Consider the following 55,178-nt stretch of genomic DNA (forward strand, 5'->3'; position numbering starts at 1 on the left):
GCCGGCCGCGGGGGCGGGCGCGGCCGCACCCGCGCGCTCAGGCGCGTGGCTCAGGCGCGTGGCTCAGGCGGAGCCCGCGCCGGCCCGCCGCCGCAGCAGCCAGAAGCCGCCGACGCCGCCCGCGACCAGCAGCGCGCCGCCCGCCAGCTCCGCCGGGTCGGCCGCGATCGAGCCGCCCAGGCCCGTGTTCGCCGCGCCGTGCGGGCCGACCTGCTGGCTGCCGGCTCCGGACTGCCCGAGCGAGCCCGCCCACTCGCCGGCCGCCTCGCTCCACCCGCCGATGCCGGAGGGCGCGGACCCGCCCGAGGTACCGCTGTGGGCGCCGCCGACGGCACCGCCGGAGGAGCCCCCGGAGGTGGAGACCGACACCGTGGTCACCGTGACGCTGGTGGCGAAGGCGGCGCCGTTCGGGCACGTCCCGTCGACCTTGTTGTCACCGCCGTACTTGTCGGCGAGCCGGGCGGAGCCGGTGTGCTTGCCGTCCGAGCCGAGCGTGAGGGTGGCCGGGCCGCCCTCGAAGGCGGGCGAGTTGGCGGTGATCGTCTTGGCCTCGGGCTTCTCGGACTTCTCACAGGCGACCGTGACCGTCACGGTCTGGCCCGGTGCGGCCTGGGACGGGCTGACCGAGGCCGCGCCGTCCTTGGCCGACGCGAGCGGGGCCGTCAGGCCGGTCAGCAGCGTCGCGCCGATCAGGGCGGTGGCGGCCGTACGCGTGGGGCGCATACCGGAACCTCCGGGATTCTCTCGGGCGCGGCCGGGGACTCCGACGTCCACGTGCTCGAACAACCGCACCCGGTCACTCACCGACGGTAGGCACCCGTTCCACGCCCGGCCACCGCTCTCGCCCGTTCGGGCGAGAGCCGGCCACCGCGGGTGACGGGAGGGACGCCCGTCAGAGGTCCAGGTCCACGACGACGGGCGCGTGGTCCGAGGTGCCCTTGCCCTTGCGCGCCTCACGGTCGACGTAACTGTCCGTAACGGCGTCCACGAAGGGCTTGTTGGCGTAGGTGAGGTCGATCCGCATGCCGCGGTTCTTCGGGAAGGCCAGCTGGCGGTAGTCCCAGTAGGTGTAGGGGCGGTCGTACTTCAGCGGGCGCGGCATGACGTCGTGCAGCCCGGAGGCCTCCAGGGCGGCGAGGGCGGCCCGCTCGGCGGGGGTGACGTGGGTGAGGCCCTCGAAGGCGGCCACGTCGAAGACGTCCTCGTCGGTCGGGGCGATGTTGAAGTCGCCGAGGACGGCGAACGGGCGCTCGCCGGCCGCGTCCGCCACCGAGGCGCGGCGCAGCGCCTCCAGCCACTCCAGCTTGTAGCGGTAGTGGGCGTGGTCGACCTCGCGGCCGTTGGGCACGTAGACCGACCAGACCCGGACCGGGCCGCAGGTGGCGGCGACGGCGCGCGGCTCGACGTCGGGCAGCAGGGCGTCGTCGGCGAGGTAGCCGGGCTGCTCGGGCAGGTCGCGGACGACGTCGTCGAGGCCGATCCGGGAGACGATCGCCACGCCGTTCCAGCGGCCGGTGCCGTGCGCGGCGGTCTCGTAGCCGAGCTCGCGCACCGGCTCGTAGGGGAAGGCGTCGGCGGCGCACTTGAGCTCCTGGAGGCAGAGCACGTCGGGCTTGGCGCTCTCCAGCCATTCGAGGAGCTTGGGCAGCCGCGCGGTGACGGAGTTGATGTTCCAGGTGGCGATGCGGACGGTCACGGCGGGCGGCCTTCCCGGTGGCGGTTCGGTACGGACGGTCGGTACGGACGGTAAGGGGTGGGCGCCACGTGGACGCCCACCCCGAATCTACCGAACGGCACCGACAGCGCCGCCCGCCCGCACGCTCACGGCGCGGGCCGCACCACCGCCGCCGAGCCGCCGCCGCGGCGCACCGGTTCGGCGGCGGCGACCCAGCGGCCGTCCGGCAGCCGCTCGACGCCGGTCGCCGCGCCGATCTCCGGCGTGGCGGTGAACACGTGGCCGAGCGCCTCCAGCCGGGCCCGTTCGGGCAGCGACAGGAAGGCCGGCTCGGCCTGGGTGGCGGCGGTGTTGCGCTGGCTGGCGCGCGGCGCGGCGATCGCCTGCTCCAGGCTCAGCCCCCGGTCGAGGCGGCCGAGCAGCACCTGGAGGGTGGTGGTGATGATGGTGGCGCCGCCGGGCGAGCCGGCCGCCAGCAGGGGCTCGCCGTCGCGCAGCACGATGGTCGGCGAGAGCGAGGAGCGCGGCCGCTTGCCGGGGCCGGGCAGGTTGGGGTCGGGCACCCCGGGGAAGAGCGGGGTGAAGTTGAAGTCGGTCAGCTCGTTGTTGAGCAGGAAGCCGCGGCCGGGGACGGTGATGCCGCTGCCGCCGGTCTGCTCCAGGGTCAGGGTGTAGGAGACGACGTTGCCCCAGCGGTCGGCCACGGTGAGGTGGCTGGTGCTCAGGCCCTCGTAGGGCTCGGCGGCGGGCGCCGGGGCGGCGTCCGGGCAGCCGGCCGGGTGGCGCGGGTCACCGGGGGCGACCGGGCTGGTGAGTGCGCGGTCCGGGCTGATCAGGCAGGCGCGGGAGGCCGCGTAGCGCGCGGACAGCAGTTCCTTGACCGGGACGTCGTTGAACGCCGGGTCGCCGACCCAGCGGTTGCGGTCGGCGAAGGAGAGCCGCGAGGCCTCCAGGAAGTGGTGGTAGTACTGCGTGGCGTCGTAGTCGGCGACCTCGCCGTCCTCCAGGATGCCGAACGCCTCGCCGACGGTGGTGCCGCCGGAGCTGGAGGGGGCGATCGAGTAGACGTCGTAGTCCCGGTAGGCGACGTGGGTGGGCTGCTGGCGGCGGACCCGGTAGCCGGCCAGGTCGGCGGCGTCCACCTGGCCGGGGCGGGCGATCCGGCCGGAGGCGGGGTCGACCGGCGGGTGCTGGATGGTGCGCACGACGTCCTCGCCGATCGCGCCCCGGTACAGCGCCGCGGTGCCCTCCTTGCCGAGCTGGCGGTAGGTGGCGGCCAGGTCGGGGTTGCGGAAGGTGGAGCCGACGACCGGGAGCGCGCCGCCGGGCAGGAAGAGCTCGGCGGTGTCGGGGAAGTCCTTGAACCGGGCCTGGTTGAGCGCGGTCTGGTCCTGGAAGGTCTGGTCGACGGTGAAGCCCTGCTCGGCGATCCGCTGGGCGGGCTTCAGCACCTCGGCGAAGTCGCGCCGGCCCCAGAGCCCGACCGCGGTCTCCCAGGTGGCCGGTGAGCCCGGGACGCCGACCGACAGGCCGCTGGTGACGGCGTCGGCGAACGGCAGCGGCTTGCCGTCCTCCAGGAAGAGCGAGGTGTCGGCCTTGCGGGAGGCGGTCTCCCGGCCGTCGATGGTGTGCACCCGGCCGGTGGCGTGGTCGTAGTAGACGAAGTACCCGCCGCCGCCGATCCCGGCCGAGTAGGGCTCGGTGACACCGAGCGCCGCCGCGACCGCGACCGCCGCGTCCACGGCGTTGCCGCCCTTGCGCAGGACCTCGATGCCGGCCGCCGTGGCGTCGGCGTCCACGCTGGCCACCGCCCCGCCCCAGCCGACCGCCTCGGGCACCTTGGCCGGCGGCGGCGCCGCCCCGGCGGGTCCGGCGGTGGACCACACCAGGGCGGTGGCGAGCAGGAGCGGCGGGGCGATCCGGGCCAGTGCTCTCATCCGATACTCCTCTGAGTCGACGTCAACTCCGTTGTTTCACAGGAGCCATGACCCCGACAACAGTGCCGCGTCGCTACCAACGGGTAGTTGACGGCGGGCAACCGTTCGGCCGACGGCCGCACCGTCACGGCACGGCGCGCTCCACGCGGCGTCGCTTGATGGTGCGGAAGCGGCGGGCGACCTGGCGGGCGAGGTCGGCGGCGCCGACCAGGCCGGCCTCGTTGCCGAGGGCGGCGTGCACGATGCTCGCCTCCGGGCGGAAGCCGCGGCCGGTGAGGGTGCGGCGGAAGGTGTCGCGGGCCGGGACGAGCAGCAGGTCGCCGGCCTCGGAGACGCCGCCGCCGATGACGAAGCGGCCCGGGTCCAGGGCGGCGGCCAGGTTGGCGATGCCGACGCCGAGCCAGGTGCCGACCTCGTAGAGCAGCTCGGTGGCGGTCGGGTCACCGGCCCGGGCGGCCTCGGTGACCAGCGGGCCGGTGATGCCCTCGACGCTGCCGCCGGCCCGGGCCAGCAGCGGCTGGACCACCGGGGACTCCTCGGCGACCAGCTCGCGGGCGTCGCGCACCAGCGCGTTGCCGGAGGAGTACTGCTCCCAGCAGCCGCGGTTGCCGCACGGGCAGCGGTGGCCGCCGGGCACCACCTGCATGTGCCCGAACTCGCCGGCCAGCCCGTACTTGCCCCGGTCCACGAAGCCGTCGCGCACCACGGCGCCGCCGATGCCGGTGCCGAGGGTGAGCATCACCATGTGCTCCTCGCCCCGGCCGGCGCCGAAGCGCCACTCGGCCCAGGCGGCGGCGTTGGCGTCGTTCTCGACGATCACCGGGAACCGCAGCCGGGCGCTGAGCGCCTCCCGCAGCGGTTCGCCGCGCCAGTTGAGGTGCGGGGCGAAGAGCACGGTGGAGCGCTCGGCGTCGACCCAGCCGGCCGCGCCGATGCCGACCGCGTGCACGTCGTGCCGGTCGGCGAGCTCCAGCACCAGCTCGACGATGACGTCCTCGACCACCTTGGGGCTCTTGGACTTGTGGGGCGTGTCGGTGCGCAGCTTCTCCAGCACCTTGCCCTCGCCGTCGACCACGCCGGCGACGACCTTGGTGCCGCCGATGTCGACGCCGATGGTCGGCAGCCGCAGCAGGCCGGCGGGCAGCGCCCGGCGGCGGCGCTCGGCCCGCGGCCCGAGGCCGAGCAGGGTGGGCAGGACGGGCGGACGGGTGCCGCCGTGGGGGCTGGTCACGGCTGCGGACGCTCCTTGCCTGGGTCGAGGGGTTCGGGGGCGGAGGGACCGGCGTCGGGGCCGGGTCCGGAGCCGGGGGCCTGCGGCCGGGCCAGCTCGTGCGAGAGCTCGGCGAGGTCGGAGCCGCCCGCCATCTCGGTGGTGAGCTCCTCCAGGCCGATCTCCGAGCGGGCGTGACTGCCGGCCATCCGGCCCCGCTTGAGCAGGGTGAAGTGGTCCCCGACCAGGTACGCGTGGTGCGGGTTGTGGGTGATCAGCACCACGCCGAGTCCGGCGTCCCGGGCGGCGGTGACGTACTTGAGCACCACCCCGGACTGCTTGACGCCGAGCGCGGCGGTCGGCTCGTCCAGGATGAGCACCCTGGCGCCGAAGTGCACGGCGCGGGCGATCGCCACGCACTGGCGCTGGCCGCCGGACAGGGTGCCGATCGGGCGGTCGACGTCGGGCAGGTCGATGCCCATGTCGGCGAGCGCCCGGCGGGTGGTGGCGCGCATGCCGTCGGCGTCGATCCGCAGCCCGCCCCAGCGCTTGTACCCCTGCTCGGAGCCGAGGAAGAAGTTGCGCCAGACGGGCATCAGCGGCACCACGGCGAGGTCCTGGTAGACGGTGGCGATGCCGCGGTCCAGGGCCTGGCGCGGGGAGTCGAAGCGGACCTCCTCGCCGCCCACCGTGAAGGTGCCCTCGTCGTGCCGGTGCAGCCCGGCGATGATCTTGATCAGGGTGGACTTGCCGGCGCCGTTGTCGCCGAGCACGCAGCTGATCTCGCCGGCCCGCAGGGTCAGCGAGACGTCCTCCAGGGCGCGCACGGTGCCGTAGGTCTTGCCGACACCCCGCAGGGAGAGGAGCTCGGTCATCGGGGCCCCCGTTCGGCGCGGCGCTTGACCAGGGAGTTCAGCAGGGCGGCGAGCAGCAGCATCGCACCCAGGAAGAACTTGAACCAGTCGGGGTTCCACTGGGCGTAGATGATGCCCTTGCTGACCATGCCGAAGATCAGCGCGCCGAGCGCGGAGCCGACCACCGAGCCGTAGCCGCCGGTGATCAGGCAGCCGCCGATGACGGCCGCGACGATGTAGATCAGCTCGTTGCCGACGCCCTCGCCGGACTGCACCGTGTCGAAGGAGAACAGCAGGTGCTGGCCGAGCACCCAGGCGCCGAAGCCGACGAACAGGTAGAGCACGGTCTTCGTCCGGGCGACCGGCACCCCGACCGCGCGGGCCGCGGCCGCGTCCCCGCCGACCGCGAAGATCCAGTTGCCGAACCGGGTGCGCAGCAGCACCCAGCTGCCCACCAGCAGCAGGCCCAGCCACCACCAGACGGTGGCCTTGATCGTCAGCCCGCCGACGGTGACCTCGGAGGCGAACAGCCAGCGGCAGGAGGCGAAGCCCTCCATGTCGGAGATCGGCTTGGTGGAGACGGTGCCGGAGACCAGCTTGGTGACGCCGAGGTTGGCACCGGTCAGCATCAGGAAGGTGCCGAGGGTGACGATGAAGCTCGGCAGCTTGGTGCGCGAGAGCATCCAGCCGTTGAACAGGCCGACCGCCAGCGTGACGGCCAGCGAGACCAGCACGCCCACCCAGGTCACCGCGGTGAGCTGGTAGGAGACCATCGACGAGGTCAGCGCGGCGGTGGTGACCAGGACGCCGGCCGAGAGGTCGAACTCGCCGCCGATCATCAGCAGCGCGACCGGGACGGCCATGATCCCGATGGTGGAGGCCGCGTACAGCACGGTGCCCAGCGAGGAGACCCGCAGGAAGGGCTCGGCGACGGCGGCGAAGACCAGGAAGACCGCGGCGGCGGCGATCAGCGCGCCCAGCTCGGGCCGGGCGGCCAGCCGGCGCAGCGCGGCCGGGCGCTCCCCGCGATCGGCCGCCAGGACGTCGGAGGTGCTCACCTGGTCCCCCTCGCGACGTACTCGGCGAGGGCGTCCGCGTTGTCCTTGGTGAGGATCTGCGGGCCGGTGGCCACCGGCTTGCCGCCGCCGAGCATGTTGAGGTTGTACCGGTAGAGCCAGATCAGGTCGACGCCCTGGTAGCCCTGGAGGTAGGGCTGCTGGTCGACGGCGAAGCCGACGGTGCCCGCCTTGAGGCCGGACACCACCTGGGTGCCCAGGTCGAAGGTGTCGAGCTCGACCGGGCGGCGGGCGTCCTGGATCGCCTGCAGGCCGGTGGCCGCCATCGGGCCGGAGAGGGTGAGCACGGTGTCGATCGCCGGGTCGGCCTGCAGCTTGGCGGAGAGGGCCGCGCGGGCGTCGGGCATGTTGACGCCGTCGACGTACAGCACCTGGAAGGCGCCGCCGGCGGTGCTCCGGGCGCCGGAGCAGCGCTGCTCCTGGCCGACGTTGCCCTGCTCGTGGATCACGCACAGGACGTTCTTGCGGCCGCGGTGGGCCAGCTCGGTGCCGGCGGCCTGGCCGGCGGTGGCCTCGTCCTGGCCGATGTGGGTGAGGGCGCCGAACCTGGCGGAGTACTCCTGGCCGGAGTTGATGGTGATCACGGGGATGCCGGCGGCCTTGGCCTTGCCGAGCACGTCGGCCATCGCGTCGCCCTTGGCGAGGGTGACCAGCAGGCCGTCGACCTTCTGGTCGATGGCGGCCTGGACGAGCTGGACCTGGTTCTGGGTCTGCGCGTCGTTGGAGTACAGGAAGGTGATGTTGTCCTTCGCGGCGGCCTGCTCGGCGCCCTTGCGCACGGTGTCCCAGAAGGCGTCGCCGGCGCCCGCGTGGGTCACCATGGCGACCTTCCAGCGCGGGGTGGTGACGGCGCCGCCGGCGGCGGCCGCGGCCTTGGCGCGGGCCTCCTCGGCGCGTCTTCCTCCGGTGCTGCTGCAGCCGGCGACGGCGACCGTGAGGGCCAGGACGGCCAGCGCGGCGGCGGCGGGCCTCAGCCGGCGGACGGGACTCATGCGGGTTGTGCTCATCCCCATAGTCTCGCTTCCCCGCGGACGCGCCTTCGCACCGCCTCGCCCGGAGGGGCGATCCGTCCGGACGGTATCGTGCCCGGTGGGGCGATTCCTGGGAGTCCGCTGGGTGCGACGTCCGGAGGGGGTCCGCCGGGGTGGCAGACTAGGGCGGACCCGAAAAGGGGGAACCTCGCGCGAGCGTGATGTTCCTCTCAGGTTCCGCACAGATTCCGACGGCAACCGATCCCCGTTCCTGGCCGTCTGATGCCATTGAGGTGGCGGTCCGGGCGAGTGGGGCCCGGGCGGCTTCGAACCCGGATACGAGAACTTCATGCAACTGACAGGTACGCCATTCTTCATCTGCACGGTCGTTCTCGTGCCGATCTCCATCGCGGTGGCGATGTGGTTCTGGGGCCGGGTCAAGGGCCCCAAGCCGGTGCGCGTCCTGTCCAGGCTCGCCATGATCGTGTTCTGCCAGGTCACCGCGGTGGTCATGGTCTTCGTCATGGTCAACAACGCCAACCTGATCTACGGCAGCTGGGACGACCTGCTCGGCACCGGCAACCACGTGCGGGCGGTGCCGCCCGTCCCGCCGCAGGAGGCGGCCGCGGGCGGCGGCCAGGGCGCGGCCCCGGCGGGCGGCGGGGGCGGCGCGCCGGCGAGCGACGCGGCGCACACCCCGGCCAACCCGCCGGCCAACAAGGTGCAGCAGTCCTTCCGCGGCGTGGACGACCCGAAGGTGCCGGGCGACGTCCAGAAGACCGACCTCAAGGGCCAGCTGTCCGGCGTCGACGGCGAGGTGCTGGTCTGGCTGCCGCCGCAGTACCACGACCCGGCGTTCAAGGACAGGAAGTTCCCGGTGGTCGAGCTGATCCCCGGCTACCCGGGCTCCTCCTCCACCTGGTACGGCACGCTCAAGGTCTCCGAGCAGCTCAAGCCGCTGATGCAGCAGGGCAAGGTGGCGCCGTTCATCCTGGTCTCGCCGCGCACCCTGCTGCTGGGCAACCGCACCGACGCCGGCTGCACCGACGTGCCGGGCAAGGTCAACGCCGACACCTGGCTGACCCGGGACGTGCCGCAGATGATCCTGGACAACTTCCGGGCCGACCCCTCCGCCGACCGCTGGGCGATCGCCGGCTACTCGGCGGGCGCGCACTGCGCCGCCAAGCTCTCGCTGGCCCACCCGAACCGCTACCGGGCGGGCGTCAGCCTCTCGGGCTACAACGACCCGGCGACCGAGAAGGACTCGCTGGTCGGCAAGGACCCCGCGCTGCGCGAGGCCAACAACCCGGTCACCATCGTGAAGGGCGCCGCCCAGCCGCCGAAGGTCGCGCTGTACGTCTCGGGCAACAAGGGCGACGGCTACGAGGACGGCCAGGCGATCGCCGCCGCCGCCAAGGCGCCCACCACCGTGCAGGTGGTGGAGACCACCGGTCCGCACTCCAGCGACGTGTGGAAGGACATGGTGCCGGGCGTCTTCGAGTGGCTGACCGGCATCATCCCGGCCCAGTAGCCCGTTCGTGCGCAGCGGCCCCCGGGAGCGTGCTCCCGGGGGCCGCTCTCCGTCACGCGGCTCAGGCCAGTTCGAGGGCCAGGTAGAAGTCCACCCGGTCCTCCAGGCGGGACAGGTCGCGGCCGGTCAGCTCCTCGACGCGGCCGATCCGGTAGCGCAGGGTGTTGACGTGGACGTGCAGCTGGGCGGCGCACCTGGTCCAGGAGCCGTCCGAGCGCAGGAACGCCTCCAGGGTGCGCACCAGGTCCGCCTGGTGTTCGAGGTCGTAGGCGATCACGGTGTCCAGCAGCCGGCTGCGGAAGGCCCGGCGGACCTCGTCCGGGACGGCGGCCAGCAGCAGCACGTGCGAGGCCAGCTCCTCCGGCCCGGCCACGCGGACCCCGCCGGCCCGGGAGGCGGCGATCCGGCGGGCGTGCCGGGCCTCCTCCAGCGCCCCGCGCAGGCCGACGGCCTCCCGGGCGGGCGCCGAGACGCCGAGGGTGATCCGGCCCTCCGGGCCGAGCCCGGCCTCCAGTGGGGCCAGCAGCCCGCGCAGTTCCTCGGCGGGCAGCGGGCCCTCGGCCGCGGGCATCACCACCACCGCGCCGGTGCCGTCCCCGGCGACCAGCGCGCGGTCGCCGGCGCCGCCCAGCGCCTCCTCCAGGACGGCCCGCACCACGCCCTCGGGCAGTGCGGTGCCCTCGGCGCTGAGCACCAGCCAGGCGTCGTCCTCCTCGCGCGGCCCGGGGCCCTCGTCGCGGGCGGCCATCGCCGCGGAGGCGTAGAGGGTGCGGCTGATCTCGGCCGGGTCGGCGTCGCGCCGCAGCAGGGCGAGCACCTCGTCGGCGAGGCGGCGGCGCAGCCGGCGGCCCTCGTCGCGGCGGTGGCGCTCGGCGGCGACCAGCCGGGCGAGGTTCTCGGCGAGCTGCTGGCGCTTGCCGGTCCACTCGGTGACGTCACCGGCCACCACGAGCACCCAGTCGGCCAGCGGGGACGGCGCCTGCGGGTCGACGGGCGCGGGCAGCAGCGAGTAGGCGCCGGCCGCCAGGCGGGCCCGGTGCGGGGGGCGGCGGCGCTGGCGCTGGGCGGCCAGGTGGGCGCGGACCAGCTGGTCGCGGTCCTCGGCGGGCAGCCGGTCGGCGGGGCCGGCGATCACCGCGGCGGTCGGGGTGAGCACCCAGCAGTCGAGGTCGAGGTCGCCGCCGAGCAGGTCGAGGACGGCGTCCAGTCCGCCGCCGCCGGCCGCCGAGACCAGCAGCCGGTGCCGGTCGACGAGGGCGGCGAGGTCGGCGGCCCGGTCGGCGGAGACCTGGCGGCCGACGAACTCGGTGACGGTGCCGAAGGCGATGTCGTCGGGCACCGCGAGCAGCGGCATCCGGTGCCGGCGGCAGGCCTCGACGAGGTCCTCGGGCACCGGGCCGACCTCGGCCTCCCCGGCCGCCAGGGCGACCGCCCCGCCCGCCGCGAGGGTGCGCACGAACCGCTCGGAGTCGGCCGGGGAGCTGCGCCAGAGCATGCCGGTGAGGACCAGCTCGCCGCCGTGCAGGTACCGGCCGGGGTCGTGCAGGTCGGTCGTCATCACCCCGCTGACCTGCCGGTCCAGCTCCTCCTCGGCCGCGAGCAGACGCAGGCGCGGGGCGCCGGGGGCGAGCAGGTCACGGACACGCATCCGCGGGCTCCTTCGGGGGCTGGTGGCTGGGGTCGGGGGGCGGGGCGGCAGGAGGGGTGGGGCGGGGCGGGGATCGCGGGGCCGTGACTCGGGGACGACGGCCGGACTACGGTCGTAGGTGGGACCGCGCGGCCGGCCCGCGGCGTCGTCCCCGGTGCCGTCCCCGGCGCGGGCCCCTTGGAGGAACGTACAGGATGCCGGGCGACCGCGCGGCCGGGGCTTCATGCCATCGGTGACTGCCCGCGGCCCGGTCGCGGCGGTTCACTGTCCACACGCCCCCGACCCGCCCCGTGACCGGGACGGCGACGACGTGAGGAGGCCCGCATGGAGTTCCTTCGCCCCGCCACCTGGGACGAGGCGCTCGCGGCGAAGGCCGAACGCCCGGCCGCGCTGCCCATCGCCGGCGGCACGGACGTCATGGTCGAGCTGAACTTCGACGTGCGCCGCCCGCCCGCGGTCCTCGACCTGAACCGCGTCACCGAGCTCACCGAGTGGTCGGACGACGGCGCGGTGGTCCGGCTCGGCGCCGCCGTCCCCTACAGCCGGATCATCGCCGAGCTGTCCGGTCCGCTGCCCGGCCTGGCGCTGGCCGCCCGCACCGTCGGCTCCCCGCAGATCCGCAACCGCGGCAGCGTCGGCGGCAACCTGGGCGCGGCCTCCCCCGCCGGCGACGCGCACCCGCCGCTGCTGGCGGCCGGCCGCGACGTGTTCGTCGAGGCGGCCTCGGTGCGCGGCACCCGGCTGATCCCCATCGACGACTTCTACACCGGGGTGAAGCGCAACAGCCTGGCGGCCGACGAGCTGATCCGCGCCGTGCGGATCCCGGTCGCCGACGGCCCGCAGCAGTTCTCCAAGATCGGCACCCGCAACGCCATGGTGATCGCGGTCTGCGCGTTCGGCCTCGCGCTGCACCCGCGCACCGGCACCGTCGGCACCGGCATCGGCTCGGCCGCCCCCACCCCGCGCCGCGCCGCCGAGGCCGAGGAGTACCTGCGCGAGACGCTCGCCGGGCGCGGCCTGTGGCGAAGCGGCGAACCGCTCGGCACCGAGGTGGTCCGGCGGTTCGGCGAGCTGGTCACGGCCGCCGCCGCCCCGATCGACGACGTCCGGGGCACCGCCGACTACCGGCGGCACGCGCTCGCCGTGATGGCCCGGCGCACGCTCACCTGGGCCTGGAACGACTACCGCGAGCAGATCAGGAGCGCGGCATGAGGGTCACCTTCACCGCCAACGGCAGGCCGGTCGAGGCCGACGACGTGTGGGAGGGCGAGAGCCTGCTGCACGTGCTGCGCGAGCGCGTCGGCCTGCCCGGCTCGAAGAACGCCTGCGAACAGGGCGAATGCGGATCCTGCACGGTCTACCTGGACGGCGTGCCGGTCTGCGCCTGCCTGGTCGCGGCCGGCCAGGTGCAGGACCGCGAAGTGCGCACCGTCGAGGGCCTGGGCACCGAGGACGGCGGGCTCGGCCCGGTCCAGCAGGCCTTCCTGGACGCCGGCGCCGTCCAGTGCGGCTTCTGCACGCCCGGCCTTCTGGTGCAGACCGACGCGCTGCTGGCCCGCGACCCGCAGCCCTCCGACGCGGACATCCGCGAGGCGCTCTCGGGCAACCTGTGCCGGTGCACCGGCTACGAGAAGATCATGGACGCGGTGCGGCTGGCGTCCGCCCGGGCGTGTGCCGGCAGGGCGGTGACCGAATGAACGCGCGGGCCCCCCGGGAGCGGCGGACCCCCCGGGCGCAGCGGGCCGTCCAGGGGCAGAAGAACCTCCAGGCGATCCGGCAGAGCAGCCGGCACGGCGTCGGCGGCTCGCCGCTGCGCCCGGACGGCGTCCTCAAGGTGCGCGGCGAGTTCGCCTACTCCTCCGACCTGTGGCACGAGGACATGCTGTGGGGCACGGCGCTGCGCTCGCCGCACCCCCGGGCGAACATCCTGTCCGTCGACGTCTCCGGCGCGCTCGCCGTGCCCGGGGTCTTCGCTGTGCTCACCCACGAGGACATCCCCGGCAGCAAGTACTACGGACTGGACGTCCCCGACCAGCCGGCCCTGGCGATCGACAAGGTCCGCTACCAGGGCGAGCCGGTCGCGCTGGTCGCCGCCGACCACCCGGAGACCGCCCGGCGCGCGGCGCGGCGGATCGAGGTCGAGTACGAGGTGCTGACCCCGATCGTCACCGAGGAGCAGTGCCTCGACCCGCGGACGTACGGGTACGTGCACGAGCCTCACGAGTACCGGTCGCACGCGCACGGCAACATCTGCCACGAGCAGCGGGTGGTCTGCGGCCTCGGCGTCACCGACGAGGTGCGGGCGCGGGCGGACGTGGTGGTCCGCGGCACCTACGAGGTGGGCATGCAGGACCAGGCCTTCCTCGGCCCGGAGTCCGGGCTGGCGGTGCCGGCCGAGGACGGCGGCGTCGACCTCTACATCGCCACCCAGTGGCTGCACGCGGACCGCCGGCAGATGGCGCCGGTGCTCGGGCTGCCGGAGGAGAAGGTCCGGCTCACCCTGGCCGGGGTCGGCGGCGCGTTCGGCGGCCGCGAGGACCTCTCGATGCAGATCCACGCCTGCCTGCTGGCGCTGCGCACCGGCCGGCCGGTCAAGATCGTCTACTCCCGGGACGAGTCCTTCTTCGGCCACGTCCACCGCCACCCGGCGCGGATGACCTACGAGCACGGCGCCACCCGGGACGGCAGGCTGGTCTACGCCGACGCCCGGATCGTGCTGGACGGCGGCGCGTACGCCTCCACCTCGCCCGCCGTGGTCGGCAACGCGGCCTCGCTCGGCCACGGCCCGTACGCGATCCCGAACGTGCGGATGCACGCCCTCGCGCTGTACAGCAACAACCCGTCCTGCGGGGCGATGCGCGGCTTCGGCGCGGTGCAGGCGGCGTTCGGCTACGAGAGCCAGATGGACCGGCTGGCCGCCGAACTGGGCATGGACCCGGTCGAGTTCCGCCGGATCAACGCGGTGCGGCAGGGCGACCGGATGCCCACCGGCCAGGAGATCGACGCGCCCGCACCGGTCGCCGAACTGCTGCGGCGGGTCAAGGACATGCCGCTGCCGCCGCCGCTGGACCCCGATGACCCCGACTTGCGGCGGCTGCCCGGCGCGCTGTCCAACACCTCGCACGGCGAGGGCATCGTGCGCGGCGTCGGCTACTCGGTCGGCATCAAGAACGTCGGCTTCTCCGAGGGCTTCGACGACTACTCCACCGCGCGGGTGCGGCTGGAGGTGATCGGCGGCGAGCCGGTCGCCCTGGTGCACACCGCGATGGCCGAGGTCGGCCAGGGCGGCGTCACCGTGCATGCCCAGATCGCCCGCACCGAGCTGGGCGTCGAGCAGGTGACCATCCAGCCCGCCGACACCGGGATCGGCTCGGCCGGTTCGACCTCCGCCTCCCGGCAGACCTACATGACGGGCGGCGCGGTCAAGCTGGCCGCCGAGGCGGTCCGGCGGGCGCTGATCGAACGGGGCCGGCGCCGCTACGGCTGGACCGGGCAGGACCTCACGCTGGCCGGCGGCAAGGTCGTCTCCGCCGCGGCCGGCCCGCTGGTCGCCGTCGCCGACCTGCTCGGCGACGACGCCATCGAGGTGACCCGCGAGTTCCGCCACCGCCCCACCACCCCCTTCGACCGGGAGACCGGGCAGGGCGTCGGCCACGTCCAGTACAGCTTCTGCGCCAACCGCGCGGTGGTCGACGTGGACGTCGAACTCGGCCTGGTCAAGGTGGTCGAGCTAAGCGCCGTCCAGGACGTCGGCAAGGCGCTCAACCCGCTCGCGGTGGTCGGCCAGATCCAGGGCGGCTGCACCCAGGCGCTGGGGCTCGCGGTGATGGAGGAGATCGTCCTGCGGGACGGGAAGGTGCGCAACGCCTCCTTCACCGACTACCTCATCCCGACCATCCTGGACACCCCGCCGATCCCGGTCGAGCTGCTCGAACTGCCGGACCCGCACGCCCCGTACGGGCTGCGCGGGGTGGGCGAGGCGCCGACCGTCTCGGCCACGCCGTCCATCGTGGCGGCCATCCGTGCCGCCACCGGCCTGGCGCTGAACCGCATCCCGGTGCGGCCCGAGCACCTGACCACCGAGCGGCCCGGGGGCCGGTAGGGGTCCGGCCGTCCTCCCGGGAGTCCGTTCCCCTTCCCGCGCCCCCTCGTTGACCGGCTGTCAGGTGCCGGCCGGGCGCGTACCGGACGCGTGCGGGCGCATACCGGGCGCATACCGGGCGCATACCGGGCGCGTGCCGGGCCCGCCGCCGCGGGGACCGCCGCCGTGCGGGATCGTTCTCCCGTACGGCGGCGGATCACGGGCGCCACGGATCACGGGCAGCGCGGATCACGGGCAGTGCCCCGGCCCGCCCGGTTCGCCTACCCTCGAAGGCACGAAGGAGCTCCCGTCATGCAGGACATCGCCCAGCAGCTGCTGGCCTGGCACGCGTCCGGCCGCTCCTTCGCCGTGGCCACCGTGGTCGGCGTCACCGGCAGCGCCCCGCGCGACCCGGGCGCCGCGCTCGCCGTCGACGCGGACGGCGAGGCCGTCGGCAGCGTCTCCGGCGGCTGCGTCGAGGGGGCCGTCTACGAGCTGTGCCGGGCCGCCATCGCCTCCGGCGAGCCGGTGCTGGAACGGTTCGGTTACAGCGACGAGGACGCCTTCGCCGTCGGCCTGACCTGCGGCGGCGCCCTGGACGTCTTCGTCCAGCCGGTCGTCCCCGGCGCCGATCCCGCGCTCGACGCCGGCATCGCGCTGGTCGCCGCCGGCACCCCCGTGGCACTCGCCCGCGTCGTCGCCGGCCCCTCCGGGCTGCTCGGCGCCACCCTCGCCGTCACCGCCGGGACCCACCACGGCGCCCTCTCCCCCGCCCCCACGGTGTCGGCCGCGCTGGAGCGGGCCGCCGTCACCGAGGCGCGCGCCCTGCTCGACGCCGGCCGCACCGGCCGGCTCGTCCTCGGCCTCGACGGACGCCCCTGCGACGAGCACGGGCGCGGCACCGTCACCCTGTTCGTCGAGTCGTACGTGCCCGCGCCCCGGATGCTGGTGTTCGGCGCGATCGACTTCGCCGCGGCCGTCGTGCGGATCGGCAAGTTCCTCGGCTACGACGTCACCGTCTGCGACGCCCGGCCCGTCTTCGCCACCGAACGGCGCTTCCCCGACGCGGACCGGGTGGTCGTCGACTGGCCGCACCGCTACCTGGACTCCCAGCTGGACCGGCTGGACGGCCGCACGGTGCTCTGCGTGCTCACCCACGACGCCAAGTTCGACCTGCCGCTGCTGGAACGCGCGCTGCGGCTGCCGCTCGGCTACGTCGGCGCGATGGGCTCGCGCCGCACCCACCGCGAACGGGTGGCCGGGCTGCGCGAGGCCGGGCTGACCGATGCCGAACTCGCCCGGCTGCGCTCCCCGATCGGCCTGGACCTCGGCGCCCGCACGCCCGAGGAGACCGCCGTCTCGGTCGCCGCCGAGATCGTCGCCCACCGGCGGGGCGGCGGCTGCCTGCCGCTCAGCGCCGGGGACGGGCCGATCCACCACGCCCTCACGGCCGGGGGTGCGGAGGAGCGGGCGACCGGCGGGGCGGCGGGCGAGCCGCACGCGGCCTGAGCGGGGCCCGGCCGGTGCGGGACCTCAGCGCACCACGTTGTAGGCCTCGCAGACCAGCGGCGGGGCGGTCGCCATCCCCACCTCGCGCAGGATCGGCAGCAGCACCGCCGCGAAGTGGTCGAAGGCCTCCCGGGACTCCCAGACGTCCGTGACGTGCCAGCCCGCGCCGTCCGGCAGCGGACCGGCCGCGTGCGTCAGCAGCCCGCGCACCGGCCAGTCCTCGGGCCGGTTCAGCCCGGTGCCGCCGGTGAGCCGGTCCACCGACTCCTCGTACTGCTCCCGGGTCACCCCGGGAAGGTCGAACACCACGATGATCGCCATGGGACGGGCTCCTGTTCCGCCGGCCGTCGTCCGGTCGTCGTCCGGACGCCTCCCAGTGCAGCCCGCGGGACGGCGCAGCGGCCAATCCGGTACCGCCGACCGGGTGAATTGCGGGCCCCGCGCGGCGGCGGGAGGCTGGAACGGAGGACTCGCCCGAGCCCGGAAAAGGGGCACCGCCATGCGCGCGCTGCTGGAGATCGAACTCGACACCCAGACGACCAACCGGGCCATCACGGACGGCGCCCTCGCGGCGAAGTTCAACCAGATCATGGCCGGCCTCAAGCCCGAGGCCGCCTACGCCTTCCCCCGGCACGGCCGGCGCTGCCAGATCGTCGTGGTCGACGTGCCCGACGAGGCGTCCATCGTCAGGATCTGCGAGCCGTTCTGGTTGGAGTTCAACGCCCACATCGACATGCACATCTGCATGGACCCGGACGATCTCCGCGAGGGCCTGAGCCGCCTGGGCCGCTGATCCCCCGGGCTCCGGTCAGTCGGAGACCGCCAGCTTCACGCCGAAGCCGACCACCACCACACCCGTCACCCGGTCCATCGCCCGGCGCGCCACCGGGCGGCGCAGCCAGCCGCGCAGCGCCCGGGCGAAGGCCACCAGCACCAGCGACCAGAGCAGGCCCTCCAGCACGTGGACGCCGGTCAGGGCCACCCCGGCGGCGAAGTGCGGGGCACTCGCCGGGATGAACTGCGGCAGCATCGCGACGTAGAAGACGCCCACCTTCGGGTTGAGCAGGTTGGTCAGCAGGCCGCGCCGCCAGCCGGACGCCAGACCGCCCACCGGGGCCTTCTCCTCGTCCGGCCCTGACTCCTGCTCCCGCCCGTCCCCGGCTGCCGTTCCGTCCCCGCCCGCCGCGCCGGCCCGGGCGCGGAGCATCCCGATCCCCATCCACACCAGGTAGGCGGCGCCCGCCCAGCGCAACACCTCGTAGCCGACCTTCGAGGCGGTGAGCAGCGCCGTCACGCCGGCCGAGGTGAGCGTCCCCCAGAGCAGCGTGCCGGTCTGGATCCCGAGCACCACGCCCCACGCCTGCCGCCGATGGCCCAGCGCCGAGGTGCGCAGGATGAGGGCGGTGTCCAGCCCCGGGGTGAGCGTGAGCAGGCCCACGACGAGGGCGAAGGACCAGAGGGCGGTCGTCATCTCCATGGCCCTGATCGTACGGGGGCGCGGACCGCCCGCCGGACGGGTTCTCCACCTGCGGTTCTGCGCCCGCGGCCGAGGGCCTCAGGCCGCGCGCCGCACCCGCTCGGCGACCGGGCGGCCCTCCTGCTCGGTCGGGTCGTACTCGACCCGCTCGCCCTCGGCCAGCCTCCGGTCACCGCCGGCGGACGTCAGGATCGAGTCGTAGTACACGTACAGCGGCGGGCCGTCGTCGTCGGGGGTGATCAGGCCGTACCCGTGGTCGGCGTGGTAGGACTGCACGGTGCCGGTGGCCATCGGGGACTCCTCGGGTCCGTGGGGCGTGCGGGTGCGGGAACGTGCGGGGCACGGGGGCGCGAGGCCGAAACCTCCCCCGGCCACCCATGATCGGTGCTGGACCGGCCGGGCGCGCCCCGGCCCCGAGAGGGAGGACGGTCGGCGGATGCGCACGGCCCGGGCGATCTCGCTGCTCCTGCTGCTCCAGGCGCGCCGCGCCATGACCGGCGCCGAACTGGCCGCCGAGCTGGAGGTCTCCGAGCGCACGGTGCAGCGCGACGTGCTGGCACTGGCCGAGGCCGGCGTCCCCGTGTACGCCGACCGGGGGCGGGCCGGCGGCTACCGGCTGCTCGACGGCTACCGCACCCGGCTGACCGGTCTCGACCGGGCCGAGGCGGAGGTGCTGCTGCTGGCCGGCCTGCCCGGGCCGCTCGGGGCGATGGGCCTCGCCGATCCGGCCCTGGCCGCCCGGCTCAAGGTGGCCGGCGAACTCGGCGAGGCCCCCGCCGCCGGGGCCCGGCGGTTCCACCTGGACGCGCCCGGGTGGTTCCGCGACGCGCCCGTGCCGCCGCTGCTGGCCGAGGTCGCGCGGGCGGTGTGGGGCGGGTGGCTGCTGCGGGTGCGCTACCGGCGGCGCCCCGGCGCGGAGCAGGGCGGCGTCGAGCGGCTGCTGCGGCCGTACGGGCTGGTGCTGAAGGCGGGCGCCTGGTACCTGGTCGCCCGGCCGGACGGCGACGCCCGGCCGGACGGCGGTGATGGTGACGGTGGCGGCGGCGGTGACGGCGGCGGTGACGGTGACGGCAGCGGTGACGGCGGCCACCGGGTGTACCGGGTCGACCGGCTGGCCGTCGCCGAACCGCTCGCCGACCGGCCGTTCGAACGCGACGAGGCCTTCGACCTCGCCGCGTTCTGGGACGCCAAGGCCGCCGGGTTCGCCCGCTCGCTGCTGCGCGAGCGCGTCACCGTCCGGATCAGCCCGCACGGCCTCGACCGGCTGCCGCACCTGCTCGAACCGGTCGCCGTCCAGGAGGCGCTCGCCACCGCCGGGGAGCCGGACGGACACGGGTGGGTGACCGTCCGGCTGCCGGTGGAGTCCCTGGACGTCGGCTACGAGGAACTGCTGCGGCTCGGACCGGAGGCCGAGGTGCTCGAACCGCCGGCCCTGCGCCGACGGCTGGCCGAGGCGGCGGCCCGCGCCGCCGCGCTCTACGGCCCGCCGCAGCGGTAGCCGGCCCCAGCGCTGGCCCGGCGGTGCTCAGCGGTGCTCAGCGGTAGCCGGCCGGGTCCAGCGGGCCGTCCGCCGCCTCCACGTCGACCAGGTAGCGGAAGGCGTCCGGGCGGCTGCCGTCCAGGTCGGTGAAGCCGTACTCGCCAGCCAGGGCGCCGCTGGAGAACGAACCGCCGTTGAACCGCGCCACCCGCGGATCCGCGGCCAGCGCCACCACCGCCCGGCCCACGTACGCCGGCGACTCCGAGATGCCGAACTGCGGCTCGGCCGCCGTCGCCTCGCGCCAGGTCTCCTCGGTGACGCCGAAGTGCTCCAGCATCATCTCCGAACGCATCCACCCCGGCGTCAGCGCCACCGCCGTCGCCCCGCGCGGGGCCAGCTCGTGCCCCAGCGCGAAGGCCATCCGCAGCACGGCGGCCTTCGCGACGTCGTAGAAGAAGGAGTTCCGGTACCGGGTGGCGTTGTACTCGGCCGTGCCGTCGGTCATCTCCACCACCAGCCCGCCGGGGCGGCGCAGCAGCAGGGGCAGCAGGTGGTGGCTGGTGATCGCGTGCGTCTCGACGGCCAGCCGCAACAGCCGCAGACCCTTGTCCAGGTCGTGCTCCCAGACCGGGCTGTCCCAGGCGAACAGCTGCTCACCGCCCCAGATGTCGTTCACCAGGATGTCCAGCCCACCCTGCTCGGCCTCGATCCGCGCGGCCACCGCCGCCACCTCGGCGGGCACCAGGTGGTCGGCGCGCACCGCGATGCCGCGCCCGCCGGCCGCCGTCACCAGCTCCGCCGTCTCCTCCAGCGTCTCCGCGCGCCCGTACTCGCCCCGGTGGCCCTCGGCGCTGCGCCCCGTCCCGTACACCGTCGCCCCCGCGGCCCCCAACTGCACCGCGATCCCCCTCCCGGCCCCCCGGGTGGCCCCCGCCACCAGTGCGACCTTGCCCTTCAGCGGCTGCTCCGTCATTCCCTCGCCCTTCCTCGGTGCCCATGGTGTCTCCACCCGTCACCACCGATGCTCCCCCGGAATCCCGACACCTCCTGTCGGGATTGCGGGCCGATCGAGGCCGAGGAACGTATGGCAGCGGCACCCTACGCAAATGGCTCTCAAGCGCACGACCGTCTACGTCGAAGCCGAAGACCTCGCCGTGATCAAGGAGGCGGCAGCCCGGGAGGGGATGGCGGAGGCGGAGATCATCCGGGAAGGGATCCATCTCGCCGCCATGCCCCCCCCCCGGCGCACCTGGGACGAACCGTTCTTCAGCCGGACCCACAAGCCGATCGGCGAGGCCACTGAGGACGACCTCTGGGCCGACAGGGCAGCGGCCTACGAGCGAACGAAGCGGGCTGCCGCCCTGCCCGAGCGAGAGCAGGGCCCTGCGTGATGTCAACGAGACTTCCGGGCGGTCCGCCCTCTGACGGCCGAGCACAAAGCCTTCCGGATCCTGCCCTTCGATCTGTGAGCCGTCCTCATCGGTCCGGGGCGCGCGGTGCCACCGCGTGCCCCGGGCCTCGGCGCCCCCGTTCAGGTGAAGTCGAGGCGGGCGGCGAGGCGCAGGAGACCGGGGGCGAGGCGGCTGAGGAGCCGGGCGGCCTTGGCCTCGGGGGTGACGGGGACGACGGGCTTGTTGGTGCGGACGGCGGTCAGGATCGCGGTGGCGACCTTCTCCGGCGGGAAGCCGCGCCGGGCGTAGAGGCGGGCGGCGCGGGCCTGCTTGGCGGCCTGTTCGTCGGCGGTGGTGGCGGAGAAGGTGGAGGTGCGGGTGATGTTGGTGTTGACGATGCCGGGGCAGATGGTGGAGACGCCGATGCCGTGGCCGGCGAGTTCGGCGCGCAGGCAGTCGGAGAGCATGAAGACGGCGGCCTTGCTGGTCGCGTAGGCGGTGAGCGCCTTGGACGGCAGATAGGCGGCGGCGGAGGAGAGGTTGACGATGTGGCCGCCCTCGCCGCGCTCGGCCATCAGGGCGCCGAAGGCGCGGCAACCGTGGATGACGCCCCAGAGGTTGACGTCCAGGACCCGCTGCCACTCCTTCTCGGTGGTCTCCAGGAAGGAGCCGGAGTGGCCGATGCCGGCGTTGTTGACGACCACGTCGGGCACACCGTGCTCGGCGGCGATCTGCTGGGCGAAGGCGTCGACGGCGGCGCCGTCCGCGACGTCGACCCGGTAGGCGTACGCGGTCGGGCCGATCAGGCCGGCGAGGTCGGCGGTGCGGCGGGCCGCGTCGAGGTCGACGTCGCAGACCACCACCCGGGCGCCCTCCTCGGCGAAGGCGAGGGCGGTGGCCCGGCCGATGCCGCTGCCGCCTCCGGTGACGACGACCAGCCGGCCGTCGTGGGGCGTGCCCGCGCCGGCCGCGGGGCGGGCGGCCTCGCCGGCCTCGGTGCGGGCGACGTGTCGGCGGACGAGTCCGGCCACGGTGGTTCCCTTCTCCAGCAGCGCGGACCAGTGGGTGGCGCGCAGGGTACGGCGGGTCAGTCGGGGCACCCAGCGCTCCAGGCCCTCGGAGAGGTAGCCGCCGACGTAGTGGTCCTCGGTGAGGGTGATCAGCTGGACCGGCACCTCGGTGCGGCGTTCGCGCGGGTGGCGCAGGGTGGGGCGCATGTTGGCCCGGTAGAGCTCTATGCCGCGCACCGCGTCGCGGCGCAGGCTGGGCTGCGGGTGGCCGGGGCGCGGGGTGACGCCCTCCAGGTCGCGCAGCACCCGGGGCCAGGCGCGGGCGAGGCCCAGGCGCCAGACGCCGGGGGCGAGGTAGGGCAGGTGGAAGGCGGTGATGTACCAGGAGTGGGCGCCCTGGGAGAGCAGTTGCCGCAGGTGGCGGGGGGTGGGGCGGCGCAGCCGCTCGCGCAGCCAGTGGCCCATGTGGTCCAGGCAGGGCCCGGACATGGTGGTGTAGGAGGCGAGGCGGCGTTCGGCGCCGGGGGTGGTGACGGCCTCCCAGGACTGCAGCGAGCCCCAGTCGTGGGCGACGACGTGCACCGGGCGGTCGGGGCTGACGGCGTCGGCGACGGCGAACAGGTCGGCGGCGAGCTGTTCGAGGCGGTAGCCGGCGCGGTCGGCGGGGACGCCGGAGGCGCCGGCGCCGCGCACGTCGTAGCGGACCACGTGGTGGTCGCGGGCGAGGTCGGCGGCGACGTCGTCCCAGACGGCGTGGGTGTCGGGGTAGCCGTGGACCAGCAGGACGGTGGGGGCGGAGGGGTCGCCCTGCTCGTGGACGGCGAGCGGCAGGCCTCCGGAGTGGACCGTGCGGCGGCGGGTGGGGGTGCTCATCGGGCGGCTCCCTCGGTGGCGGTCGCGGTGGTCTTGGCGGTGGTCTTGGCGGTGGGCGCGCTGGGCTCGGTGGTCGTGGTGGTGGTCTTGATGGCGGCAGTATTCCAGCGGCGGACGTGCGGGAGGTCGTCGTCCAGCCAGTAGGCGTCGTCCTCGGTGACCACCAGCAGTTCCTCGAACTTGATGCCGACCTCGCGGAACCCGATGTGCGGTTCCACCGCCCACAGGCCCGGGGTGGGCGCGTGCCGGGAGGAGCGGCCGTCCGCCCAGAGCGGGGAGCGGCCGTGCAGGCGCTCGCTGACGAGTTCGCGGCCGAGCGTCTGGAGGGTTCGCACGCCGAAGCCGAAGACGTTCACCCCGGCCGGGCCGCGGGCCGTCATCCGGGTGACCTGGTGGCCGATCACCCGGCCCGGGTAGACCCGGTGGCGGTTGTCGTAGCCGTGCGCCTCGATCTGGGCGTCGACGGCCGCGTACACCTCGGCGAGCGGCTTGCGGGCGCGGACCTCGGCGAGGATCAGCTCGCGGTAGACCCGCAGGTCGGCGGCCAGGCGGTCCCAGACGCGGTTCTCGCCGACCTTGCCGCCGTAGCCGATGTCGGCGGTGTAGCCGTCGACGACGGGCGCGCAGTCCAGCACGTACGGCATGCCCTCCTGGAGGCGGCGGTTGCCGGCGAAGAACTGCAGCGGGGTGTGGAAGTGGCGGAAGGCCGTCCGGTCGCCGAACCAGGCGAAGGGGACGTGGAAGAAGTCCTGCACGCCGGCGGCGACCAGGCGGCGGCGCAGCTCCGCGGTGGCCTGGCGCTCGGTGACGCCGGGTTCGATCCAGGCGGCCACCTGCTCGGCGCAGTCGTAGGCGAGCTGCTGGGTCTCCCGGAAGCGGGCGAGGTCGCGCTCGGTGAACGGGAAGGCGGGGGTGCGCGGCACGGCGGGGCTCTCCTTCTAGAGGTCCAGCACGAGGGTCTCGCCCTCGGCGGCGCGGGAGACGCAGGGCAGCAGGGCGCCGGCGGCGCGCTGGTCGGGGGTGAGGCGGCGGTCGCGGTGGTCGGCGGTGCCGGCCAGCAGGCGGACCTCGCAGGTGCCGCAGAAGCCCTGCCGGCAGGAGTAGGCGAGGTCGGGGCGGGCCTCGCGCAGCACGTCCAGGGCGGAGCGGTCGGCGGGGACGGCCAGTTCGGGGCCCCCGGCGCCGAGGCGGACGGTGAACGGTTCGCCGTCGGTGACCGGGGCGGCGCCGAAGCGTTCGAAGTGCAGGGCGGCGGCGGGCGAGCCGTCGAGGGCCCGCCGCACGGCGGCGAGCATCGGCGCCGGGCCGCAGCAGTAGACGGCGGCGCCGCGCGGGGCGTGGGCGAGCAGGTCGGCGCCGGTGGGCGGGCCGCCGTGCTCGTCGTCGGTGCGCAGGTGGACCCGGCCCGGGTCGAGGGCGCGCAGTTCGGCGGCGAACGGGAGGGTGTCGGCGCTGCGGCCGGTGTGGACCAACTGCCAGTCCAGGCCGTGCCGCTGGGCCTCGCGGGCCATCGGCAGCAGCGGAGTGACGCCGATGCCGCCGGCCAGCAGCAGCACGGCCGGCTCGGCGCAGAAGGCGAAGCCGTTGCGCGGGCGGCGGGCGGTGAGCCGGGTGCCGGGGTGGACGGTGTCGTGGAGCTCGACGGAGCCGCCGCCCCCGTCGGGCAGGCGGCGCACGGCGACCCGGTAGGCGGCGCGGTCGGCGGGGTCGCCGCAGAGCGAGTAGTGGCGCTCACGGCCGGAGGGGAGGGTCAGGCGCAGGTGGGCGCCGGGCTGCCAGGCCGGGAGGGGGCTGCCGGAGGGGTCGGCGAGGGTCAGCTCGACGGCGTCGGCGGCGACGGCGCGGCGGGCGGTGACCACCAGGGCGAGCGCCGGGGCGGGGCGGCTGACGGGGCGCCGGGGGTTGCGGCGCAGCAGCGGGCCGCCGAGGGCCGGGCTGTAGCGGTCGCCGAACGCGGTGAGGAAGCGGAAGAAGGTGTCGGCGCGGGGGCGGCCGTAAAGGTCGGGGGGTGGGGTGCGCAGGTCCATCCGGCGGGGTCCTTGGGGGATCGGGCTCGAACGCGGGCGGGGGGACGGGCTCGGGTCCTCGGGGGCGGCTGACAACTGACAACTGACAGCTGACAGATTTCAGATGACAGATAACAGATAACGTCATCTGTCAGTTGTCAGCTGTCAGTGGCCTCCGGCGGCGGCGCGGGCGGCCGGGGAGGTCGCGAGGTAGCCGAGGGCCTGACTGGAGGAGCCCTCCTGGGTGGGGTGGTAGCCCGGGCGCAGGTAGCGCAGCCCGGAGCGGAGCGACCTGACCGGATCGGGCAGCAGACCGCGCCGGGCGATCCGGCCGGCCTCGCGCCAGGTGGGCCTGAGCCGGCCGTCCAGGGTGGGATCGGCGGCGAGCAGGAAGCGGGCGCCGCGCACCCAGAGGTGCACCAGCAGCGGACCGGAGACCAGCATGCCGCGGATCCGGCGGGCGTAGCCGGGGTCGAGGTGGACCATCAGGTCGAAGGCGACGCTGCGGTGCTCGACCTCCTCGGCGCCGTGCCAGCGCAGCAGATCGAGCATCGTCGGGTCGGCCTTGGCGCGGTCCAGGCCCGGGGAGTTGAGCGCCCAGTCGCCGAGGAAGGCGGTGAAGTGCTCGATCGCCGCGATGAAGGCGACGCGTTCGATGAGGTTCTCGCGGCGGCGGGCGGCGGACAGCCCGGGCTTGTCGCCGAGGACGCGCTGGAACAGCCAGGCGATCTGGCGCACGTACGGGCGCGGGTCGAGGCCCTGGCCGAGCAGGTGGTCGAGGACCTCCTGGTGCGCCTCGGCGTGGATGGCCTCCTGACCGATGAACCCCAGCACCTCCTCACGGAGTTGCTCGTCGCGGATCAGCGGCAGGGCCTCCTTGAAGACCTTGACGAACCAGCGCTCGCCCTCCGGCAGCAGCAGGTGCAGGACATTGATGACGTGGGTGGCCATCGGCTCGTCGGGGATCCAGTGCAGCGGCAGAGCCGCCCAGTCGAAGCGGACGTCGCGGGGCTCCAGGACGAGGCCCTCGTGCACCCGGGCGGCGGGCGCGGCGAGGGCGGGGACGGGGGTGGGGCTGGGCATGGAAGGGCCCTCCTGACCTGCGGGCGGCGGCTCGACCCGGCTCAACGTACTCGCGGGTAGCCCGCGCCACAAGGGTTTCGGCGGTCCTTATCGACATCGAGTCTAATAAGTGCCGCGCACCCCTCGCCCGCCCGACGAACCCCGCTGGACCCCTCCGCGCCCCTCCGCGCCCCTCCGGAAAACGCGAGAACCCCGCCGGAGCGGGGTCCCTGGGCGCATGCGGCGCGGTCAGACCGCCATCGCGAGCATCAACGGCGCCGCGCGGGCCGCGAGCAGTTCTGCCGCCGCCTTCAGCCGGTGCACGCTGTCGACCGGCAACGAGGTCGCCAGACAGCCGACCGTGCTGCCGGCGGTCACCGGCACGGCCGCGCACACCGTGCCGAGGGCGTACTCCTGGATGTCCAGCACCGGCACGGTGGCCGGCTGGCGCTCCAGGCGGTGCATCAACTGGTCGGCGTCGGTGACCGTCCGCGAGGTCAGGCGGGCCACCGGGTGGCGGGACAGGTGGTCCCGGCGGGCGTCGTGGTCGAGCTGGCTGAGCAGGCACTTGCCGATCGCGCTGGCGTGCGCGGTGGCCCGGAAGTCCACCCACTCCTGCACCGCCGGCGCGTACTCGGAGGCCGAGACCGCCTCGACCGACAACTCCCCTTCGTGGTAGCGGCCGAAGTACACCGCGGCGCCCAACTCGTCGCGCAGCTCGGCGAGTTTGCTGTCCAGCCGGGCTCGGACCAGCTGCTCCCGGTTGTGCTGGCCGAGCAGCGCGAAGGTTCCGCCGAGCACCCAGCCGCCGTCCTGACAGGTGAGGTAGCCCTCGATCTCCAGGATCTCCGCGAGCCGGCGAACCGTCGGCAGCCCCAGGGACGTCTCCCTCGCCAGGGCGACCAGGGTGACGCCGCCGGGGTGCCGGTCGACGGCTTCCAGCAGTCTGAGGGCGTGCTGCAGGGAGGCGAACGAACCGGGCACGCCCTGCTCCGGTACGGCGTGGCGGCCCGGGGCTGGTGTCGACATGTCGTCCCCTTCCGATGTCCCCCCGCGGCGTGACCGGCGGGTAGCTCCAGCCTATAGACCGCCGGACTCCGTCAACGCCCGCTTCGCCGGATATCCGTCCGGACGCGGTGGAACACTTGACTGGCATATGCCCCACCGCGCCCCCTCATACCCCCTTGCGGCCGGCGGCGGTCAGCAGTGCGGGACCACCGGGTCGTTGCTGCCGGTGTAGACCCAGGCGTCCGGGACGGCCAGGGTGCGGAAGGTGAAGCCCGACGCGCCCGCGCCCGGCCACTCGTACAACTCCACCTTGTCCCAGACCGTGCTGGTGCCCCACGGTCCCTGGACCGCCGGGCCGCTGAGCCAGCAGCTGATCGACAGCCCGGTGTTGTACGGGAACGCCGTGAACAGTTCGTCGGACCAGGCGACCTGCGGGCGCCCGTCGTAGAAGCGGGACCACAGGCCGTCGGTGGCCGCCACGCAGCCGTTCCACCCGATCCAGGGACGGTCGCTGGCGTGTCCCCCGATCGCGTCGCACCCGTCGGCCGCCCGGGCCGTTCCCGCTCCGCTCGCGATACCGCCGGCCACCAGGCCGGCCGACAGGGCCACGGCGGCCAGTGCCTTCCTCACCCGCATGTCAACTCCTCCGTTCCGTCACGACGTTCGCCGCGTCCGGTGGCACTCAGTGCAACACCGTCCGACCCCACCGGACCAGGCCCCACCGGACCAGGCCCCGCCGAACCCGGCGACCACCGGTGGACAGTCGCGCGGAGGCGGAGCCACCCGGCCGACCCGCCGCAGGCGTGGGCGCGGATCACCCGGTCCGGACGGGGCCCGCGCCGGGGCCGACGAGTCGGACACCGAAGGGCTCGCCGGCGACGTCCACCACCCGGCCGCGCAGCCAGGTGGTGCGCACCGCGCCGGTGAGCGTGCGGCCCGCGTACGGGGTGACCGGGTTGCGGTGGTGCAACTCGCCGGGGTGCACGGTGAACCGGGCGTCCGGGTCGAAGGCGACCAGGTCGGCGTCACGGCCGACCGCGATCGCGCCCTTCCGTCCGTCGAGGCCGACCAGCCGGGCCGGCCCCGCCGACATCCAGCCGGCCACGTCGGCGAGGGTGTGGCCGCGCCGCCGGGCCTCGGTCCAGACCGCCGACAGGCCGAGCTGGAGGGAGGCGATGCCGCCCCAGGCCACCGCGAAGTCCCCGCTGCCACCCTGCGCGGGCAGCAGCTTGAGGTCGGGGGTGCACGGCGAGTGGTCGGAGACCACGGCCGCGAACTCCCCCGCTGCCAGGGCCGTCCAGAGCGCTTCGCGGTTGGCCTCCTCGCGGATCGGCGGGCAGCACTTGAACGCCGTGTCGCCGTCCGGGACCTGCTCGGCGGCCAGGGTCAGGTAGTGCGGGCAGGTCTCGGCGGTGACCTCGACGCCCTCCGCCCGGGCCCGGCGCAGCAGCGGCAGCACCGCGGCCGAGGAGACGTGCGGGACGTGCACCCGGGCGCCGGTCCGGCGGGCCGCCGCCAGCAGCCGGGCAACGGCGGCGGTCTCCGCGCCTGCGGGGCGGGAGGCAAGGAAGTCCCGGTAGTGGACGCCGGGTTGCCGCGGTGCGGCGGCCAGCACGGCCGGGTCCTCGGCGTGGATGACGGCCAGCGCCCCGAGCCCGGCCTGCTCGGCGAGCGCGGCCTCCAGGGCGGTCGGCTCCAGGTGCGGGAACTCGTCCACGCCGCTCGGCGCGAGGAAGGACTTGAAGCCGAACACGCCCGCGCGGTGCAGGGGTTCGAGGTCGGCGAGGTTGCCGGGGACGGCTCCGCCCCAGAAACCGAGGTCCACCCAGGTCTGCCCCTCGGCGGCCTTCCGCTTGGCCTCCAGGCCGGCGAGCGTGGTGGTGGGGGGCACCGAGTTGAGCGGCATGTCGACGATGGTGGTGACACCACCGGCTGCGGCCGCCCGGGTGGCGGTGGCGAAACCCTCCCACGCGGTGCGGCCGGGCTCGTTGACGTGCACGTGGGTGTCGACCAGGCCGGGCAGCAGGGCGGTGTCACCGAGGTCGGTCGGCCCGGCGCCGTCGGCCGCCAGGGAGCCGTGCGCGGCGATCCGCGCGATCCTGCCGTCCCGGACCAGCACGTCCGCAGGGCCTTCGCCGTCCGGCAGCACCACCCGGCGGGAGCGGATCACCACGGTCTCGCTGAGGGACATGGGGCCTCCGGAGCCTGGCCGAGGGGTGGGGTGGGTCGAAGGTCGGCCCGGAGCCTAGGCGGCCTTCAACAAAGCGTCAATGGAGCCATCGGGATCGAACGGCCGCTAGCGGCGCAGGAGTTCCACCGCCAGCCGCTCCCCCGCGACCTCGGCCAGCTCTCCGGCCCTGGTCAGGCTCTCGGCGGGGCTCCGGCCCAACTCGCTGAGCGCGTAAGCGGCGACGAAGCCGGCCTCCCGCCACTCGCGTTCGGACAGCTCGACCCGCCCCGCCACGGCGGCCACCCGGACCCCCGCCCTGGCGGCCGCCGCGGCGACGCCGGCGGGGGCCTTGCCGTGGAGCGTCTGCGCGTCCAGGCAGCCCTCGCCGGTGACGACCAGGCGCGCCCCGCGCACCGCCTCCTCGAAGCCCAGCAGGTCGAGCAGGAACTCGATGCCGGGTCGCATGGTGGCGCCCAGGAGGGCCAGCGCGGCGAAGCCGACGCCGCCCGCGGCCCCGGCCCCGGGGGCCGCGCGGAGGTCCCGGCCGACGGCGGCGCCGACGACGTCGGCGAACCGGGTCAGCCCCTCTTCCAGCACCACCAGGTCCTCGCCGCTCGCGCCCTTCTGCGGGCCGTAGACGGTGGCGGCCCCGCGCGGGCCGAGCAGCGGGTTGTCGACGTCGCAGGCCACGATCACCTCGACGCCCTCCAGCGTGCGGGCCAGCGGGCCGGGGACGATCCGCTCCAGCCTTCTCAACGCGGCGCCACCGGGGGTCAGTTCGGCGCCCTCGGCGTCCAGCAGGGAAACCCCGAGCGCCTGCAGCAGACCGGCGCCGCCGTCGGTGCCGGCGCTGCCGCCGAGTCCGAGCACGATCCGCCGGGAGCCCCGGCCGACCGCCCGGCCGATCAGCTGGCCGACCCCGTAGGAGCCGGCCGTCAGCGGGGCGGTCCGGCCTCCGGGCAGCCTGGCCAGTCCGGAGGCCTGGGCGAGTTCGACGACGGCGGTGGTGCCGCGGACGGCGAGCGCGGCGTCCACCGGCAGGCCGGTGGGGCCGGCCACCGTGGCGGGAACCCTGGCGAAGCCGGCCGCGAGGGCGGCGGCCAGGGTGCCCTCGCCTCCGTCGGCGACCGGCAGTTCGCGAACCTCGGTGCCGGGGGCGGCGCGGCGGATGCCTGCGGCGATCCGGGCGGCCGCCTCGGCGCCCTCCAGGGTGCCCTTGAACTTGTCGGGCGCGACGACCACATGACCCTGGTGGCGGTTGGCGGACATGGTGGGGGCCTCACTTCCGGGCTGGGTCTGGCGATGGTTCATCAAGCATGGGCCCCCGCCGGGTGCGAAGCGCCGGGCAGAGGTCGGCACCCGTCGGCCGACGACTGACAGCTGACAGCTGACAGCTGACAGCTGACAGCTGACAAATTTCAGATGACAGATAACAGATAACAGATTCTGTCAGCTGTCAGTCCCGTCCCCGGGCCGGCGACCGCAGCCACCGGGTGCTCCGCGATGCGGAAGAGGAATTCTGTTCCACGGAATCCTCCCCAGCCCGTCGAGCGACCACCAAGGCACCCGCAACCACCCACCCGCCGAATCGAACCGACCCCCCTCCCGCCCATCGCTAGAGTGAGCAGGTGCGATTGATGGTGGAGTTCACGACAGAACCGTTCGAGCTGGAGACCTTCCCGCCGCACGCGGCGGCGGCCCGCCGGGCGGTCGACGAGGCCGGACTGGCCGTCTCGGTCGGCCCGTTCGGCACCGGCGCCGAGGGCGGGGCGGACCAGGTGCTGACCGCCGTGACCGCGCTGCTCCGCGAGAGCCTGGAGGCCGGCGCGACCCGGATCTCGCTCCAGCTCAGCGTGCTCGGCGACGCCGGGAACACGGACGGCGCGAGCGGCGAAGCCGGCGAGGGTGGCAGGCCGTGACCGAGCAACCGCAGCACCCGCTCACCTCGGCGCTCAAGCCGCTGCTCGACGCGGTCGGCGCGACGGCCGTCCCGCTGGACGAGGCGAAGCCCGAGGACGTCGTCCTGGAGTGGGAGGGCGAGCGGGCGCTGGCCGTCCGCCTGCCGCACCTCGGCAGCGCGCTGGACCGCCTGCTGGCCGAGACGACCCGCCAGTTCGGCGGCCGGCCACTGGCCGAACTGGAGCGCTCCGAGAAGCAGCGCGTGGTCGCCCTCCTGGAGGAGCGCGGCGCGTTCACCGTCCGCCACGGGGTGGAGACGGTCGCGACGGCGCTCGGCGTCAGCCGCTTCACCGTGTACAACTACCTCAACCGCCAGGACGCTTCGAAGTCGAACTGACCCGGAACCGCACCGGAGCCGCCCACGGAACCGCTCCGGGCCGCACGTCAGCCCGAACGGGCACGCCCCGCCGAGGAGGTCACTCCGACCCGCGTCCCGGCGGGGCACACTTGTCTCATCATCCATAACCCGCCCCGGCGGCCAGGCCCGCCGGAGGCGATGACACCAACCGTTCAACAAAGTGTTGACGGCCCGATCCCGCCGATCTAGCTTGTGCGGGTGGCACCACTCCCAGGAGGTCCACTCGTGACCAACCACCCCCGCGCCGTCGACGCCCCTGACGGCCTCGACGCCCTGGCGGCCGCCGACGCCGCCGGGCTGAGGGAGATCCTGCTGGGCGTCTGCGCCAGCCGCGCCTGGGCCGACGCCGTCGCGGCGACCCGCCCCTGGCGGGGCCGCCGGGCCCTGCTCGACGCCAGCGCCGCGGCCACGGCGGCCCTCTCCGCGGCCGATCTTCGCGACGCGCTGGCCGGCCACGCCCGGATCGGCGTCCCCGGGGCGGGCGACGCCACCACCGAGCGGGAGCAGGCCGGAGTCCGCGGCGCCGACCCGGCCCTGCTCGACGAGCTGCGGAGAGCGAACGCCGCCTACGAGGCCAGATTCGGCCAGGTGTTCCTGATCTGCGCGACCGGCCGCACCGCCGCCACCGTGCTCGCCGCCCTGCGCGAGCGCCTCCCCAACACCCCCGCCGCCGAGACGGAGATCGTCCGGGACGAACTGCGGAAGATCAACGAGATCCGCATCACCCGAATGCTCGACGGAGCCTGACGCGGCGTCGGATCAAGAATCAGTGAGGCCACCCCGCCCATGACCGGTATCTCCACCCACGTGCTCGACACCAGCCTCGGCCGCCCCGCCGAGGGCGTCCCGGTCGAGCTCGCACTGCGCACCGGGGGCGGCTGGACGGTGCTCGGCACCTCCGCCACGGACTCCGACGGCCGGGCCACGGACCTGCCGGCCGTGCAGGCGGGCGCGGTCGTCCGGCTGGTCTTCGACACCGCCGCGTACTTCGCCCGGACGAGCGAGGACCAGCCGTTCTTCCCAGAGGTCTCGATCGTCTTCACCGTCGCGCCCGCGCAACACCACTACCACGTGCCGTTGCTGCTGAACCCGTTCGGCTACTCGGTCTACCGCGGCAGCTAGGCCGATCGATTGAGAGGGGCACCACGCCATGGCCCACGTGCTCGGTCAGAACCAGTACGGCAAGGCGGAGAACCGCATCGTCCGCGTGTGCCGGGATTCCGCCCGCCACGAGATCAAGGACCTGAACGTCTCGGTCTCCCTCTCCGGCGACCTGGCGGACGTCCACCTCACCGGGTCCAACGCCAACTGCCTTCCCACCGACACCACCAAGAACACCGTCTTCGCCTTCGCCAAGCAGTACGGCATCGAGTCCGCCGAGGCCTTCGGCATCCTGCTGGCCCGGCACTTCGTGGACCACACCGAGCGCGGGGTCATCCACCGGGCCCGGATCCGGATCGAGGAGTACGCGTGGGAGCGGATCCCCACCTCCGGCACCGCCACCCGCCCCACCGGCTCCGAGGAGGCCGGCCACTCCTTCGTGCGCAGCGGCCAGGAGGTCCGCACCAGCGAGATCGTCTACGACGGCCAGGGCGTCCAGGTGATCTCCGGTCTGAAGGACCTGGTCGTGCTGAACTCCACCGACTCGGAGTTCTGGGGCTACATCAAGGACAGGTACACCACCCTCCAGGAGGCGTACGACCGGATCCTCGCCACCCAGGTCACCGCCCGCTGGAAGTACGGCTACACCGGCCGTGACGGCGAGGCCCAGCCGCACTGGAACGCCTGCTACACCCAGGTCCGGCGGGACCTGCTGGAGGCCTTCGCCGAGACCTACTCCTACTCGCTGCAGCAGACCCTGCACGCGATGGGCACCCGCGTCCTCGACCGCCGCGCCGAGGTCGACGAGGTGCGCCTCGAACTCCCCAACAAGCACCACTTCCTGGTCGACCTGGAGCCGTTCGGGCTCACCAACGACAACGAGGTCTACTACGCCGCCGACCGGATGTACGGCCTCATCGAGGGCACCGTGCACCGCGAGGGCGTCGTCCCGGTCATCCCGGTCGCCTGACCGGCATCTCCCCTGGAGTTCCCATGGCCGTCCAGCCCCCGCCCGCCGACCGGCGGACCGTCATCGAGAACGCGGCGATCGCCACCGTCGACGCCCACGACACCGAGTACGCCCGCGGCCACGTCGTCGTCCTCGGCAACCGGATCGAGTCGGTCGGCGAGGGCCCCGCCCCGGCGTGGCCGGACCCCACGGCGCGCCGGATCGACGCGCGGGGCCACCTGGTCACCCCCGGCCTGGTCAACACCCACCACCACTTCTACCAGTGGATCACCCGCGGCCTCGCCCAGGACGACATCCTCTTCGACTGGCTGGTCGCCCTCTACCCGACCTGGGCCCGGATCGACGACCGGCTCGTGCACGCCGCCGCCCGGGGCTCCGCCGCCGCCCTGCTCAAGTCCGGCTGCACCACCGCCGCCGACCACCACTACGTCTTCCCCCGGGACGGCGGCGACATCCTCGGCGCCGAGATCGAGGCCGTGCGCGAACTCGGCCTGCGGTTCACCGCGTCGCGCGGCTCCATGGACCGGGGCAGGAAGGACGGCGGCCTGCCCCCCGACCACGCCGTCGAGGACCTCGACGCCATCCTCGCCGCCTCCGAGGAGGCCGTCGACCGCCACCACGACGCCTCCCCCGGCTCCATGCTGCGGATCGCCCTCGCCCCCTGCTCGCCGTTCTCGGTCTCCACCCGGCTGATGCGCGAGTCCGCCGAACTCGCCCGCCGCAAGGGCGTCCGGCTGCACACCCACGGCTCCGAGACGGCCGAGGAGGAGGCGTTCTGCAAGGAGTTGTTCGGCATGGGCCCCACCGACTACTTCGAGTCGGTCGGCTGGCTGGGCGAGGACGTCTGGATGGCGCACTGCGTCCACATGAACGACTCCGACATCGCCAAGTTCGCCGGGACCGGCACCGGCGTGGCGCACTGCCCGTCCTCCAACGCCCGGCTGGGCGCCGGGATCGCGCGGGTGCCCGAGATGCTGGCGGCCGGCGTCCCGGTCGGCCTCGGCGTCGACGGCACCGCCTCCAACGAGTCCGGCGAACTCGGCACCGAACTGCGCAACGCCCTGCTGCTCAACCGCCTGCACGGCTCACCACGGGCGCTCACCGCCCGCCGGGCCCTGCGGCTGGGCACCATGGGCGGCGCCCGGGTGCTCGGGCGGCAGGACGAGATCGGCTCGATCGAGGCCGGCAAGCTCGCCGACCTCGCGCTGTGGAAGGTCGACGGCCTGATGCACTCCTCGATCGCCGACCCGGTCGCCGCGCTCGTCCTCGGCGCGCTGCCGCCGCTGGCGCTGCTCCTCGTCAACGGCAACACCGTCGTCGAGCAGGGGCGGCTGACCACGGTGGACGAGGAGCGGATCGCGCGGGACTGCGCCCGCGCGGCCAGGGATCTCTCCACTCGCGCGATCTGACGCTGTCTCGGACCTCCCCGGAAATCCCGGTGGTACAGGGACGGCGCCGGCTCCCACCCCCGTGGGGCGCCGGCGCCGCACCCGGCTCAGGAGGTCTGCGGCGCGGCCGACCCCCGCACGGCCGCGCCCCGTACCGCCGGCAGCAGCGCGGGACCGGCCAGCGCGAACACCCCCGCCAGCACCACCCAGCCGACCGCCCCGTGGTCCACCGCCGTCAGCGTGACCACCAGCGGCCCGATCACGTGCGCGCCCGCCTGCCCGCTCAGGAACACCCCCTGGTACTCGCCGTGCGCCCGCGGATCCGCCAGGTCCAGGCTGAGCGTCCAGCCGCCCGCCGAGGTGAGCAACTCCCCCACGGTGTGCACCAGCGCGCCCGCCAGCAGCGCCGCGGCCGCCGCCCACCCCGGGCCGTACCCCGCCACCGCGTAGGCCAGGCAGCCGGCCGCCAGCAGCAGCGCCCCCTGCGAGCAGGCCCGCGCCGCCGAGGGGACGTCCGCCACGCCCCGGCTCGCCCGCACCTGGAACAGCACCACCAGCAGGCAGTTGACCACGTTCACCGCCGCGACCGTGGCGGCCGGCGCCTCGGTGCCGAGCACGATCCACAACGGCAACCCGACGGTCAGCACGGCGAGTTGCAGCTCCAGCACCGCGTGCAGCACGGTGACCAGCAGATACCGGCGGTCCCGCAGCGCCGTCCGGCGCCCACCCGGGCCGGTCCGGCCAACCCCACCGCCGGCCGCGGAGGTTGCGGGCAGCGACAGCCCCACCAGCAGCGCCGTCACCCCCAGGAAGCTCACCGCGTCCAGCACCGCCATCGTCACGTACCCGGCGTAGGAGTCCGCCTGCAGGGCGAGCGCCGCGCCGCCCGAACCGACCACCAGGCCCGCGTTCGCCACCGACCGCAGCAGCGCCCGCGACCGCACCTGCCCCTCGGCCGGCAGCGCCCGCGCGATCAGCGCGCTGCGCACCGCCGCCGCACCCCGCGAGAGCACCGTCGCGGCGCAGGCCAGCGCCACGAAGGCGGCGAAGGAGTGCACGAAGGCGTAGCCGAGCACCGCCGCCGCCTCCAGCGGGCCGAGCACGAGCAGCAGCCGCCTGCTCCCGGTCCGGTCGGCGAGCCGCCCCATCGGCACCCCGGCGAACACCCCGCAGATCCCGGCGACGGTGAGGCCGAGCGCCACCGATCCGGGCGTCAGGCCGATGGCGCGGGTGAAGAACAGCACGTTCACCGTGACGAACAGCCCGTCACCGACGGCGTTCACCAGGGTCATCAGCGCCAGCCGGCGCAGCAGCGGATCGGCGGGCAGCAGGCGGCGGCCGGGGGCACGCGGGCGTGCCCCCGCAGAGGTGGAGGAGGTCATGGCAGAAGCACAGCGGGGTTCCCGGACGGGCGGAATTCTTTTACCGTTACGGTCAATGTTCGAGTTCCGTCTCGGCGTCGACGACCTCGCCGCCACCTGGTTCGCCTACTCCCCGCTGCAGGAGGCGGTGCTGGGCCTGCGCGCCCGCCGCCGGCCGTCGTACTACCCGGAGCAGCAGCCGTGGATCGCCGGCTGGCAGGACCGCTACGCCACCCTGGACACCGAACTGCTGGACGTGCTGACCGCGCCGAGCGGCTTCGTGCCGGACTTCCTGACGCCCCGCCCGGACGTGCCCCGGCCGGACTTCGACAGCGAACTGGCACGACTGGCCGCCACCCCGCCGGAGGTGGTGCGGGCGGACCTGCTGGCCGCCTACCCGGGCGGCGGATGCCCGCTGCCCCCGGTGCTGGCGGCGCCGATCGACGACCCGGCGGCGCTGGCCGCGCTGACCGCGCGGGCGGCGGAGGCGCTGTCCGGGTACTGGAGACGGTGCCTGGCCCCGGCGTGGTGGCCGCGGGCGCGGTCGGTGCTGGAGGCGGACCTCGCGTACCGGGCCCGGCTGCTCTCCGAACGCGGCGCGGAGGGCCTGTTCGCGGACCTCGACGCCCGGATCTCCTGGCGGGACGGGGTGCTGCGGCTGATCGACCACACTCCGGTGGTCCGGGCGCTCGGCACCTCGGTGGTGGACGTGGCGGGCCGCGGACTGGTGCTGATCCCGACACTGGGCGGACGCGGCGCGCAGACCGACATCACCCAGGACGGCCCGCCGCTGATCACCTACCCGGCGCGCGGCAGGGCCACCATGGCGGAGGGCCTGCCGGGCACCGCCTGCACGGAGGGGCGGGCGCTGCCGGCCGGGCTGGTGGGGCTGATCGGCCCGGCCCGGGCGCGGCTGCTGGTGCTGCTGGCGGCCCCGGCCAGCACCACGGAACTCGCCCACCGGCTGGGGGTGACGCCGGGCGCGGTCAGCCGGCACCTCGGCGCGCTGGCGGCGGCCGGCCTGCTGGAGCGCACCCGGCACGGCCGCCGGGTGCTCTACCGGCGCAGCGGCCTCGGCGACGCGCTGGCGGCAGGCCGGCCCTGAGGCGGCCCCGGTACGGCCCGGGGCGCCCCGGGGCGGCTGACGGCGGCCGAGGGTGCCTGAGGCGCTTGACGGCGGCCGAGGGTGTCTCAGTCCAGCAGGGGCAGCGCGGGCAGGGTCAGGAAGTCCACGAACTCCTCGTCCAGGGCGACCTGTTCGAACAGTCGCGCGGCCTCGTCCCAGCGTCCGGCGGCGTAGCCCTCGTCGCCGAGTCCGGAGCGCAGCGCGGCCAGCTCGTCGGCGACCAGGCGGCGCACCAGTTCGGCGGTGGCCTTCTCGCCGGTGTCGGCGAGGACGACGTCGTTGTGGATCCACTGCCAGATCTGCGAGCGGGAGATCTCGGCGGTCGCGGCGTCCTCCATCATGTGGAAGATGGCGACCGCGCCGAGGCCGCGCAGCCAGGCCTCGATGTAGCGGATGCCGACCTGGACGGCGTTGTGCAGCCCCCGGCGGGTGCAGCTGCCGCCGGCGCCGGCGATGTCGAGGAGTTGCCCGGCGGTGACCTCTCCGGCCGGTCCGGGGGCGTCCTTCTGGTGCGGGCGCCCGCCGAGGACGGCGTCGAAGCAGGCGCGGGCGACCGGGACGAGGTCGGGGTGGGCGACCCAGGAACCGTCGAAGCCCTGGCCGGCCTCGCGGTCCTTGTCGGCCCTGACCTTCTCCAGGGCGGCCGCGTTGACCTCGGGGTCCTTGCGGCTGGGGATGAAGGCGGCCATCCCGCCGATCGCGTGGGCGCCGCGCCGGTGGCAGGTGCGCACCAGCAGCCGGGCGTAGGCGGCCATGAACGGGGAGGCCATGGTGACGCTGTTGCGGTCCGGCAGGATGTGGTGCGCGCCGGCGTCGCGGAAGTTCTTGACGAGGGAGAACAGGTAGTCCCAGCGGCCGGCGTTGAGGCCGGCGGCGTGGTCGCGCAGTTCGTGGAGGATCTCGTCCATCTCGAACGCGGCGGTGATGGTCTCGATGAGCACGGTGGCGCGGATCGTGCCGTACGGGATGCCGAGTTCGGCCTGGGCATGGGTGAAGACGTCGTTCCAGAGCCGGGCCTCCAGGTGGCTCTCGATCTTCGGGAGGTAGAAGTACGGCCCGGAGTTGGGGTCGTCCGCGCCGCGCGCGAGCAGCCGGGCGGCGTTGTGGAAGAAGTAGAGGCCGAAGTCGAGGAGGGCGCCGGCCACCGGTTCGCCGTCGACCAGCAGGTGGCGCTCGTCGAGGTGCCAGCCGCGCGGGCGGACGACGACGGTGGCCAGCTCGGCGGCGGGCCGCAGAGTGTAGGCCTTGCCGGCGGGGGTGGTGAAGTCGATCCGGCCCTCGAAGGCGTCGATCAGGTTGATCTGGCCGCCGAGCACGTTCTCCCAGGTGGGCGAGGTGGCGTCCTCGAAGTCGGCGAGCCAGACCTTCGCGCCGGAGTTGAGCGCGTTGATCGCCATCTTGCGGTCGGTGGGGCCGGTGATCTCGACCCGGCGGTCCCGCAGCGCCCTGGGGGCCTCGGCGACCCGCCAGTCGGCGGCGCGGACGGCGGCCGTCCCGGGGAGGAAGTCCAGGGTGCCGGTGCGGGCGATCTCGGAGCGGCGTTCCCGTCGGCGGGCGAGCAGCTCGCGACGCCGGCCGTCGAACGCGCGGTGCAGACCGGCGACGAAGGCGAGCGCCGGCGCCGTGAGCACCTCCTCGGCACGGTCGACGGGCGGACCCGCGACCGTGACGGCCGCGGTGGCGGAGGCTCCGGATCCCTGATCTTCAGCCATGAGCACGACACTCCTTGCTGGAGGACTGGATTCTGTAAGGTGGAGATTAGTTTCCGCGATACAGAATTTCAACGGACTGTTGAGCTGATTGCCGGACCGCACCCCTCCCCGACAGCACTCCTCCCGACAGCGAAGGGAACGCCGGTGGCCCCGACCTCCGACAGCACCGAGAGAACGACGACGGAGCGCGCGAGCGGCGGAGTGCAGTCCGTCGAGCGCGCCTTCCAGCTGCTGGAGGCGCTCGCCGACTCCGGCGGCGTGGCGACGCTCAGCGAGCTCGCCGCCTCCTCCGGCCTGCCGATGCCGACCATCCACCGCCTGGTTCGTACCCTCGTCCAGCAGGGCTATGTCCGCCAGGACTCCGCCCGCCGCTACACGCTCGGCCCCCGGCTGATCCGGCTCGGCGAGACCGCCGGCCGGCTGCTCGGCAGCTGGGCCCGCCCCTACCTGGCGGAACTCATGGAGGCCACCGGCGAGACCGCCAACCTGGCGGTACTGGAGGGCGGCGAGGTGGTCTACGTCGGCCAGGTGCAGTCGCGGCGCTCGATGCGGATGTTCACCGAGGTCGGCCGGCGGGTGCAGCCGCACTGCACCGGCGTCGGGAAGGCGCTGCTGGCGCAGCTACCGGAGGAGGAGGCCCGCGCCGTCCTCGGCCCCGACCCGCTGCCCGCGCACACCCCGCACACGGTGACCGACCCGCAGGAGCTGATGCGCCAGCTGGCCGAGGCCCGCGAGCGCGGCTTCGTGGTGGACGACCAGGAGCAGGAGATCGGGGTGCGCTGCATCGCGCTCGCCGTCCCGGGCGCGCCGACCCCGACGGCGCTGTCGGTCTCCGGTCCGGAGGCCCGGATCCGGGCCCTGGAGGAGCCGGACGGCGCGGCGTCCCTGGTGCCGGTGATGCAGGCGATCGCGACCAGGCTCGGGCAGGTCCTGGCCCCCTGACAGCCGGCCCCGCGGACGGGGAACGTCCGTACGTCTGGCGTTCGCCCGTTCGAGCCCTCCCGAGGGCGGGTTGCCCCCGGGTTGCCCGGGCCCGGCGGACCCGTCGGCGACGCTGGTCCGGACGCGGCCCGCGACGGCGCGGGGCGCCGGACACGGAGGGCAGGTGGGCGGGATGACCCGCAGTGGATCCGTTCGAGGTCTCCTCGGTAGGTCCTTGGCGGTGGGGTGCGCGGTGGCGGCGCTGGCCGCCGGGCAGGCGTGGGCGGACGACTGCACGGCGGACGACCAGGCTCTCGCACCGGCCGTGAGCGCCCCGGCGGCCGAGCCGGCGGGCGACAAGGCGGCGGGCGACCAAGCTGTGGGCGACCAAGCCGCGGGCGGACAGGCGGCGGACGATCAGGCCGCGGGCGACCCTGCGGCGGTGGGCCCGGACGCGGCGAACCCGGGGGCTTCCGGCACCGGCTCGGCAGCGGCGGCCCGGCCGTCGGACTCCGACCTCTACGTGGTCCGGATCGACCCGGACGCCGCCCCGCCCGGCGGCACCACGACGGTGCACGCCTTCATCGGCAACCTCGGCCCGGACACCACGGCCTCGCCGTTCACCGTCGTGGTCACCCTGCCCGATGGCGTCAGCGCCGAGGGCCCGTACTTCCCGGAGAACTGTTACGCCTTCCAGGAGGGCCACCGGGTGCGCTGCACCTTCCCGGCCGGGCTGCCGCAGTTCCGCAGCGCGACGGCGCTCGTTCCCGTCCGGCTGGCGGAGACCCTGCCGGCCCCCGGCACGCTGTCCGGGGGCTGGGTCTCGGTGCGCAGCGTCGACGACTGCAACGAGGAGAACAACCGGCAGCCGTTCGAGATCGCGGTCGTCGAGACCACCGGTCCGCGACCGGCGGTCTGACCGGCGGACTGGGGGGCGGGCTGAGGGGCGGACCGAACGGCACTCCGGCCGCCCGCTGGAGCGGCCGGGTTCTCGGCCTGCTGCCGGGCCGGCGGCCGTCCTCCGCCGGCCCGACGGCCGCCGTGGCCGGTCGGCGGTGGACGCGATCGGCTCCGCCGGGCGTCCCGGCGGACGGCGGAGCGGGGTGCCGGAGCTGTCCGGGGTGGCGGGTCCGACAGGGAAAGTGCGCCACGGAGGCGGGGTGGTCCGATAGGTTGGAGATCCATCCGCGCCGACCGGAACCGTCCGGACCGCGCCGGGCACCTCACCCGGAGACAAGGAGACCCGCCCCACCATGACCGCGTCCCTGCCCGCCTTCGCCGGCCGCACCTACCTGTTCCGGGTCGACAACGGCGCGGCCTTCCGCAACGCCTACTCGGCCGACGGCAAGCGGCTGCGCTGGGAGGGGCTCGGCGAGTCGGCGGGCCAGTGGGAGGACGTCACCCTGCACGTCGCCGAGGTCGGGCCGCAGCTGTACTTCGTGAGCTGGACCGAGGTGAGCGGCATCACCGTCAGCCACGTCATGGACCTGGCCCGGATGACGGTCCGCGCGTTCTGGACCTACGAGGGCGAGGGCGGCCGGGTCGGCGAACTGCACACCGGCACCCTGGAGCAGGTGGCCTGAGCCGGATCCCCGGGCCGGATCCGCTTCCGGTCCCCGGCTCCTGGTTCCCGGCTCCTGGTTCCTGGCTCCTGGTTCCTGGCTCCTGGTTCCTGGCTCCTGGCCGCCGCTTTCCGGCCACCGCGCTCCGCGCCGGATCCGGTCAGGCCGGCCGGCCGGCGGCCGGGACGGCCAGGCGCTGGGAGATCCACTCCAGCGAGGACGGCAGCAGCCGGCTCCAGGTCTCGAAGTTGTGGCCGCCGGTCTCCAGCATGCTGTAGGAGACCTTCATCGGGCTGTGCGCGGCGGCCACGAACGCCTCGGTATCGCGGCGGTAGTCGCCGTCGCCCTCCTTGGTGCCGGCCAGCAGCACGGCGATCTTGGGCTGCGGGAGGTTCTTGAGCCGCCACATCAGGTCGGCCTCGTTGCGCCGCTGGGCGCTGCCCTTGAAGAGGTCACCGGTGGTCGGGTCCTCGGCCGCCTGGTAGTAGCCGGAGAGCGAGACGGCGGTCGGGAAGACCTCCGGGTGGCGCATCGCCAGCTTGAGCGCGCAGTAGCCGCCGGTCGAGTTGCCCATGAAGGCCCAGGCCTGCGGGTCGGCCGACACCCGGTAGGTCGCCTGGACCGCCGAGGGCACGTCCTTGGTGAAGTACGTCTCGGACTGCGCGCCGCCCGGGATGTCCTCGCACTCGGTGTCCTGCGGCAGCGCCGGGGAGGGGCGAACCAGCACCATCACGGTCGGCTGCATGCGGCCCTCCTGGAGCAGCTTGAGCGCCGCGCCCGGGTAGTTGAGCCGGGTGACGAGGTTCTTGGCGATGCCGGGGAAGCCGGTGCTGACGATCAGGACCGGGAACTGCTTCTGCGCGTACTCCGGCTGGAAGTACTGCGGCGGCAGGTACACGTACCCCTCGGTGGAGAGGCGGGTGGTGGCCCCGTCGATGCGGACCTCGCGGATCTCGCCGGACTTCTCGGGGTCGCGGCCGAGCGCCCCGCCACCCTGCACCTCGGCGTGGCCGATGGTCTCCACGCGCAGCCGCCCGGAGGCGTCCACCTTGTTCTGGATGACCACCGGACCGTTATCGCCGGTGCCCAGCAGGTCGTCCCAACTGCTGTAGAACGCGAAGTAGTTGTTGGCCACCAGGCCGAGCGCGGCGAGCACGGTCAGCTGGGTGGCGAGCAGGGCGCCGATCCGGCCGAGGACGGCCTGCCAGCTCCGCTTCGACAGTCTGGGCCACAGCCAGACCGTTCCGGCCATCGCCGCGACGGCGATCAGGACGGTCAACGCCAGCACCTTGTGGCTCGTCAGACCCATGTCGTGTTTGCTCCCACGCCTCGTACTCCCCCGCCCCCGGGGGAAGGACACCCGGGAGGGCCGCCCCGGTTCCCCCGTCCGCGACGGGGCCGTCGCCCGGCGCGACCACTCAGCCTAGCGCCCCCGTGAGCCGCTCCGCCCCCGCCGACCAGCGGTGACGGTCTCGCCCTGGAGGAGGAGACGCCGCGCGGAGGTGACGGATGGGGGACGGCGACGGGCGTGGGACGAGCCGTGGGTGGCGCGCGCGGGTGACGCGGGCGCGGTCAGTTGACGTGCTTCCCGAGGTGCTCCCAGAGGCCGAGGCCCTCGGTGAGTTCGCGCACGCAGCGGGCGCCGAGTTCGCGGGGCGAGCCGGGTCCGGTGGGCGGGGCGCCGGAGAGCGCCCACTGCTCCAGGGCGACCCGGATGGCAGCGGTGGCGGCGGCAGCGGCGAGCCGGATCTCCAGGGCATCGGTCCCCGGCGGGCAGCGGTCGGCGATCGCGGCCCGCAGCCGCTCCTCGGAATCGGCGTGCACCCGCTGCCAGACCGAGGCCAGGCCGGGGTCGCGCAGCAGCTCGCGGGTCCAGCGCATGGCCTCGTCGGCCTGCGCGTCGCTCGGGCTCAGCGACTCGGCCGCCGAGCGCTCCAGCGCCTCGCGGACCGGCAGGTCGGCCGCGCTCTCGGTGAACAGCCGCACCCAGCGCTCCCCGCCGGCCGCCAGCAGCGGGGCGATGGCGTCCTCCTTCTCCGAGAAGTAGCGGTAGAAGGTCCGCAGCGAGATGCCGGCCGCGTGGGCGATCTCCTCGGCGGTGGTGGCCTCGGCGCCGCGGGCGGCGAACAGTTCGGCCGCGGCCTGGGCGATCTCCAGCCGGGTGCTCTCGCGGCGGCGCTGGGTCAGGGTGGGGCGTCCGGTCACGGGCTCAGCGTACGCGGACGAAGCGATTGTCGGCACGTCGCGCCGAACCTGCACGTCGAGACTTTTTGGCACGACGTGCCATATGGGCGTACCGTGCCAGTGAGGTCGAGAGACCACGAACGGAACGGAGTACCACCATGGAGCGCTTCACCGGACGCAACGTCCTGATCACCGGCGGCGGCTCGGGCATCGGCCAGGCCACCGTGCACCGGATCCTCGCCGAGGGCGGGCGCGTCGTCGCCGTCGACGTCAACGAGGACGGCCTGAAGGCGACGCTGGACCGCGCCACCGCCGACGGCGTCGCCGACCGCCTCACCACGACGGTGCTGGACGTGTCGGACGAGGCCGCCGTCAAGGCGGGTGTCGCCGGGGCCGTGGCTGCGCTCGGCGGCCTGGACGCGCTGGTCAACGCGGCCGGGATCCTGCGTTCCGCGCACACCCACGAGACCAGCCTGGAGTTCTGGAACAAGCTGATCGCGGTCAACCTGACCGGCACGTTCCTGATGACCCGCGAGGCGCTGCCCGCACTGCTCGCGGGCGGCAAGGGCGTGGTGGTGAACTTCAGCTCCACCTCGGCGACCTTCGCCCACCCCTACATGGCCGCGTACGCCGCGACCAAGGGCGGCATCCAGTCCTTCACCCACGCGATCGCCGCCGAGTACGCCAAGCAGGGCCTGCGTGCCGTCTGCGTCGCGCCGGGCAGCATCGACAGCGGCATGACCCACAACCCGGGCCTGCCGGCGGACGCGGACTTCAGCCTGCTCGCCAAGCTCTCCCCCGCGCTCGGGCAGGGCTTCGCCGGGCCGGAGACCGTCGCCGGCGTGATCGCCATGCTCGCCTCGGACGACGGCGCGTTCGTCACCGGCACCGAGCTGCGGATCGACGGCGGCACCCACATGTGACGCCGGGGCGGCGCCGCCGGAGCAGCGCCGGGCTCAGGCCTGGCCGACCGGGCTCGACGGGCTGACAGCTGACAGCTGACAGATTTCAGATGACAGATAACAGATTTCAGATTCTGTTATCTGTCAGCTGTTATCTGTCAGCTGTCAGCCCCCGCCGGTACCGCCCGCCACGCGACCGCGAAGGCCCGGGCGGGGTTCGCGGTGAGGAGGCGGTGCGGGAGCTCGGGGCCGAACTCGCGGGCCAGGCGGGGCGCGAGGGCGGTGAGCAGGTGGGTGGGGCCCGGGGCGTGGCGGGCGCTGCGGGTGGTGGTGTCGCCGCCGAGGAGCAGGCGGTCGGCGTGGCCGGCCTCCACGAGGGCGGCCACCGTGTCGAACAGGTGGTGGTCGGTCGCGTGGTGCGCGCGGGAGGGACCGTCCAGCGCCAGGAAGGCTCCGGCGGCGGCGAGTTCACGGTGCAGGCGCAGGTCCGGGTGCCGGTTGAGGTGGCCGAGGATCACCCGCCGGGGCGGGACGCCGTGGCGCTCGCACAGCAGGTCGAGGACGTCCGGCGCGGCGGTGCCGAGTTCGTGGTGGACGGCGATCGGCGCGCCGGTGGCGTGGTGCGCCTCGGCGGCGGCCGCCATCACCCGCCGGGTGTGGGCGTCCAGGCCGTGGTAGTCGCCGGCCACCTTGATCAGTCCGGCGCGGACGCCCCCGGGCGCGCCGTGCAGTCCGGTGGTGAGTTCGGCGGTGAAGAACCCGGCCAGCCCGGCGTAACGCCGTTCGAGGTCGGCCGGGTCGTAGTGGACGGCCTGGTGGAGCCCGGTGGCGGCGACCAGGTGGACCCCGGTCGCGCGGGAGAGCCCCGGCAGCGCGCCGGACGCCCGCCCCATTCCGGCGGGCGTCCACTGGACGAACGCCCGGCCGCCGGCCGCCGCGAAGGCGCGCAGCACCTGCTCGGCGGCGGCCGGGTCGTCGAGTTCCTCGCCGGGTAGCCGGGGGCTGCGCAGGAAGAGGTGGTCGTGGGCGTCGCAGACGCCGAGTTCGGCGGGGTCCACGTCACCGAGGACGGTGCGGACGGCGATGGACGGACCGGCGGTGGCGTTCACGCCGTCTCCGCGAAGGTGGCGGCGGCGACCCGCAGTCCGGCCAGTGCCTTGGGGACGCCGACGTAGGGCGCGAGGTGGACCAGGACCTCGGTGATCTCCTCCTTGGTCAGGCCGACCCGCAGGCTGTTGCGGACGTGGTCGGCGAGCTGCGGTTCCACGCCGCCGAGCGCGGTGAGCGCGGCCAGGTTGGCCACCTGGCGGTCGCGCAGGGCGAGTCCGGGCCGCTGGTAGGTGCCGCCGAAGAGCGCGGTGACGATCCAGTCGGGGAATCCGGGGGCGAGGCCTTCGAGCGCGTCCAGGGTGTCGGCCCGGGTCTTCGGCCCCGCGAGCTCGGCGAGCAGGGCGTAGCCGGCGGCCCGGTCGAGCGGCGCGGGAGCGAGGCCTTCGCCTCCGTCGACGCCGGTTCCGGGTTCGGGGGTTGTCGAGGCCGGGCGCATCGGGCTGGGTGGTCCTTTCACCAGTGGCGGCCGACGGGCAGCCGGTCGAGTTCGGGGCTGGAGAGGTGGTGCACGCGGTAGCGGGTGCCGGGCACGGCGTCCGGGGCGGCGCCTCGCCAGAGGGCGAAGCTCAGCAGTTCCCAGCGGGCCGGGTCGACGGCGACGGCGGCGGTGTGCAGTTCGGGGTGGTCCGGCAGCGCGGCGAGGGCGTGCTCGACGGCCTCGGCGGGGTCGGCGCCCTCCGGGAGGAGGTCGATCTGCCGGGTCGCGGTGGCGGGCGCTCCCACGCCGGGTGCGCCCACGGCGGGGCCGTCGATGGCGGGGCCGCGGCGCAGGCCCGCGCCGAGCCAGTGCCGGACGGCGGGGCGCCCGAAGTCGGCGCCGAGGCCGCGGAATCCGGGGCCCCAGAGGAAGGAGTTCATGCCCTCGGCCGTGCGCCAGAGGTAGAACGGCGCGTACTGGTTGACGGGTGAGCCGTCGAGACCGCGTTCACGCACCAGATAGGCCTTGAGGCCGAGCCCGGGGTGGTCGTCGAGCAGGTGGCCGCGGGTGGCGACCCGCCGGTGGATGATCCCCATGTCGTAGTCGGCGGGGAGGGTGATCTCGTACTGCATGGCATGCACGGGGGGCTCCTCGGGGGTCGGGCCGACGAGGCTCAGTCGGCGCGGTGCGCGGCGAGCAGGGCGAGGGCCCCGCGGACGGCCCGCTCGAACGGTTCGGCGCTGTCGGCGGCGCGGGCGAGCACGTAGCCGCCCTGCACGACGGCGACCACGGCGGCGGCGAGGTCGGCGGGCTCGGCGCCCGGCCGCAGCTCGCCGGCCGCCTGGCCCTCGGCGATCACCTCGGCGATCCGGCCGCGCAGCCAGTCGAAGGTCTCCTCGACGGGCGCCCGCAACCGGGGGTCGGCGATCACCTCCGGGTCCTGGGCCATCCGGCCGATCCGGCAGCCGCGCAGCACGTCGCGCTCGCGCCGCAGGTAGGCGGCGACCCGGTCGTGGGCGCCGCCGGGGCCGGAGAGGTCGGCCTCCGCGACGGCGCGCATCTGCTCGGCGCTGCGCCGCAGGGCGGCGGCGGCCAGGCCGGGCTTCCCGTCGAAGTGGTGGTACATGCTGCCCTGGCCGACGCCGGCGCGCTGCTGGATGGCCTTGGGGCTGGTGCCGACGTAGCCGCGTTCCCAGAGGAGTTCCTGGGTGCTCTCGATGAGGCGGTCCTGGGTTGCCATGCCGATCACTGTACCTACAGGTACAGGATGCTGTACATACCAGTAGGTACAGAACGCTGCGGCGGGCCCGGAACCACGAGGCCGTGGGCCGCCCCCCGGCGGTCCACGGCCCTGCGTGATCGTCGTCCCCGCCCGGCCCGGCCCGCACTCCTCGGCGGACGGTGGCGCAGATCACCCCGGGCGGCCTCGGCCTGGCAGGATGTCGGCATGACCTACCTCGCCGCGGATGACCGCTACGCCTCGATGTCCTACCGCCGGGCCGGCCGCAGTGGCGTGCTGCTCCCCGCCGTCTCCCTGGGCCTGTGGCACAACTTCGGTGACGCCCAGCCGCTGGACGTCCAGCGGGCGGTGCTGCGCCGCGCCTTCGACCGTGGTGTCACCCACTTCGACCTCGCCAACAACTACGGCCCGCCGTACGGCAGTGCGGAGCGCAACTTCGGCTACCTCTTCGCGCAGGACTTCCGCCCGTACCGGGACGAGCTGTTCATCGCCTCCAAGGCCGGCTACGACATGTGGCCCGGCCCGTACGGCCAGGGCGGCAGCCGCAAGTACGTGCTGGCCAGCCTGGACCAGTCGCTGGACCGGATGGGCCTCGACTACGTCGACGTCTTCTACTCGCACCGCTACGACCCGGACACCCCGCTCGAGGAGACCATGGGAGCGCTGGCCTCGGCGGTCCGGGCGGGCAAGGCGCTGTACGCGAGCATCTCCAACTACCCGGCGGAGCAGCACCGGGAGGCCGTGGCGATCCTGCGCGAGCTGGGCACGCCGGTCCTGATGAACCAGTGCGCGTACTCCGTCCTCAACCGCTACGTCGAGGAGGAGGGGGTGCTGGACGCGGTCGCCGACACGCAGACCAGCCTGATCGCCTACTCCCCGCTGGCGCAGGGCCTGCTGACCGACCGCTACCTGTCCGGGAAGGTGCCGGCCGGGTCGCGGATGTCGATCGGCCGGTTCCTGCGCGAGGAGGCGCTCACCGAGGGGAAGCTGGAGCAGCTGCGGGCGCTCAACAAGGTGGCGGAGCGCCGCGGGCAGACGCTGGCGCAGCTGGCGCTGACCTGGGTGCTGCGGGACCCGCGGGTGGTGTCGGTGATCATCGGCGCGAGCAGCGTGGCGCAGCTGGACCAGAACCTCGACGCGCTGGCGGGCGGTCCGCTGACGGACGAGGAGCTGGCCGACATCGACGCGCTCACCCGGTGAGCCGCTGCTCCGGCAGGGTGCTGACCCGGTGACTCGCTGATCCGGTGATCCGGTGATCCGGTGATCCGGTGAACGGCTGACCTGCCGGGCGGCCCGCCGGGCGGGCATGCCACGGTGCCCGGCCGGTTGACGCGCGATGCGTGACCGGCCGGGCACCGCGCTCGTTGGACCGCGCGTACGGGACCGTCCGTACGCGTCCTTCGAGACCTCGGGAGCCCGCCGTGCGGACGTACCTCCTCCGGGCCGTCGCCCGTTTCGCCCGGCAGCTGGCGCTGACCTCGCCGCTGCCGTTCCCCGTCCTGCTCGGCTCGCTACCGCCGGCGGATGCCCAGCGCTGGTAGCACCGTCTCGGCGACCCGGTGGGCCTCCTCCAGCAGCGGGTTGCCGGAGAGGATGAAGGTGTCCACACCGAGCGACTCGAACTCCTGGAGCCGCTCGATCACCTGGGCCGTGGAGCCGACCACGGCGGTGCCGGGGCCGGGGCGGAACAGGCTCATCCCGGGCCAGAGGTTGGGGTACGCCTCCAGCTCCCGCGCCCTCGCCGGGACCTTGCCGCCGTGCTGGCGGAACTGCCGCTGCCAGCCGACCCCGTCCTCCCCGCGCACCCCGCCGAGCTGCCGGGCGTAGGTGGCCTCGCTGGTGACGTCGAGCAGCCGGTCGGCGGCGGCCCAGGCCTCGTCCTCGGTGTCGCGGACGATGAGGTGCAGCCGCAGCCCGATCCGCAGGCTCCGGCCGTGCGCGGCGGCCCGCTCGCGGACCAGGTCGAGCTTCTCCTTCAGCTGCTGCGGCGGCTCGCCCCAGGTCAGGTAGACGTCCACGTGCTCGGCGGCCATCTCGATACCGGCCGCCGAACTGCCGCCGAACCAGAGCGGGATGCCGCCCGGCTGGACCGGGGCGAGTTCGCGCAGGCTCGCCCCGGCGTTCCGCAGGTCGTAGAACTCTCCCTTGTGGTCGAAGACTTCACCGGCGGTGAGGCGCTTGACGATCGACCAGTACTCGGCGCTGAGCCGGTAGCGGTCGTCGTGCTCGACGTGCAGGCCGTACTCGCGCAGCTGCTCGGTGGAGCCGTTGACCACGTTGAAGCGCAGCCGGCCGCCGTGCAGGTGGTCGAAGCTGAGCGCCATCTTCGCCAGCAGGGTGGGCGCGATCAGCCCGGGGTGGACGGCCAGCAGCGGCTTGAACGCCGGGGTGGTGGCGGCGGCCAGGGCGTTGCCGAGGTCCCACACGTCGTAGAGGTCGGTGGCCAGCAGGGCGCCGGTGTAGCCCAGGCGCTCGACGCTGCCCGCGAGTTGCTGGAGGTAGCGGACGTCGACCGGGCGGCGGCCGGCCGGCTCCCACGGGTAGTGGCCCTCGCGCGGGATGATGTACCAGAGGACTTCGGAGGCCATCGGTCAGACCGCCTCGGAGCCGGTGCCGGCGACGGCGACAGCGACGGCGGCGGCCACCGGGGCCTCCAGCGCGGGCAGATGGGCGTCGGCGACGGTCACGGCGCGGTCGATGAAGCCGACCCGGTGGAAGATGTCGGCCGCCTCCTGCTGCTCGGCGACGAACGCGGCGGTCGCCGGCTCCAGGCGCCACGGAAGTGCGGCCAGCGCCGTGTGCCAGTCCTCGGCGGTGCCGCCGAGGTCCTCGGCGGCGATCGCGGCGGCCTCCGGCAGGTGTGCGGCCACCCAGGCGTCCGCGCGGCGCAGTGCGGTGGCGATCGCGGCGACCACCTCGGGGCGGTCGGCCGCGAAGCCGCGCCGGGTGAAGAACACCGAGCGGTCGGTGATCACGTCACCGGTGCGGACCAGCTCGCGGAACTCGCCGCCGCGCCGGGCGGCGGCCAGCTCGGCGCCCTGGGCGATCCAGCCGGCGATCGCGCCCTCGCGCAGCCGCTGCGCCTGGTCCTCCCCGGCGGACGGGCGGACGGCGGTGACGTCGGTGGCGTAGGAGAGGCCCTCCGCGTGCAGGGCCTTGGCGAGCAGGTGGGTCTGCCAGGAGCCGATGGCGAGGACGACGGTGCCGCCCTTGAGGTCGGCGACCGTCCGCACCGGGCCGTCGGCCCGCACCAGCAGCGCGCCGTGGTCGGGGCGGGGCGCGGAGATCGCCGCGTAGACGAGGTCGTGGCCGGCGGCCTGGGCGGTGACCGGCGGGGTGGAGCCGGTGCCGCCGAAGTCGATGGTGCCGTCGGCGAGCAGCTCGCCGGTGCGGGTGCCGTCGCTGTAGTGGTGGAACGCGCCGGTCTCACCGAGCGGGGCCAACTCCTCGTCCAGGTAGTCGAGTCGGGAGAGGTAGTAGAGCGAGGGGTTGCTGGCGTGGACGCCAAGGGTGATGGCCATGGGGATCAACTCCTGTGGTGCGGGCGGGGGTCGGACGGGCAGGCGGGGAGGAAGGGGTGGGCGGTACGGAGGGGCAGGCGGGTGGTTCGCAGGGGTCAGTGGACGCCGAGGTCGGCGAGCAGACGGCGGCGCAGCTCGGCGAAGGCCGGGTCGGCCGGGTCGCGCGGGCGCTCGACGATGACGCGTTCGTCGCGCACCAGCTTGCCGTCCCGCAGCACGGCGACCCGGTCGGCGAGCCGGACGGCCTCGTCCACGTCATGGGTGACCAGCAGGACGGCCGGCCGGTGACGGCGGACCAGATCGCCCACGAGGTCCTGCATGCGCAGCCGGGTGAGCGCGTCCAGTGCGGCGAACGGCTCGTCCAGAAGGAGCAGTTGGGGTTCGCGGACGAGCGCCCGGGCGAGCGCGGCGCGCTGCGCCTCGCCGCCGGAGAGGGTGGCCGGCCAGGCGTCGGCGTGCCGGTCGAGGCCGACCTCGGCGAGCGCCTTGAGCCCGGTCTCCCGGGTGGCGGCGCCGCGCGGCAGGCCGACGGTGACATTGGCGAGCACCCGCTTCGAGGGGACCAGCCGGGGCTCCTGGAAGACCACCGTCCGCACCGGCGGCACCAGGACGGTGCCGGCGTCGGCCCGGTCCAGGGCTCCGAGGATGCGCAGCAGGGTGGTCTTGCCGGTGCCGCTGGCGCCGAGCAGGGCGACGAACTCGCCGCGGCCGATGGACAGGTCGACGCCGTCGAGGACGGCCCGGGTGCCGAACACCCGGCGCAGGCCGCGCAGGTGGACGGCGGGCTCGGTGGCGGGCTCGGGGGCGGTGGCGGTGGTGTTGGGGACGGTGGCGGCGGGTGCGGGGGCGGTGCTCATCGGGTGGCTCCCTGGGTGACCTTGCGCCAGGGCATCAGGACGCGCTCCAGGAGGCGCACGACGCCGTCGGCGGTGAGTCCCAGCAGTCCGTAGATCAGGATGCAGACGGCGAGGATGTCGGTGCGCGAGTAGTTCTGGGCCTGGGCCATCAGATAGCCGATCCCCTCGGTGGAGTTGATCTCCTCGGCGGCGATCAGCGCGATCACGCTGAGCGTCATGGACAGCCGCAGTCCGGACAGCAGCGCCGGCAGCGCGCCGGGCAGCACGACGGTGCGCACGATCGCCCAGCGGCCGAGGCCGAAGCTGCGCATGGCCTCGATGAGCTTGCGGTCGGTGGTGCGGACGCCGCCGGAGGCCGACACGTACATCGGGAAGCTGGTGGCGACGCCGATCAGCGCGACCTTGGCGGTCTCGGTGATGCCGAACCAGACCATGAACAGCGGGACGAGGGCGAGGAAGGGGACGGTGCGCAGGACCTGGATCGCCGAGTCCAGCAGTTCCTCTCCGAGGCGGAAGAAGCCGGTCACGACGCCCAGCACCAGGCCGGTGGTGGCGCCGATCAGCAGACCGAGGCCGGCCCGGGTGAGCGAGACGGTCAGGGCGTCGGCGAGTTGGCCGTTGCCCCACAGTTCACCGACCGCCTCGGCGACCTGGGCGGGCGAGGCGAGCACGTCCTGGGTGAGGACGCCGGTGGCGGAAGCGAGGGCCCAGCCGCCGAGCAGGGCCAGCGGGCCGAGGGTGCGCAGGGTGAGGGCGAGGGCCCGGGGGCGCGGGGCCTGCAGGCGGGTGCGGGGTTCGACCAGGCCCGCCGCGCGGGCGGCGGCGGTGGCGTGGTCGGCTTCCCCGCCGGTGGCGGCGGGTATGGCGGCGGGCGTGCCGGCGGGTGCGGCCGTCGCGCCCAGCGGATCGGTGGTGGTGCTCACTTGGCACCGGTCCCGAGCTTGTCGACGTCGATCAGGTAGGGCTTGACGTCGACGAGTTGCTTGGTGACCTTCTGGTCGGCGAAGAACGCGGCGACGGTGCCGAAGCGGGTGATGTCGCCCTCGGCGATGGCCCCGGCTGCGGAACCCTGCCGGGTGACCGCGATCGCGACGTCCTTCTCGGCGGGGGTGACGGCGGTCGGCCCGGAGTCGGTGAAGACGTTGAGGTAGGCGGCCGGATCGGCCTTCTCCTTGAGGCCGTTCTCGCGCAGGTAGTCGTAGAAGGCCCGGACCACCTCGGGGTGCTTGTCGGCGAACCCGTTGCGGACCGCCCAGACGGCGTAGTTGTCGGAGCCGACCTCCTTGCCGTTGACCAGGAAGTGGGCACCGGAGTTGGCGATCGACGGGGTGGAGAAGGTGTTCCAGGTGGCCCAGGCGTCGACCTGGCCGGAGTTGAAGACGCCCGCGGTCTGGTCGGCGCGCAGGTAGACCCGCTCGACCTTGTCCGCCGGGACGCCGTTCTTCTCCAGCGCCTTGAGCAGCAGGTACTCGCTGGTGCCGCCCTGGCTGACGGCGACCTTGCGGCCGACGAGGTCCTGCACGCTCTTGATCGGCGATTCGTTCTTCACCAGGATGCCCTCGCCGACGCCGTCGGGGGCGGTCTGGGCGAACAGCTTGAAGCCGGGCTTCTGGGCGAGCGCGGCGACGGCGGAGGTGATCGAGCCCTGGGCGACGTCGAGCTGGTCGGCGGAGAGTGCCTGGGCGGCCGGCGCGAACGGGCCGGCGCTGCCGGTCCAGGAGACCTTGGCGTGGACGGCGGCCAGCGCCCGGTCCAGCGAGCCGTCCTTCTTGCCGAGGGCGAGGAAGCCGTTGTTGCCGGGGTCGGGCACCCGCAGCACCACCTCGGCCTTGCCGCCGTCGGCGGAGGCCTTGGCCCCGTCGGCGGACGAGCCGCAGGCGGCCAGGGCGGTGGTGGAAAGCAGTGCGGTGGCGGCGAGGGCGAGGCGGGAGGGCTTCACGGGGTCGACTCCTGAGGAGGGTGTGGCGGGGGGGGTGACGGGGGCGGCGGCGGGTGTGCGGGTGGAGGGGTAGCGGCGCTGGGCGGGAGCGGCTGACAAATGACAGCTGACAGATTTCAGCTGACAGATAACAGATGACAGATTTTGAAATCTGTCAGCCGATCCCCGTCAGCGGCCGTGGGTCCGGCCTTCGGTGCGGCGGGCGGCGAGCAGGGTGCGGGCGGCGTGGAGCGGCTCGGGGTCGGTCCAGGCGTGGACGTCGACCGGGCCGGCCAGGAATCCGCTCCGCTCAAGGAATCGCTTCTGCTGGTCGAGGAGGGTGAGCCGCTCCTCGGAGAGATCGAGGTGCAGGGTGCGGTGGCCGCCGCGCGCGTACGCTCCGGCCACACCCTCCTCCCCCGCACCGGTCTCGGCGCTCAGGATGCGCGCGACCTCCGCCGGGCGGGCGGCGGCCCAGTCGGCGGCCTCCAGCAGCACGGCGAGGAAGCGGGCCACCAGGTCCGGGTGCTCGTCCAGCAGTTGCTGGTGGACGGTGATCGGCCGGGGCGTGCCGTTGTTCACCCGGACGCGGCGGTCCGGCACCTCGTCCAGCTCGACGGCGACCTCCGCCCCGATCCGGCGGGCCGCCTCGACCGCGAGCGCGCCCTTCACGTAGACCGCGTCCACGACGCCGTCGCGCAGCGCCGCCAGCTCCGCGGCCCACTGCCCGCCACCCGGCGCGGCCGGCACGTCCACCAACTCGGCGTCGTCCAGCGTGAGCCCGGCGATCGACAGGGCGCCGTGCAGGCCGGCCAGGGCCATCGCCCGCCAGAAGTCGATCGCTATCCCATGCTGTGGGACGGCCAGCCGACGGCCGCGCAGTTGCCCGGGCCCGGTGATGCCACTGCCGGCCCGGACCAGGACGACCTGGCGCTCCTCGATCCAGGTGAGCCCGATCAGCCTGGTCCGCTCACCGCGCGAACGGGCCCAGAGCGCCGGCACGTTGCCGCCCTCGCGGAACAGGCCGGTCAGGGCGTGGGTGTAGTGGTGGTCGGCGGCCACCTCCGGCGGCACGTCCTGGAGCGAGCGGACGGCGATGCCGTCGGCGGCGAACTCCCGGCCGAGCCAGCCCTGATCGGCCGCGATGCCGGTCGCGGTGGGCACGGGGCAGCGGGTGAACCAGAGGGTGTCGGGCACGTCGGGGGCGTCGGGGGCGGAGACGCCCGGGGCGGAAGCGGCCGGGGCGGCGGTGTTGTCATGGCTGGGCACGGTGGGCTGGTCCTCTGCGGCAGGGTGCGCGCACACGCGGTGGGGCGCGGCGCGGCACGGGTCACCAGGCGTGACGGGGCGGGGAGTCCGTGGGGTGGTCGGCGCGAACGGGAACGGCGCGTCAGCGACAACAGGCGCAGGGGGCGGGGCACCGGCGGTTCGTCACGGCGCTGCTCCTTCCTGCGGTCGGTGCGCGGTGGACGGGGCTCGTCCGGTGCGCTGTGCCGAGCGTTCCACGACGGACCCGCACCGGACAAGGGCTTGCCACATCATGGGACAGGTTGTTCATGAACGGCATCCTTTTGCAACGCCGTTGACACATTCCCGCAGCA

General features: G+C 74.5%; 54 protein-coding genes. 20 read left to right on the plus strand and 34 right to left on the minus strand.

The annotated features are described in order from the left end of the window. Nucleotides 1-63: 63 nt before the first annotated feature. The 7 genes from ABT093_RS05435 to ABT093_RS05465 all read right to left on the minus strand — a co-directional run bounded on the left by ABT093_RS05435 (nucleotide 64) and on the right by ABT093_RS05465 (nucleotide 7,744). Nucleotides 64-723 (minus strand): hypothetical protein, encoded by a 660-nt coding sequence (locus tag ABT093_RS05435; protein WP_350560640.1) that lies wholly within the window; start codon nucleotides 721-723, stop codon nucleotides 64-66. 169 nt (nucleotides 724-892) lie between these two features. Beyond that, nucleotides 893-1,696: an exodeoxyribonuclease III gene (locus ABT093_RS05440; RefSeq protein WP_350560642.1), complete on the minus strand. Its 804-nt coding sequence runs from the start codon at nucleotides 1,694-1,696 to the stop codon at nucleotides 893-895. A 125-nt stretch (nucleotides 1,697-1,821) separates the two neighbouring features. Then, entirely contained in the window at nucleotides 1,822-3,612 is a 1,791-nt protein-coding gene (ggt, locus tag ABT093_RS05445; RefSeq protein ID WP_350560644.1) for a gamma-glutamyltransferase, read from the minus strand. Between the two features lie 124 nt (nucleotides 3,613-3,736). Next, a complete protein-coding gene (locus tag ABT093_RS05450) occupies nucleotides 3,737-4,843 on the minus strand; it encodes an ROK family glucokinase (RefSeq protein WP_502884133.1) in 1,107 nt (368 codons plus the stop codon). After that, nucleotides 4,840-5,697 carry an ATP-binding cassette domain-containing protein gene (locus ABT093_RS05455; RefSeq protein ID WP_350560646.1) on the minus strand — a complete coding sequence of 286 codons (858 nt, stop codon included), beginning with the start codon at nucleotides 5,695-5,697 and terminating at the stop codon, nucleotides 4,840-4,842. Before ABT093_RS05455 ends, ABT093_RS05450 begins: the two co-directional genes overlap by 4 nt. Then, nucleotides 5,694-6,734: an ABC transporter permease gene (locus ABT093_RS05460; RefSeq protein WP_350560648.1), complete on the minus strand. Its 1,041-nt coding sequence runs from the start codon at nucleotides 6,732-6,734 to the stop codon at nucleotides 5,694-5,696. The genes ABT093_RS05455 and ABT093_RS05460 overlap by 4 nt, the downstream gene beginning before the upstream one ends. After that, nucleotides 6,731-7,744: a substrate-binding domain-containing protein gene (locus ABT093_RS05465; RefSeq protein WP_502884140.1), complete on the minus strand. Its 1,014-nt coding sequence runs from the start codon at nucleotides 7,742-7,744 to the stop codon at nucleotides 6,731-6,733. Before ABT093_RS05465 ends, ABT093_RS05460 begins: the two co-directional genes overlap by 4 nt. A gap of 373 nt (nucleotides 7,745-8,117) precedes the next feature. Between ABT093_RS05465 and ABT093_RS05470 the strand changes: the two genes are divergently transcribed. Next, the gene (locus ABT093_RS05470; RefSeq protein ID WP_350560652.1) at nucleotides 8,118-9,254 is read left to right on the plus strand and encodes an alpha/beta hydrolase; all 1,137 of its coding nucleotides are present in this window, start codon (nucleotides 8,118-8,120) and stop codon (nucleotides 9,252-9,254) included. 61 nt (nucleotides 9,255-9,315) lie between these two features. On the opposite strand, the gene ABT093_RS05475 is transcribed toward ABT093_RS05470, so the two are convergent. Next, the gene (locus tag ABT093_RS05475; protein WP_350560654.1) at nucleotides 9,316-10,902 is read right to left on the minus strand and encodes a PucR family transcriptional regulator; all 1,587 of its coding nucleotides are present in this window, start codon (nucleotides 10,900-10,902) and stop codon (nucleotides 9,316-9,318) included. Between the two features lie 324 nt (nucleotides 10,903-11,226). Here ABT093_RS05475 and ABT093_RS05480 point away from each other — a divergent pair, with 324 nt between their 5' ends. The 4 genes from ABT093_RS05480 (at nucleotide 11,227) to ABT093_RS05495 (ending at nucleotide 16,492) form a co-directional block, all read left to right on the plus strand. After that, nucleotides 11,227-12,114 carry an FAD binding domain-containing protein gene (locus ABT093_RS05480; RefSeq protein ID WP_350560656.1) on the plus strand — a complete coding sequence of 296 codons (888 nt, stop codon included), beginning with the start codon at nucleotides 11,227-11,229 and terminating at the stop codon, nucleotides 12,112-12,114. Next, on the plus strand, nucleotides 12,111-12,599 hold the full coding sequence (locus ABT093_RS05485) for a (2Fe-2S)-binding protein (protein WP_350560658.1): 489 nt from the start codon (nucleotides 12,111-12,113) through the stop codon (nucleotides 12,597-12,599). Before ABT093_RS05480 ends, ABT093_RS05485 begins: the two co-directional genes overlap by 4 nt. Then, nucleotides 12,596-15,004 (plus strand): xanthine dehydrogenase subunit D, encoded by a 2,409-nt coding sequence (gene pucD / locus ABT093_RS05490; RefSeq protein WP_350560660.1) that lies wholly within the window; start codon nucleotides 12,596-12,598, stop codon nucleotides 15,002-15,004. Before ABT093_RS05485 ends, pucD begins: the two co-directional genes overlap by 4 nt. A gap of 291 nt (nucleotides 15,005-15,295) precedes the next feature. After that, nucleotides 15,296-16,492: an XdhC family protein gene (locus tag ABT093_RS05495; RefSeq protein ID WP_350560662.1), complete on the plus strand. Its 1,197-nt coding sequence runs from the start codon at nucleotides 15,296-15,298 to the stop codon at nucleotides 16,490-16,492. Between the two features lie 24 nt (nucleotides 16,493-16,516). Here the strand turns inward: ABT093_RS05495 and ABT093_RS05500 are convergent, their stop codons facing one another. Continuing rightward, complete coding sequence (locus tag ABT093_RS05500; RefSeq protein ID WP_350560664.1) at nucleotides 16,517-16,813, minus strand: hypothetical protein; 297 nt, start codon at nucleotides 16,811-16,813, stop codon at nucleotides 16,517-16,519. Between the two features lie 178 nt (nucleotides 16,814-16,991). On the opposite strand from ABT093_RS05500, the gene ABT093_RS05505 reads away from it, so the two are divergent. After that, nucleotides 16,992-17,285: a hypothetical protein gene (locus ABT093_RS05505; RefSeq protein ID WP_350560666.1), complete on the plus strand. Its 294-nt coding sequence runs from the start codon at nucleotides 16,992-16,994 to the stop codon at nucleotides 17,283-17,285. 15 nt (nucleotides 17,286-17,300) lie between these two features. On the opposite strand, the gene ABT093_RS05510 is transcribed toward ABT093_RS05505, so the two are convergent. Together ABT093_RS05510 and ABT093_RS05515 are read right to left on the minus strand one after the other, a co-directional pair. Next, nucleotides 17,301-17,969, minus strand: coding sequence for a LysE family translocator (locus tag ABT093_RS05510; protein WP_350560668.1), 669 nt, complete (start codon nucleotides 17,967-17,969; stop codon nucleotides 17,301-17,303). Nucleotides 17,970-18,047: 78 nt separating this feature from the next. Next, nucleotides 18,048-18,260, minus strand: a complete 213-nt coding sequence (locus tag ABT093_RS05515) for a cold-shock protein (protein ID WP_350560670.1) — start codon at nucleotides 18,258-18,260, stop codon at nucleotides 18,048-18,050. 145 nt (nucleotides 18,261-18,405) lie between these two features. On the opposite strand from ABT093_RS05515, the gene ABT093_RS05520 reads away from it, so the two are divergent. Continuing rightward, nucleotides 18,406-19,467: a helix-turn-helix transcriptional regulator gene (locus ABT093_RS05520; protein ID WP_350560672.1), complete on the plus strand. Its 1,062-nt coding sequence runs from the start codon at nucleotides 18,406-18,408 to the stop codon at nucleotides 19,465-19,467. A gap of 37 nt (nucleotides 19,468-19,504) precedes the next feature. On the opposite strand, the gene ABT093_RS05525 is transcribed toward ABT093_RS05520, so the two are convergent. After that, nucleotides 19,505-20,422, minus strand: a complete 918-nt coding sequence (locus ABT093_RS05525; protein WP_350560674.1) for an SDR family oxidoreductase — start codon at nucleotides 20,420-20,422, stop codon at nucleotides 19,505-19,507. Between the two features lie 133 nt (nucleotides 20,423-20,555). Here ABT093_RS05525 and ABT093_RS05530 point away from each other — a divergent pair, with 133 nt between their 5' ends. Beyond that, a complete protein-coding gene (locus ABT093_RS05530; RefSeq protein ID WP_350560676.1) occupies nucleotides 20,556-20,840 on the plus strand; it encodes a ribbon-helix-helix domain-containing protein in 285 nt (94 codons plus the stop codon). 140 nt (nucleotides 20,841-20,980) lie between these two features. On the opposite strand, the gene ABT093_RS05535 is transcribed toward ABT093_RS05530, so the two are convergent. The 8 genes from ABT093_RS05535 to ABT093_RS05570 form a co-directional block, all read right to left on the minus strand. Next, entirely contained in the window at nucleotides 20,981-22,723 is a 1,743-nt protein-coding gene (locus ABT093_RS05535; RefSeq protein WP_350560678.1) for an SDR family oxidoreductase, read from the minus strand. Beyond that, nucleotides 22,720-23,646 carry a M24 family metallopeptidase gene (locus ABT093_RS05540; RefSeq protein ID WP_350560680.1) on the minus strand — a complete coding sequence of 309 codons (927 nt, stop codon included), beginning with the start codon at nucleotides 23,644-23,646 and terminating at the stop codon, nucleotides 22,720-22,722. Before ABT093_RS05540 ends, ABT093_RS05535 begins: the two co-directional genes overlap by 4 nt. Before the next feature lie 15 nt (nucleotides 23,647-23,661). Beyond that, nucleotides 23,662-24,750, minus strand: coding sequence for a PDR/VanB family oxidoreductase (locus ABT093_RS05545; protein WP_350560682.1), 1,089 nt, complete (start codon nucleotides 24,748-24,750; stop codon nucleotides 23,662-23,664). Between the two features lie 144 nt (nucleotides 24,751-24,894). Continuing rightward, complete coding sequence (locus ABT093_RS05550) at nucleotides 24,895-25,812, minus strand: metal-dependent hydrolase (protein WP_350560684.1); 918 nt, start codon at nucleotides 25,810-25,812, stop codon at nucleotides 24,895-24,897. A gap of 228 nt (nucleotides 25,813-26,040) precedes the next feature. Then, entirely contained in the window at nucleotides 26,041-26,820 is a 780-nt protein-coding gene (locus ABT093_RS05555; protein WP_350560686.1) for an IclR family transcriptional regulator, read from the minus strand. A gap of 171 nt (nucleotides 26,821-26,991) precedes the next feature. After that, nucleotides 26,992-27,435, minus strand: coding sequence for a hypothetical protein (locus ABT093_RS05560; RefSeq protein ID WP_350560688.1), 444 nt, complete (start codon nucleotides 27,433-27,435; stop codon nucleotides 26,992-26,994). Nucleotides 27,436-27,613: 178 nt separating this feature from the next. Continuing rightward, entirely contained in the window at nucleotides 27,614-28,990 is a 1,377-nt protein-coding gene (allB, locus tag ABT093_RS05565) for an allantoinase AllB (protein ID WP_350560690.1), read from the minus strand. A gap of 105 nt (nucleotides 28,991-29,095) precedes the next feature. Next, the gene (locus ABT093_RS05570) at nucleotides 29,096-30,238 is read right to left on the minus strand and encodes a glycerate kinase (protein ID WP_350560693.1); all 1,143 of its coding nucleotides are present in this window, start codon (nucleotides 30,236-30,238) and stop codon (nucleotides 29,096-29,098) included. A gap of 368 nt (nucleotides 30,239-30,606) precedes the next feature. Here ABT093_RS05570 and ABT093_RS05575 point away from each other — a divergent pair, with 368 nt between their 5' ends. The 6 genes from ABT093_RS05575 (at nucleotide 30,607) to ABT093_RS05600 (ending at nucleotide 34,766) form a co-directional block, all read left to right on the plus strand. Continuing rightward, nucleotides 30,607-30,888 (plus strand): thiamine-binding protein, encoded by a 282-nt coding sequence (locus ABT093_RS05575; RefSeq protein ID WP_502884141.1) that lies wholly within the window; start codon nucleotides 30,607-30,609, stop codon nucleotides 30,886-30,888. After that, nucleotides 30,885-31,265, plus strand: coding sequence for a helix-turn-helix domain-containing protein (locus tag ABT093_RS05580; protein ID WP_350560697.1), 381 nt, complete (start codon nucleotides 30,885-30,887; stop codon nucleotides 31,263-31,265). Before ABT093_RS05575 ends, ABT093_RS05580 begins: the two co-directional genes overlap by 4 nt. Nucleotides 31,266-31,511: 246 nt before the next feature. Then, nucleotides 31,512-32,033: a 2-oxo-4-hydroxy-4-carboxy-5-ureidoimidazoline decarboxylase gene (uraD, locus tag ABT093_RS05585; protein WP_350560699.1), complete on the plus strand. Its 522-nt coding sequence runs from the start codon at nucleotides 31,512-31,514 to the stop codon at nucleotides 32,031-32,033. A gap of 39 nt (nucleotides 32,034-32,072) precedes the next feature. After that, complete coding sequence (uraH, locus tag ABT093_RS05590) at nucleotides 32,073-32,408, plus strand: hydroxyisourate hydrolase (RefSeq protein ID WP_350560701.1); 336 nt, start codon at nucleotides 32,073-32,075, stop codon at nucleotides 32,406-32,408. Nucleotides 32,409-32,436: 28 nt separating this feature from the next. Further along, nucleotides 32,437-33,357, plus strand: a complete 921-nt coding sequence (gene pucL / locus ABT093_RS05595) for a factor-independent urate hydroxylase (RefSeq protein ID WP_350560703.1) — start codon at nucleotides 32,437-32,439, stop codon at nucleotides 33,355-33,357. A gap of 23 nt (nucleotides 33,358-33,380) precedes the next feature. Continuing rightward, nucleotides 33,381-34,766, plus strand: a complete 1,386-nt coding sequence (locus ABT093_RS05600) for an 8-oxoguanine deaminase (RefSeq protein WP_350560705.1) — start codon at nucleotides 33,381-33,383, stop codon at nucleotides 34,764-34,766. Between the two features lie 86 nt (nucleotides 34,767-34,852). Here ABT093_RS05600 and ABT093_RS05605 read toward each other — a convergent pair whose 3' ends face one another. After that, the gene (locus tag ABT093_RS05605; protein WP_350560707.1) at nucleotides 34,853-36,127 is read right to left on the minus strand and encodes an MFS transporter; all 1,275 of its coding nucleotides are present in this window, start codon (nucleotides 36,125-36,127) and stop codon (nucleotides 34,853-34,855) included. Between the two features lie 55 nt (nucleotides 36,128-36,182). On the opposite strand from ABT093_RS05605, the gene ABT093_RS05610 reads away from it, so the two are divergent. After that, nucleotides 36,183-37,211, plus strand: coding sequence for an ArsR/SmtB family transcription factor (locus tag ABT093_RS05610; RefSeq protein WP_350560709.1), 1,029 nt, complete (start codon nucleotides 36,183-36,185; stop codon nucleotides 37,209-37,211). An 86-nt stretch (nucleotides 37,212-37,297) separates the two neighbouring features. Here ABT093_RS05610 and aceB read toward each other — a convergent pair whose 3' ends face one another. Then, nucleotides 37,298-38,944, minus strand: a complete 1,647-nt coding sequence (gene aceB, locus ABT093_RS05615; RefSeq protein ID WP_350560711.1) for a malate synthase A — start codon at nucleotides 38,942-38,944, stop codon at nucleotides 37,298-37,300. 144 nt (nucleotides 38,945-39,088) lie between these two features. Between aceB and ABT093_RS05620 the strand changes: the two genes are divergently transcribed. From ABT093_RS05620 to ABT093_RS05630, 3 genes are all read left to right on the plus strand, one after another. After that, nucleotides 39,089-39,886, plus strand: a complete 798-nt coding sequence (locus ABT093_RS05620; protein ID WP_350560713.1) for an IclR family transcriptional regulator — start codon at nucleotides 39,089-39,091, stop codon at nucleotides 39,884-39,886. A gap of 214 nt (nucleotides 39,887-40,100) precedes the next feature. Next, the gene (locus tag ABT093_RS05625; RefSeq protein ID WP_350560715.1) at nucleotides 40,101-40,784 is read left to right on the plus strand and encodes a hypothetical protein; all 684 of its coding nucleotides are present in this window, start codon (nucleotides 40,101-40,103) and stop codon (nucleotides 40,782-40,784) included. Nucleotides 40,785-41,118: 334 nt separating this feature from the next. Beyond that, on the plus strand, nucleotides 41,119-41,448 hold the full coding sequence (locus tag ABT093_RS05630; protein WP_344337676.1) for a MoaF-related domain-containing protein: 330 nt from the start codon (nucleotides 41,119-41,121) through the stop codon (nucleotides 41,446-41,448). A 139-nt stretch (nucleotides 41,449-41,587) separates the two neighbouring features. Here ABT093_RS05630 and ABT093_RS05635 read toward each other — a convergent pair whose 3' ends face one another. Next, nucleotides 41,588-42,736, minus strand: coding sequence for an alpha/beta hydrolase (locus ABT093_RS05635; protein ID WP_350560718.1), 1,149 nt, complete (start codon nucleotides 42,734-42,736; stop codon nucleotides 41,588-41,590). Nucleotides 42,737-42,999: 263 nt separating this feature from the next. Then, nucleotides 43,000-43,632: a TetR/AcrR family transcriptional regulator gene (locus tag ABT093_RS05640; RefSeq protein ID WP_350560720.1), complete on the minus strand. Its 633-nt coding sequence runs from the start codon at nucleotides 43,630-43,632 to the stop codon at nucleotides 43,000-43,002. Between the two features lie 137 nt (nucleotides 43,633-43,769). On the opposite strand from ABT093_RS05640, the gene ABT093_RS05645 reads away from it, so the two are divergent. Next, complete coding sequence (locus tag ABT093_RS05645; protein ID WP_350560722.1) at nucleotides 43,770-44,534, plus strand: SDR family NAD(P)-dependent oxidoreductase; 765 nt, start codon at nucleotides 43,770-43,772, stop codon at nucleotides 44,532-44,534. A 137-nt stretch (nucleotides 44,535-44,671) separates the two neighbouring features. On the opposite strand, the gene ABT093_RS05650 is transcribed toward ABT093_RS05645, so the two are convergent. Genes ABT093_RS05650 through ABT093_RS05665 form a run of 4 tightly spaced genes read right to left on the minus strand, consistent with a single transcriptional unit; the run spans nucleotide 44,672 to nucleotide 47,281 of the window. After that, nucleotides 44,672-45,622 carry a phosphotriesterase family protein gene (locus tag ABT093_RS05650; RefSeq protein WP_350560724.1) on the minus strand — a complete coding sequence of 317 codons (951 nt, stop codon included), beginning with the start codon at nucleotides 45,620-45,622 and terminating at the stop codon, nucleotides 44,672-44,674. Continuing rightward, nucleotides 45,619-46,059, minus strand: a complete 441-nt coding sequence (locus ABT093_RS05655; RefSeq protein WP_350560726.1) for a carboxymuconolactone decarboxylase family protein — start codon at nucleotides 46,057-46,059, stop codon at nucleotides 45,619-45,621. Before ABT093_RS05655 ends, ABT093_RS05650 begins: the two co-directional genes overlap by 4 nt. 17 nt (nucleotides 46,060-46,076) lie before the next feature. Further along, a complete protein-coding gene (locus ABT093_RS05660; RefSeq protein ID WP_350560728.1) occupies nucleotides 46,077-46,682 on the minus strand; it encodes a DUF4865 family protein in 606 nt (201 codons plus the stop codon). 32 nt (nucleotides 46,683-46,714) lie between these two features. After that, a complete protein-coding gene (locus ABT093_RS05665; RefSeq protein ID WP_350560730.1) occupies nucleotides 46,715-47,281 on the minus strand; it encodes a TetR/AcrR family transcriptional regulator in 567 nt (188 codons plus the stop codon). A gap of 207 nt (nucleotides 47,282-47,488) precedes the next feature. Here ABT093_RS05665 and ABT093_RS05670 point away from each other — a divergent pair, with 207 nt between their 5' ends. Next, nucleotides 47,489-48,481, plus strand: a complete 993-nt coding sequence (locus ABT093_RS05670; RefSeq protein ID WP_350560732.1) for an aldo/keto reductase — start codon at nucleotides 47,489-47,491, stop codon at nucleotides 48,479-48,481. 311 nt (nucleotides 48,482-48,792) lie between these two features. On the opposite strand, the gene ABT093_RS05675 is transcribed toward ABT093_RS05670, so the two are convergent. The 6 genes from ABT093_RS05675 to ABT093_RS05700 all read right to left on the minus strand — a co-directional run bounded on the left by ABT093_RS05675 (nucleotide 48,793) and on the right by ABT093_RS05700 (nucleotide 54,774). Continuing rightward, nucleotides 48,793-49,869, minus strand: a complete 1,077-nt coding sequence (locus ABT093_RS05675) for an LLM class flavin-dependent oxidoreductase (protein ID WP_350560734.1) — start codon at nucleotides 49,867-49,869, stop codon at nucleotides 48,793-48,795. A 3-nt stretch (nucleotides 49,870-49,872) separates the two neighbouring features. Next, complete coding sequence (locus tag ABT093_RS05680; protein WP_350560736.1) at nucleotides 49,873-50,802, minus strand: ABC transporter substrate-binding protein; 930 nt, start codon at nucleotides 50,800-50,802, stop codon at nucleotides 49,873-49,875. 95 nt (nucleotides 50,803-50,897) lie between these two features. Further along, nucleotides 50,898-51,659, minus strand: a complete 762-nt coding sequence (locus tag ABT093_RS05685; RefSeq protein WP_350560738.1) for an ABC transporter ATP-binding protein — start codon at nucleotides 51,657-51,659, stop codon at nucleotides 50,898-50,900. Further along, nucleotides 51,656-52,522: an ABC transporter permease gene (locus ABT093_RS05690; protein WP_350561125.1), complete on the minus strand. Its 867-nt coding sequence runs from the start codon at nucleotides 52,520-52,522 to the stop codon at nucleotides 51,656-51,658. Before ABT093_RS05690 ends, ABT093_RS05685 begins: the two co-directional genes overlap by 4 nt. 56 nt (nucleotides 52,523-52,578) lie before the next feature. After that, nucleotides 52,579-53,598, minus strand: a complete 1,020-nt coding sequence (locus ABT093_RS05695; protein WP_350560740.1) for an NrtA/SsuA/CpmA family ABC transporter substrate-binding protein — start codon at nucleotides 53,596-53,598, stop codon at nucleotides 52,579-52,581. Nucleotides 53,599-53,766: 168 nt separating this feature from the next. Further along, complete coding sequence (locus ABT093_RS05700) at nucleotides 53,767-54,774, minus strand: ABC transporter substrate-binding protein (RefSeq protein WP_350561127.1); 1,008 nt, start codon at nucleotides 54,772-54,774, stop codon at nucleotides 53,767-53,769. Between the last annotated feature and the right edge of the window lie 404 nt (nucleotides 54,775-55,178).

Origin of the sequence: Kitasatospora sp. NPDC002551 (assembly GCF_040296005.1) — a bacterium.
Lineage (GTDB): Bacteria > Actinomycetota > Actinomycetes > Streptomycetales > Streptomycetaceae > Kitasatospora.

Coding starts and splice junctions, on each gene's coding strand:
- ABT093_RS05435 (WP_350560640.1), bottom strand. CDS start 723: ATGCGCCCCACGCGTACGGCCGCCACCGCCCTGATCGGCGCGACGCTG.
- ggt (WP_350560644.1), bottom strand. CDS start 3,612: ATGAGAGCACTGGCCCGGATCGCCCCGCCGCTCCTGCTCGCCACCGCC.
- ABT093_RS05455 (WP_350560646.1), bottom strand. CDS start 5,697: ATGACCGAGCTCCTCTCCCTGCGGGGTGTCGGCAAGACCTACGGCACC.
- ABT093_RS05465 (WP_502884140.1), bottom strand. CDS start 7,744: ATGAGTCCCGTCCGCCGGCTGAGGCCCGCCGCCGCCGCGCTGGCCGTC.
- ABT093_RS05475 (WP_350560654.1), bottom strand. CDS start 10,902: ATGCGTGTCCGTGACCTGCTCGCCCCCGGCGCCCCGCGCCTGCGTCTG.
- ABT093_RS05480 (WP_350560656.1), top strand. CDS start 11,227: ATGGAGTTCCTTCGCCCCGCCACCTGGGACGAGGCGCTCGCGGCGAAG.
- ABT093_RS05485 (WP_350560658.1), top strand. CDS start 12,111: ATGAGGGTCACCTTCACCGCCAACGGCAGGCCGGTCGAGGCCGACGAC.
- pucD (WP_350560660.1), top strand. CDS start 12,596: ATGAACGCGCGGGCCCCCCGGGAGCGGCGGACCCCCCGGGCGCAGCGG.
- ABT093_RS05495 (WP_350560662.1), top strand. CDS start 15,296: ATGCAGGACATCGCCCAGCAGCTGCTGGCCTGGCACGCGTCCGGCCGC.
- ABT093_RS05500 (WP_350560664.1), bottom strand. CDS start 16,813: ATGGCGATCATCGTGGTGTTCGACCTTCCCGGGGTGACCCGGGAGCAG.
- ABT093_RS05505 (WP_350560666.1), top strand. CDS start 16,992: ATGCGCGCGCTGCTGGAGATCGAACTCGACACCCAGACGACCAACCGG.
- ABT093_RS05510 (WP_350560668.1), bottom strand. CDS start 17,969: ATGGAGATGACGACCGCCCTCTGGTCCTTCGCCCTCGTCGTGGGCCTG.
- ABT093_RS05515 (WP_350560670.1), bottom strand. CDS start 18,260: ATGGCCACCGGCACCGTGCAGTCCTACCACGCCGACCACGGGTACGGC.
- ABT093_RS05520 (WP_350560672.1), top strand. CDS start 18,406: ATGCGCACGGCCCGGGCGATCTCGCTGCTCCTGCTGCTCCAGGCGCGC.
- ABT093_RS05525 (WP_350560674.1), bottom strand. CDS start 20,422: ATGACGGAGCAGCCGCTGAAGGGCAAGGTCGCACTGGTGGCGGGGGCC.
- ABT093_RS05530 (WP_350560676.1), top strand. CDS start 20,556: ATGGCTCTCAAGCGCACGACCGTCTACGTCGAAGCCGAAGACCTCGCC.
- ABT093_RS05535 (WP_350560678.1), bottom strand. CDS start 22,723: ATGAGCACCCCCACCCGCCGCCGCACGGTCCACTCCGGAGGCCTGCCG.
- ABT093_RS05545 (WP_350560682.1), bottom strand. CDS start 24,750: ATGGACCTGCGCACCCCACCCCCCGACCTTTACGGCCGCCCCCGCGCC.
- ABT093_RS05550 (WP_350560684.1), bottom strand. CDS start 25,812: ATGCCCAGCCCCACCCCCGTCCCCGCCCTCGCCGCGCCCGCCGCCCGG.
- ABT093_RS05555 (WP_350560686.1), bottom strand. CDS start 26,820: ATGTCGACACCAGCCCCGGGCCGCCACGCCGTACCGGAGCAGGGCGTG.
- ABT093_RS05560 (WP_350560688.1), bottom strand. CDS start 27,435: ATGCGGGTGAGGAAGGCACTGGCCGCCGTGGCCCTGTCGGCCGGCCTG.
- allB (WP_350560690.1), bottom strand. CDS start 28,990: ATGTCCCTCAGCGAGACCGTGGTGATCCGCTCCCGCCGGGTGGTGCTG.
- ABT093_RS05570 (WP_350560693.1), bottom strand. CDS start 30,238: ATGTCCGCCAACCGCCACCAGGGTCATGTGGTCGTCGCGCCCGACAAG.
- ABT093_RS05575 (WP_502884141.1), top strand. CDS start 30,607: ATGGTGGAGTTCACGACAGAACCGTTCGAGCTGGAGACCTTCCCGCCG.
- uraH (WP_350560701.1), top strand. CDS start 32,073: ATGACCGGTATCTCCACCCACGTGCTCGACACCAGCCTCGGCCGCCCC.
- pucL (WP_350560703.1), top strand. CDS start 32,437: ATGGCCCACGTGCTCGGTCAGAACCAGTACGGCAAGGCGGAGAACCGC.
- ABT093_RS05600 (WP_350560705.1), top strand. CDS start 33,381: ATGGCCGTCCAGCCCCCGCCCGCCGACCGGCGGACCGTCATCGAGAAC.
- ABT093_RS05605 (WP_350560707.1), bottom strand. CDS start 36,127: ATGACCTCCTCCACCTCTGCGGGGGCACGCCCGCGTGCCCCCGGCCGC.
- ABT093_RS05610 (WP_350560709.1), top strand. CDS start 36,183: ATGTTCGAGTTCCGTCTCGGCGTCGACGACCTCGCCGCCACCTGGTTC.
- aceB (WP_350560711.1), bottom strand. CDS start 38,944: ATGGCTGAAGATCAGGGATCCGGAGCCTCCGCCACCGCGGCCGTCACG.
- ABT093_RS05630 (WP_344337676.1), top strand. CDS start 41,119: ATGACCGCGTCCCTGCCCGCCTTCGCCGGCCGCACCTACCTGTTCCGG.
- ABT093_RS05635 (WP_350560718.1), bottom strand. CDS start 42,736: ATGGGTCTGACGAGCCACAAGGTGCTGGCGTTGACCGTCCTGATCGCC.
- ABT093_RS05645 (WP_350560722.1), top strand. CDS start 43,770: ATGGAGCGCTTCACCGGACGCAACGTCCTGATCACCGGCGGCGGCTCG.
- ABT093_RS05655 (WP_350560726.1), bottom strand. CDS start 46,059: ATGCGCCCGGCCTCGACAACCCCCGAACCCGGAACCGGCGTCGACGGA.
- ABT093_RS05665 (WP_350560730.1), bottom strand. CDS start 47,281: ATGGCAACCCAGGACCGCCTCATCGAGAGCACCCAGGAACTCCTCTGG.
- ABT093_RS05670 (WP_350560732.1), top strand. CDS start 47,489: ATGACCTACCTCGCCGCGGATGACCGCTACGCCTCGATGTCCTACCGC.
- ABT093_RS05675 (WP_350560734.1), bottom strand. CDS start 49,869: ATGGCCTCCGAAGTCCTCTGGTACATCATCCCGCGCGAGGGCCACTAC.
- ABT093_RS05680 (WP_350560736.1), bottom strand. CDS start 50,802: ATGGCCATCACCCTTGGCGTCCACGCCAGCAACCCCTCGCTCTACTAC.
- ABT093_RS05685 (WP_350560738.1), bottom strand. CDS start 51,659: ATGAGCACCGCCCCCGCACCCGCCGCCACCGTCCCCAACACCACCGCC.